Here is a 53403-nt window from a genome sequence, read left to right on the forward strand (position 1 = left end):
TGGAACCGCAATTCCGGCTTTTTGCCCATCAAACGCTCGACCAGATCGCCGGTTTCGCCGGGGGCGTCTTCGTCGATGGTCACCCGGATCAGTTTGCGGGTTGCGGGGTTCATCGTGGTGTCTTTCAGGTCTTTTGCGTCCATCTCGCCCAAGCCTTTAAACCGCTGTACATCGATTTTTCCGCGCCCGCCTAGGCCCTTGGCCAGCCATTGCTCTTTTTCGACATCATCGGCAACGTAAAGCCGCTTTGGCCCTTGGGTCAGCCGGTAAAGCGGTGGGCAGGCCAAATAAAGATGGCCCTTGTCGATCAGCGGACGCATTTGGGTGAAGAAAAACGTCATCAGCAGGCTGGCAATATGGGCGCCGTCAACATCGGCGTCGGTCATAATGATGATTTTATCATAGCGCAGATCATCGACTTTAAACCGCGTGCCCATTTGCACGCCCAAAGCCTCGCAGATATCGCGGATTTCCGAGTTGTCATTCAGCTTGGCCGAAGCCGCACCCAGAACGTTCAGGATTTTACCCTTTAGCGGCAATAGCGCCTGATTTTCCCGATTGCGCGCGCCTTTGGCCGAGCCGCCCGCGGAATCGCCCTCGACGATAAACAATTCGGTATTGTCGCGGGTTTTAGACGAGCAATCGGTCAGTTTACCAGGCAGTCGCAGCTTTTTGGTCGCGGTTTTGCGCTGGGTTTCTTTTTCTTGTTTGCGCTTCAACCGCTCTTCGGCGCGCAGCACCAGAAAATCCAGAATGGCGCCGGCGGATTTGGAATCCGACACCAGCCAATTGTCAAAGTGATCGCGCACCGCGTTTTCGACATAGCGCGCGGCTTCTTCGGTGGCCAAACGGTCTTTGGTTTGGCCAACAAATTGCGGCTCGCGGATGAAGACCGAAATCAGCGCGCAGCCGCCGGTCAGCATATCGTCGCGGGTGATCATCTCGGCTTTGCGGTTTTTCGTCAGTTCGCCGTAAGCCTTGATGCCTTTTAAAATCGCCGACCAAAAGCCGAATTCATGGGTGCCACCTTCGGGAGTGGGCACGGTGTTGGTGTAAGATTGGATAAAGCCGTCGCGCACCGGGCTCCAGTTGATCGCCCATTCCACCGATCCAGGCACGTTGAATTTCTCTTGGAACGAGACTTTGCCCGCGAAGGGGCGGTCGGCATAGGTGGTTGTTTTCTCAAGCGTATCTGACAGGTAATCGGCAAGACCGCCCGGAAAGCGAAAGGTCGCCTCCAGCGGCATGTCGCCGTCCGGGATCGCCGATTTCCAGCGGATTTCAACCCCAGAGAACAGATAGGCCTTGGAACGCACCATCCGCAGCAGCCGCGAGGGGCGAAACACATGGCTGCCAAAGATCTGCGCGTCGGGGTGGAAGGTGACAGAGGTGCCGCGCCGATTGGGGGCGGCACCGATTTTCTGGATCGGGCCGAGCGGTTTGCCGCGCGAAAATTCCTGCGCGTAAAGCTCTTTGTTCTTGGCAACCTCGACATACATCCGGTCCGAGAGCGCGTTGACCACCGACGATCCCACGCCATGCAGACCGCCGCTGGTCTCGTAGGCTTTGCCGTTGAATTTGCCGCCCGAATGCAGCGTGCAAAGGATCACTTCCAGCGCGGATTTGTCGGGAAATTTCGGATGCGGATCAACCGGAATGCCACGGCCATTGTCGCGCACCGTCAGGCTGCCGTCGGCGTGCAGCTCGATCTCGATGCGGTTGGCATGGCCTGCGACGGCCTCGTCCATCGAGTTGTCGATGATCTCGGCGGCAAGGTGGTGATAGGCGCGCTCGTCGATGCCGCCGATATACATGCCGGGGCGCAGACGCACCGCCTCAAGCGGTTCAAGCACCTCGATCGAGGAGGCGTCATAGGTGTCTTGCGCAGAGGACAGCAGGTCAGAGGCCATGGCACGCTCGATTCTTGTTATACGGCTTTAAGCCGGTATTAGACCCGATGGGGCGGGCCAACGCAAGATCTTGGGGTGTTGTATGGTCTGGGGGCTGGGGGTAGGTTTGCGCCAAAGCAAGGAGAGTCAGATGCGGATTTTGTTTACGGGCGGTTCGGGCAAGGCTGGGCGGCATGTGGTGGCCTATCTGGCGGCACAGGGGCATAAGGTTCTGAACGTCGATCTGGTGCGCTTGCGTCACCCCGGTGTCGGCGATCTGGTGGCGGATATCACCGAAAGTGGGCAGATGTTTAACGCCATGACCACCCATATTGATATGGAAGAAATGGAGGCGGGGCCTGCGCCCAAGTTTGACGCCGTGGTGCATTTTGCCGCCGTGCCGTCGATGTTTTTGCAGCCTGAAAATGAGACCTTTCGCGTCAATACCATCGGCACCTATAACGTGCTGGAGGCTGCGGTAAAACTGGGCATCAAAAAAGTTATTATCGCCAGTTCCGAGACCACTTATGGTGTTTGTTTTGCCAATGGCACGATTGATCCCAGCGTTTTGCCGCTGGAGGAAGATTACGACATTGACCCGATGGACAGCTATGGCATGTCAAAAAAGGTCAATGAAGACACCGCGCGCGCGTTTCAGCGGCGCTCTGGCATTGATATCTACGCGCTGCGCATCGGCAATGTGGTCGAGCCGCATGAATATAAGCAAAACTTCCCCGGCTATTTTGTCGATCCTGCGGTGCGGCGGCGCAATATCTTTTGCTATATTGATGCGCGCGATTTGGGGCAGATCGTTGATCTGGCGCTGAAGAAAGACGGTTTGGGCTTTCAGGTGTTTAACGCAACCAATGACACCAATTCGGTCTGCCAAAGCAATCAAGAAATCTTGGCGCGGTTTTTCCCCAAGGTGCCGCTGTCGCGGCCTTTGGGCAGCCATGAAACCCTGCTGTCAAACCGCAAAATCCGCGAGGTTCTGGGGTTTAAAGAACAGCACAATTGGCGGCAATATGTCGATGATCCCACGGCATAGTAAGGCCACCTCTGCACAGCCAGATTCCTCTGGCTGTGCGACTTTCGCGAGGCGGCTTTACATAAGCTTTTTCAAACGCTTGCGTTTTAAGACCGCCATAAAGCTGTCGTAAAAGCTCTCGAGGCTTTGGCCTTCCAGAATGTTTTGCAGATCCTCGAGCGCAGCGCGGCCGCGAGCTTCATGCGACCACAGCACACCGAAGGTGTGATAATGCAGCAAAGAGGGATTTGTCTCGACTGGATCGCCGTGGCCTTGAAGATTGTGATTAAAGGTATTTGGCACAGGTTTTACCGGATAGCCCAACCGCGTCGCTGTGATAGGCAATGTCAATTGGTCCAGATTGGCGCGGATATAGGGATAGCTGACCTCGTGATCAAAGCGCAGCGTATCGGCCAGCCATTCCGCGCCAAAGCGGCGTTTTTGAGGCCCAATTGTCTCGCGGAATATAATCATGCCGGCGTTAAAATAGGGCAGGCTGGTCAGCTCGCGGCCCTTGAGCAGGGTGACACGCTGTTCTGGCAGCGGCAGGCCGAAATGTGCGTAAAAGGCCGTCCAGCCCTCTTCGTCATTGGACATGGTTGAATAGTCCGACACCACCGCGGCGATTTTAGCGCTGCCCAGCACCTTTGCAAAATCAAACGGACCGGTGAAAACCATATCCGTGTCGATAAAAACCGAGATGTCGCAATCGCGCCGATCGCTGGCGGCAAGGATTTTATTGCCAATCGGATAGGGCTCGCGCCATGGGTTTGGGTCATCCGGCCCGGTGCCGGGGATCTCGCGCAGCTTTACGTTGCAAGCACGCAGCACCTGCTCAGTGACGGGTTGCAGTGGTGTGGTGACGTCTTTGCGGCGGTAGGCGATCACCGAGACGGTGTCGCCCAAGTGCCGCCGCAGACTTGGCAGCAGCAGGCAGGCTTGGGCTTCCAGTTTCAGCCCGTCGATAATCAAAAAGATGCAAACTCGCATCGAAATCTCCACTGTTACACGGCGGCCCGTTGCTTGGCCCGCGTTCTGCTTTGTGACCTTTGACGGTATGGCGCGCCCGATCAGGCAGGTTCGGCCATGCGCGCGGCCCACATCGCTTGGAAGGCGGGGCGAGCTTGGCAGCGTTCCAGCCAGGCCTTCACAGCAGGAAACTCTGCCAGCAAGGCGGTTTGGCCTTGGGCATAGCGCAGGCATTCGGCCATATTGATGTCGGCCACGGTAAAGCGGTTTCCGACAAGATAGGCGCGCGTCTTCAGGTCTGATTGCAGCCGCGCCAGCGGGCGTCGCAGCTTTTCGGCATTGATGGCGTTACTGGCTTGGCCCTCGGCGGTGGTGGCATCGGTGTAAAGGATTTCCAGCGCGGGCGTTTCAATCGCGGTGGCGGCCAGCAGCGAATACTGGTCGATCAAGGCGGCTTCGGCATGCGATTGCGGCCCCATCATGCCACCATGGGCGCGCGCGATGTGGTGGGTGATGGCAAGGCTTTCGGTCAACACCAGATCGCCCTCGGCATAGGCGGGGATCTGGCCCTGCGGGTTAACGGCCAGAAACGCCGGCGAGGCGGTGTTGATCGGCGCATCTGCGGCCAGCGGGTCGGTCTTCATCCGGTAGGCTTGGATCACTGGCACATGGGTGAAGGGCAGGTTCAATTCGCCCAAAAGCCAAAGCGGACGCGAGGCGCGCGAGCGGTAGACGCCGTAAACAGTGATCATAGCAAATGCCTTTCAACGGGTTTGCCCCAGCTTAGGATGTGGCGCGCGATCAGGGAAGAGCTTGCTTTGTCTTGATGTGGTGATACGGCAGGCGTATGGCTGTTTTATGAGCAAAACAATCTCCTATTCGCGTCACGCCCGCGCCACCCTGAATTTGGGCCTGCCCTTGATCGGCAGCCATTTGGCGCAGATGTCGCTGCATGTGACCGATACCGTATTGTTGGGATGGTATGGGGTCAGCGAGCTTGCGGCTGTGGTGCTGGCGGCCTCGTCGTTTTTTGTGATTTTTATCTTTGGCTCGGGCTTTGCCCAAGCGGTGATGCCGATGGTGGCCAGTGCGGTCGGCCGCGGTGACGAGGTGCAGGTGCGCCGCGATGCCCGCATGGGGCTTTGGCTGTCGATCGGCTTTGGGCTTTTGACCTATCCTTTGTTCTGGAATGCCAAAGCGGTGTTTCTGGCGTTGGGTCAACAGCCCGAGGTGGCGGCTTTTGCGCAAGATTTCTTGCGGATTGCCGGTTTGGGGATGATCCCCGCGCTTTTGGTGATGACGCTGAAAAGCTATCTTGCCGCCCTTGAGCGCACGCAGGTGGTGCTCTGGGCGACGCTTTTGGCGGTTGGGGTCAATCTGGCGCTGGCCTATGCGCTGATCTTTGGCCATTGGGGCGCGCCAGAGCTGGGGGTGCGGGGAGCTGCGATTGCCTCGTTGGTGGTGCAGGTGGTGACGTTGGTGGTTCTGGTTTTCTATGCGGCTTGGGTGCCAGAGCTGCGCAAGTTTCATCTGTTTCAACGCTTTTGGCGGCCGGATTGGCAGGCGATGGGGCTGGTGTTTCGGCTCGGCTGGCCGATTGGCGTGACGGGGCTGATGGAAAGCGGGCTGTTTCAGGCAACCGCGCTGATGATGGGCTGGATCGGTACGGTTGAACTGGCAGCGCATGGCATCGCGATGGAGATCGCAGCGCTGGCCTTTATGGTGCATCTGGGCTTGTCGAATGCCGCCACAGTGCGGGCAGGGCGGGCCGAGGGCGCGGGGGACCGTGTCAGCTTGCGCGATGGTGCCAAGGTGGCGATTGCGCTGTCGGTGGGCTTTGGCGTGGCGATGGTGACGCTGTTTCTGGTGCTGCCAACCCCCTTGATTGCCGCGTTTTTGGACGAGGCCAACCCCGAGAGCGCCGCAATTTTAGCTTTTGGTGTCAAACTGTTGGCTATGGCGGCGCTGTTCCAGATGGCCGATGCGATGCAGGTGATGGCACTGGGGCTGTTGCGCGGGGTCAAGGACACGCGGGTGCCGATGGTGGCGGCTGCAATCAGCTATTGGCTTATCGGCATTCCCAGCGCCTATCTGCTGGCCTTTCCGCTGGGCTTGGGCGGCATTGGGCTGTGGCTTGGTTTGGTGATTGGCCTAAGCTTTGCGGCCATCACCATGATGTGGCGGTTCTGGTCGCGCGCCTAAGCCTCTTTTGTTTGCTCTGCGCCCGCCTCCATCTGCCGGCGCAGATTTTCAGAGCGTTTGCGCACCAAAACCGTGCGCAGATCATGCATTGCCAGCAAGAGATGGTTTGCCACCAAGTCCAGCTGCTCTTCGCTGGCGCGGGTTTGCGCCCATTGCGTGGTCAGGTTCAAATGATCGACGGTGCGCAAAATGTCGTCGATGTCACGGCTGGCAAGCACTTCTCTGCGCTCGGCAATCCAGCTGGTAATCAAAGCGGTTTCCGCCGGCGACAGGGCCCTGTCGCCATGCGGTTTGATCGACCCATTCTTCACGTTCACAACGGCGATTTCTTCCATATCCAATCGGCGTTGGCGGTTTTCGGTGTCCAGCATGAACACCACAGCGCCATTGTCGCGGATACGGAAGTAATAATCGGGAAGATCAGCGGCCATAAACCCTCTTACGTCAAATCGGCACAAAACTTTTGGATGCGGCTACAGGCCTCGTGCAGCACCTCATTGGCGGTAGCGTAGCTGACGCGAAAGTTTGGCGATAGCCCAAAGGCCGCGCCAAACACCACGGCGACGCCGGTTTCTTCCAGCAAGGCGGTGGCAAAGACTTCGTCATCGGTGATCTTGGTGCCTGCGGCCGAAGTTTTGCCGATGCAGCCCGAGATATCGGGATAAACATAAAACGCGCCTTCGGGTTTTGGGCAGGTGATGCCCTTGGCCGCGTTCAGCATCGACACCACCAGATCGCGGCGGCCTTCAAACAGCTTACGGTTGGGGGCAAGAAAGTCTTGTGGGCCGGTCAAAGCCTCAAGCGCTGCATATTGCGACACCGAAGACGGGTTCGAAGTGGATTGCGACTGGATCGTGCTCATCGCCTTGATCAGATGCACCGGGCCGCCGGCATAGCCGATGCGCCAGCCGGTCATTGCATAACTTTTCGACACGCCGTTACAGGTCAGGGTGCGGTCGTAAAGGGCGGGTTCAATCTGCGCCGGCGTGGTGAATTCGAAATCGTCAAACACCAGATGTTCATACATATCATCCGACATGATCCAGACATGCGGATGGCGCAACAGCACATCGCACAGCGCGCGCAGCTCGGCCCGCGTATAGCCCGCGCCGGTGGGGTTTGAGGGCGAGTTAAAGATGAACCATTTGGTTTTCGGCGTGATCGCGGCCTCAAGCTGGGCTGGTGTCAGTTTGAAGTCAGTCTCGATCGTGGCCACCACGGGCACCGGCGTGCCACCTGCCAGCAGCACCATATCAGGATAAGACACCCAGTAAGGCGCAGGAATAATCACCTCGTCGCCGGGATTACAGGTCGCCATCAGCGCGTTATAAAGGATTTGCTTGCCGCCGGTGGCAACGCTGATCTGATTGGGCTGATAGCTGAGGCCATTCTCGTTCAAAAACTTGACGCAAATCGCCTTTTTCAGCTCGGGGATGCCATCAACGGCGGTATAGCGGGTTTTGCCTGCATCAATCGCGCGCTTGGCGGCTTCGCGGATGTTTTCTGGCGTGTCAAAGTCGGGCTCGCCGGCGCCAAGGCCGATCACATCGCGGCCCGCGGCCTTTAACTCTTGCGCCTTGGTGGTCACGGCAATGGTTGGGGAAGGCTTCACGCGCGACAGGGTATCAGACAGAAAGGCCATGGCAGGCTCCAATGGACGGTTTGCGGTTTGGTGATCTTTGGCATAGGTATAAGCGGCAAGCAATCAAGCGATATCATAATTAGGAGAAGCAAGATGGCTGATGAAAGCGAAACGACATGGTTTTCTGAAGATGTCGCCACCTTTGGCGATCGACTAGAGGCGGCGCGTCTGGCGGCCAACCTAAGCCAAGACGACTTGGCGCAGCGGCTGGGCGTGAACAATGCCACCATGGCCGCCTGGGAAGCCGATGAATGGGAGCCGCGCGGCAACCGTTTGCAGATGCTGGCGGGGATGCTCAACGTGTCCTTGATGTGGCTGATGACGGGGCGCGGCGCGGGTCTTGGTGGTCCGGTTGACGAGGATGCGCTGCCGCTGGGCGCGCGTCTGGCCTTGGCCGAAATTGCCGAGCTGCGCGGCCAGTTGCAGGATCTGACCGAAAAGCTGCGGCGCGCAGAAGAGAAATTGGGAAATGAGATGCGGAGTATCAACGCATGACGGAAACGGCTGAAGCGCGCGTAAAGCGGTTGTCGATGCGATCTTGGCGGCGCGGAACCAAGGAAATGGATCTGATCTTGGGGCCCTATGCCGATGCGCATTTGGCCTCGATGTCGGTCGAAAAACTGGAACTTTACGACAAATTGTTGGAAGAAAACGATCAAGACCTGCTGCCTTGGGTTTTGGGGCAAAATCCTGCGCCAGATTATATCTTTGATTTTATTAGGGAAATCGGCGATTTCGCACGCAAGCGTTTGGCTCGCGCCTGAGTTTTCAGCAAACTCGAGCAGAGTTTACCATATGTTTGTGTTTTTTGACGAATCTCCTTGCCAGTAAATCGGTCTCGGAGAGAAGAAATGACCCTACATGACCCCCTGCTGGACGGCTCGCAAAAGCTGATGATGGCGGGATATCTGGATAACATCGCCTTGCTCGAGCGGCTGCATCGGCTGCTTTTGGATGTGATTAAGGATGAATTCGAGAGGTTGTCGATTTTGGAAATCAACTCGGTGCAGGCCCTGTTGCTGTTCAATATCGGCGAGAATGAGGTGACGGCGGGCGAGCTGAAATCGCGCGGCTATTACCAAGGCTCGAATGTGTCCTATAATCTGAAAAAGCTGGTCGAGCTTGGCTTTATGCACCACCAACGCTCGGAAATCGATCGCCGCTCGGTGCGGGTGCGGCTGACGGAAAAAGGCCGGCTGGTGCGTGGCCAGCTCAGTGATCTGTTCTCGCGCCATGCCGAGGGTTTGGCCAAGCGCTCTTTGGTGAATGCCGAGGGGATGGAGCATATGAACCACTCGCTCAAGCGGATTGAACGCTATTGGACCGAGCAGATTCGTTACATCTACTAGCGGCGCCACAGCCGCGCATGGGTGGCAAAGCGCCCCTGGAGCTTTGCCAAAAGCCGCAGGCCCAGCCCGCGCGGGGTAAGGCTGCCGGTTGCAAGCCGCTCTACCACCACCTCGGGCGGGCAGGGGCGGCGGCTGATCGGGTCGTAATAGCGCGGATAGGCGATTAGGGCGGCATGAACCAAAGCCAGCAGCGAGGGGCGTGGCAGCGGGTGGCCATCTGCCGCCCGCAAGCGGCGTTCAGGGATTGGACCAAGATCGGTCGTCAGACCCCAGCCCGCATAAAAGGGCGCGCCAAGGCAGGTGACAGGCTTGCCCCGCAGCAAGGCCTCGAACCCCAGCAAAGAGGTCATGGTGATAACGCCATCACAGGCCTCGATCAAGGCAAGGGGGTCGGCATGGCTGGCGGTATAATCGGCAAGCCCTGCTAAAAGCGCGGGCGCGATTGCACCGGGGCGCAGTCCGGCCTCGACATCTGGGTGTGGTTTGTAGATCAGCTTGGCGGTCGGAAACCTATGGCGAGCAGCGCGCAGCAGATCAAGATTGGTCTTTACCTGCGTCGCACCCAGCAGGATCGAGGCATCATCTTCGACCTGTCCAGGCACCAAAATCTTAAACCCCTCTGGCAAGGCGGTGGCACGACTGGGCAGGTTATACTTTGAAAGCCGAGCAGCAATCAGCGTTTGCAACAGCCTTTCCGCCCGCAAAAGCCCGCCCGCCACCGGCGGGGCCAGCATCAAACGCTCGAACCGGCTTTCTTGGCTTGGGTCGTAGTAGATCCCCAGATCATCAGCGACAAGACTAAGCGGCGGCACCAGATTCGCCCCTAACCCACGCGAGCGCAAGAACCCGTCTTCCAGCCGCAAGAGCGTGAGGTCCTTTGGCAGATCACGCGGGGCTTTGCTGGCCCAGACCAGCAGGCTACGCCCTGTTGCTTGCGCGCGCGCCATGGCTTTTGTAAGATTGTCTTGAAAAATCAGGGGCTTTTCACGGCCAAACACCGCCTGTAGCCGGCTGCGTTTCCACAGCCGCATGGCGATGGCTATATGGCCCGCACGATCCTCGCGAAAGGCGCGCAGCTCTGCTTCCAGCTGATCGACCGCCTGCTCAAAGCTGCACAGCCGGTCGCGGCAAGGATCATACCAGATCGGCGACAAGATCATCGCCGCGGCAAAGATCTGCACCCGCGTCAGCGACCGGTTTCGACGCGGCAGGGGAAATTCTTCCGCCGTTAGCCCCCAGCCGGCATAGAAGGGCTGGCCGAAAACCCTTGGCCGGTGGCCCGCCAAAATCGCCTCGAACCCCAGCTGTGATGAGACAGTATAGACGGCAATTGCGCCTTCAAGCAGTGCCCAAGGCGAGACAGCTTCCCCGAGGAGGCTGACGCGGCCAGTGGCATCGGCGGGCCCAAAATGGCCCTTGCGCAGACCAAGCAGGGTTTCGGGGTGGGTCTTGATCACGATGCGGGCTTGCGGATGTTCGGAAAGCGCCGTCGCCAACATCTCGGCAAAGCGGGCGGCCGAGGCACCCGAATGCTGGATCGAGGCGTCGCCGCGGGTTTGGTCAACCACCAGGACATAGCCCGCAGGCGGCAGGGGCGCGTCGCTGTGATGCATATTGTATTTCGACAGATCCAGCGCGCGCAGGCGGGCAATGCCGTCACGCGCCCGCGCCAGGAGCACCGTGTCATCCAGCGGATGTTTGGCCAGCATCTCTTCAAGCGCAGAGGGCTTGGCGCTGGCATAATGCGCGCCTTGCGGGTCCAGCAGCAGCCCGATCGCGGCCTCGCCCAGGCGCCCAGGCCGGATCGAGCGCAAAAACGCATCTTCAAGCCGCAGCAGCGGCACCCCTGCCCGCGCCGCTATCGCCTCGCCTCGAGCGGCATAGGGCGAATGCCCCCAGACCACCACGCCGTCATCGCTGCGCGGACGACCAAGGCAAAGCCTGTACCCCGCCAATTCCAAGATGCGCCGCAAGCGTTTTTGCCGCAAAAAGCCCGCGTTGTAATAGAAAAGCCGTCGAGGCATGCCCCCGACGGCTTGAGAAGGTGCCAGATCCTGCGCCAAAGCGGGTTACTGGCCCAAGGTGGTCAGGTTTTTCGCCGCCCCAGAGGTGCCGGTGATCGCCGACAGGGCCTTGTTCCACTGCACATAGGGCGCTTCGGTGACATAAACCGTGTCGCCATCACGGATCAGGAAGTCGCGCGCCTCAAACATGCCAGTGGGGGCGGTCAGGTTCAGAACATAAACCATGCGCTGATCACCTTGCAGATCGCTGCGCCCTAAGACGGCATTGGCAATCTCGGCAGATTCATTGCGAAACACAAACACCCCTTTCGGATCGGCACTGCCCGAACTTAGCCCGCCCACGGTTGCAATCGCCTCGATCGCCGAAAGCGTCTGTGTGGTAAAGGTGACGCGGTTTTGCGAACCGGTCGCGCCAAGCGCTGTGAAGGCCCGCGTGTCACGATCGACAAAGATTTTATCGCCCGCCCGCAGCGCAATATCGAGCGCTGGGTTTGCGTTCAGATCCTGCAACCAGACTTGTCCGGTCTTTGTGCCGCGGGTGACACGAATGATCGCAACCTCGGGTTCAATCCCGACGCCGCCCGCCTTGGCAAGCATAGAGGCGAGTGTGCGGGTTGGGCGCTGAATAGGAAAGACCCCTTGCGCCCCTGCGAAGCCCGAGATCGAAACGGTCGAGCCATCGCCTTCGACGCGCTGCACCAAAACTTGCGGATCGGGGGTTTGGGTGTCGAGCTTCTTGGTGATGATCTGGCGCAGACTGTCAGGGGATTGGCCCGCTGCTTTGATTTTTCCAGCATAGGGCATGAAAATAAAGCCCTGCCCATCAACTGTAAGCTCTGTCAGGCCCGAAACGCGCTGGCCGGTATTGCCCAGCAAAGGATCATCTTTGACGTTTTCGAACACGGTGAGGTTTAGCAAATCGCCTGGCGAAATCACATCTGGGCCGATAATGCCCGCTTTCATAAAATCATCGCTAAACCCCAATGAAGGGGTGACAGCGGTTGCGCGCGTGACACGGGGGTTGACCTGAACGATAAAGGCATCGCCTTGTTTCAGAACCGAGCCTTTGTAGATTTCTGCCTTATTCGGTCCGGGTCGCGGCAAACCGCATGCCCCCAAAGCCGCAACAAGCATCACAAGACCAAGGGTTTTACCCCCTTTTGTACCGGATATTTTCACTGCCCGGGCTCCTTTAAATGGATTTGCCTCAAGTTTTGTCTGAAAGGCTATATAAAGTCGGGCTAGAATTCCAGCATTGCTTTGCAAATTCAATTTACCACCCGCAACTGTTGCCGAGGTGCCGCTTTTCCTGACGAAAGCGCGTCATAGGGGTCTTGCGGCAGCAACATCATATCCACCACCTGCCGTAGCAATTCCCGCCGGCCGCGTGCGCTGTAAAACCCGCCGGGAATCTGGCTGGTTTCCAGCAGATAGTGGCGATAATCGCGATAGGCGCGGCTGTCGGGGCGGCTGGGTTGAATGAAAAAGTCCTGAAGGCTTTGGGTCGACACGAACTCGGGCTTGGCATAGACCGCAGCGCCAAAGGTTTTTAACGGCAGCCCACGCCACAAAACTTGCTGTGCTGCGGTCGAATTTACCGTGATGGCCGAGCGCGCGTGGTTCAGCAATCCTGCCAATTTGCCACCGCGCACAAAATGCACGCGTGCGCTGACGCCATGATGCTTGGCCAGACGCCGGATTTCGCGCGCGACGGCGACGCGACCATCCTCCAAAGGATGCGCTTTGAAGACGATATGATGATGCGGCGAGGCACCCTTGGCAAAGCCTTCGATCACCAGCGCCAGAAATTCGGTCATGGTTTTGAAGGGCGAATGCATCTGAAAGCTGGCGTCATGTTCCAATTGCAGCAGCACCAGATGATAGGGAAAGCCGCCATGCTTGATGCGCAGCGTCGCCAGCATTCTTTCCCAGCGGTGCAGCGGCAGCAGGGCCAAGCGCTTGACGTAAAGCCAAAACTCTTGGCGCACGCTCAGGCTGCGATGGGGGCGATAGCCGCGATAATCCCAAAATCCGGTCAGCACGAACCAATGATACAGCGCGCCCCAAAACATATGTTGGCGCATATCGCCCCAGCGCGCGGGGGCGTCAGGCAGATCCATGTCCAAGCCCTCAAGCGCCTTTTGCATTTGCGCCACGGACATTTGCATCAGCCGCGAATTGCCGTTCGAGCCGCCACGCTCATAGGTCACCCAATAGGGGCGTAGATAGCCTTCCTCGAAGACATGCACCTCAATGCCAGCGGCGCGCGCGGCGGCGATGGCTTCGGCATGCAGCGGGCGGGTATCGCCATAAAGCACGATATCGGTGATGCGATGCCGCGTCAGCAGCTGCCGGATTGCGGCGGGCCAGTCGGCAAGACTGCCTTTGAAGGGAATATAGCTGATATCATTAAGCCAAAAAGCGCGGTCGCCCCGGTTGAAGCCCATGCGCCAAACCTCTGCGCCCGCCGCGCGCAACATCTTGCCCAAACGGTGAAAGAACGGTCCATGCGGACCTTGCAAAAACAGAAATCGACGATTTTGACCCGAAAGCTGCATAAAACTCATACTATTTTCGCAAAGATGCCCGCAGAGACAGCTTTAGTCTCGGGGGAATTATCATTGCCTTAACGCTAAACGCGAAGCGCGGCAAATTTTAGGCAAAAGCACGCCCGTCGTCGCGTCGCCCAAAACTGCCAGTGCCGCTGGTTTTTGCGCGACAGCAGGCCTATGCTGGCCCGATCAGAAGGAGCCCTTTGATGTATGCCTCGCAATCGCGTCCGGTTTTGCCACTGCCCAGCTTTGAGAAGCCTGTAAAACTGTTGCTGGTGGTCGCCCACGATCCCGATGCCCTAGGGGCGGTGATGGTCGAGGCGGCACAGGCGCTGTTGGCGCAGGTGGGCGCGGGCGTCGAGGTGATCGAGATGCCCTCGGTTCTGGAACTGGCCGCGGCGATTGCCTTGGCCGAACGGATGGCGCGCTTTGACGGCTATGTCGCCTTGGGCTGCGTTTTGCGCGATGATCCGCAGGGCGACAGCCTGCTGCGCGAGCCTGCCGCTGCGATCACTTTGCTGGGGCTTCAGGGGGCTGCGGTGGGCAATGGCGTGGTCTGTGCGCAAGATTCTGCACAAGCAGCCGGATTTGTGGCCGCGAAAGCGGCTCAAGCGGCCGCTGCGGCCTTGCACTTGATCGCATTGTCCCGCAAATGGGCCTCCGACACCAAGGGGATCGGTTTTCGTCCATGAGCAAGCCTGACAAGAAACAGATGAAGTCAGCCTCGCGGCTTTATGCCGTGCAGGCGCTCTTTCAGATGGAGGCTTCGGGCCAAACCGTCGAGACCATCGTGCGCGAGTTCGAGACGCATCGCTTTGGCGCGATCTACGAGGGCGACGAGATGGCGGAAGGCGATTCGGTGCATTTCCGCGCTGTGATCGACAAGGCCGTCAACTTTCAGGCGCTGATCGACCAGATGACCGACCGCGCTTTGGTTGCGAAATGGCCGATTGACCGGATTGATCCGGTGCTGCGCGCGCTGTTTCGCGCCGCAGGTGCCGAGTTGGTCGAAATGACCACGCCGCCAAAAGTTGCGATCACCGAATATGTCGATGTGGCCAAGGCGTTCTTCCCCGAGGGCAAGGAATCAAAGTTCGTCAACGCCGTGCTAGACCACATGGCGCGTGAGGCCAAACCTGCGGCCTTTCCGGCAGGCTAAAGCCCGCCCGCAGCCTGACTGCGGCAAAAGGCGTGGTTTTCTTTTAACACTTGCCTGTTAGGCTTGGGTCAAAAGGGAGTCCGCCATGCCGAAACTGATCAAGCTTTATATCACCAGCGTCGCCTTTGGCTTTGGGCTTTCAGCGGCGTTTTTGGCTTTGCTGTTGTGGCAGGATATTGCCGGCATCCGGCATCTGATTTTCAGCTCGGATCTGGGCTATGTCGCGGCAGCGATGATGTTTGTGATGAACGGCGCGGTGTTCGCGGGCGTGCAATTTGCCATCGCCGTGATGCGGCTTGCTGAAGACCCCGAAGGCCCAAGCGGCGGCAGTCGTGCGCCGGTGACGCTGCGCCCGATTCCGGTCGAGGTGACTGCGAAGGGTAAAGTGGCGGGCCCGCAGCGGCCGTGACGGCGTGAATTTCCCGAGAGCCTGAGTGTTCAGGTTGGTCGCCAGGTAGCAAGACCAAGATCTTGCCAGAGCCAGCTCCCTCGGAGATGCTTATCGGCCACTGGAAAAGGGCCATTCACGAGAAGAGCAGAACCCGCCAAGACCTAATCTAGGCCTTTGCCGCGCCCCGCGCAAGGGCAGAGGGGCTTGCCAGATGTTCCCCTTTGGTTCATATTTTGCGCATGAGCCTTGAAGCCCCTCTTCCTGTGATGCCCGGACAGCGCCTTGCGCGCGGGGTGGCGCGTGGCCTGCGCCAGTTTGATTTCGTTTCAGTCGAGGAAATGGTGCCCACGCCGGGGCTGCGGGTCGATCTGATGGCCTTGGGGCCAAAGGGCGAGATCTGGGTGATCGAATGCAAATCCAGCCGCGCCGATTTTCGCGCCGATCAGAAATGGCAGGGCTATCTGGAGTGGTGCGACCGGTTTTTCTGGGCGGTGGATGCTGATTTTCCGACCGAGATTTTGCCGCAAGGCAGTGGGCTGATCATGGCCGATGCTTATGGCGCCGAAATCATCCGCATGGCGCCGCCCTCGCCATTGGCGGCGGCGCGGCGCAAGGTGATGCTGCAAAAATTCGCGCGCCATGCAGCGCTGCGGCTGCAGGGCTTTCGCGATCCGGGTGTCAGCGCTTTTTCTTCGGTTTAGCCTCTGCGCCCAAGGCACGCGCGGCTTCGGCGGCGACGCGCAGCTCTTCTGCGATTTCTTCGGCTTCTTCTGGATCGAAATCCAGCGGCAGCTCGATGCCGCCCTGTGCTTCGATATAGATCCGCACCATGCCCTGATCGGTGGGGCCAATCTGGATGTCGGCGGAGATATCGCTTTGCGTGTCAATGCCCATGGCTGTCTCCATTCTGGTGGCGCGGAGGTATCGCTTTGGGGGGCGTGGCGCAAGGATAAAGCGCTTGACAGCATCGGGTGCGGGGCAAAGCCTGCGGGGGCAGGGCAAAGGAGGCAGCACGATGGGGCAATTGGCAGAGTTGCGGGATTTGCAGCCGGGCGATGCGGGCTGGGTGATTGCGCGCCACGCGGTGCATTATGCCGCCGACGAAGGCTATGACAGCAGCTTTGAGGCTTTGGTTGCCGAAATTCTGGCCGGATTTCTGCGCCAGCATAACCCCGCCCGTGAACGCGGCTGGATTGCTTGGGGCGGCGATCAGCGTTTGGGCAGCATCTTTTGCGTGCAAGACCCCGAGGCGGGGCCCAAGGTCGCGAAACTGCGGCTGTTTTTGGTCGAACCACAAGCCCGTGGCAGCGGTTTGGCCCAGCATATGCTCGAGACCTGCATGGCCTTTGCCCGCAGCGCAGGCTACCGCCAGATGCGGCTTTGGACGCATCAAAGCCATGTTGCGGCGGGGCGGATCTATCAGCGCAATGGCTTTGATCTGGTTGAAGAAACCGCCGCAGAGGCCTTTGGTCAGCAGGTGATAGACCAGATCTGGCAGCGCGATCTGTAACCTTCCTGCGTTCCGCGTGGATTGGGGTCTTGCAATCCTTTTGGGGCAGGGGTAAACGCCCCCTTGAGTGCCGACGTAGCTCAGTTGGTTAGAGCACTAGATTGTGGATCTAGGGGTCCCCCGTTCGAGCCGGGGCGTCGGTACCATTCCTTCAAAACAGCACTCACTTCCACCCCTTGGCCTTGGCGCGCCATGGGTTTATGCTCGGTCTTCCAGATGAAGGAAGACCAGATGACCCCTGATGCCACCCGCCGTATCCCCCTTGTAATTGCTGGCGAAATTGGTGCGGCCCCCGCACAGGTGGCCTCGGCTATCGCGCTGTTGGATGAGGGCGCGACCGTGCCCTTTATCGCGCGCTATCGCAAAGAGGCGACGGGCGGGCTGGATGACACCCAGCTGCGCAATCTGGCCGAACGGCTGGTCTATCTGCGCGAGCTAGAGGCGCGTCGGGCCTCGATTCTGGGCTCGATCACCGAGCAGGGTAAGATGAGTGATGCGCTGTCGGCTGCGATTGCCAAAGCGGTGACCAAATCCGAGCTGGAAGATATCTACCTGCCCTATAAGCCCAAGCGCCGCACCCGTGCGATGATTGCGCGGGAAAACGGGCTTGGCCCCTTGGCCGAGGCGATTTTGGCCGATCACAACCTTGATCCGGCGGTGTTGGCGGCGGCTTATGTCAATGAACAGGTCGCGGATGTGAAGGCCGCTTTGGAAGGCGCGCGCGATATTGTGGTCGAGGGCATGGCGGAAGATGCCAGCCTTTTGGGCCGCTTGCGCAGCCATATGAAGCAGGTGGCGCGGCTTGCGTCGAAGGGGGTTGCGGGCAAAGAGGCCGCAGGCGCGAAGTTTTCCGATTATTTCGACCACAACGAGGCTTGGGCCGGCGCGCCCAGCCACCGCGTCTTGGCGATGCTGCGCGGCCAGAATGAGGGGTTTTTGCAGGTCGATCTGGCGATTGATGCCGATGCGGCCAAGGGCGAAAGCCCGGCCGAGCGGGCCTGTGCTGCGGCCTTGGCGGCTTCGGGGCGGGGGGCTGGTGATGCTTGGCTGCGCGATGCGGCGGCTTGGGGCTGGCGGGTCAAGCTGAAAACCAGCTTGACGCTGGATCTGATGGGCGAGCTGCGCGAGCGGGCCGAGGCAGAGGCCATCGCGGTTTTTGCGCGCAATTTGAAAGACCTGTTGCTGGCGGCTCCGGCGGGGGGCAAGGCCACGATGGGGCTGGATCCGGGCATTCGCACCGGGGTCAAGGTGGCGGTGGTGGATGCCACCGGCAAGGTTTTGGCCACCGACACCGTCTATCCGTTTCAACCCAAGAACGATTTGCGCGGCGCGCAGGTGGTCCTTGCGCAGCTGATCGCCAAGCATGCGGTCAAGCTGATCTCGATCGGCAATGGCACCGCCAGCCGCGAGACCGAAAAGATGGTGGCCGATCTTTTGGCGGTGCTGCCGGGGGCGGAAAAGCCGGTGAAGGTGATTGTCAGCGAAGCCGGGGCTTCGGTCTATTCGGCCAGCGAATTGGCGGCCAAGGAATTCCCCGATCTGGATGTGTCGCTGCGCGGCGCGGTCTCGATCGCGCGGCGGCTGCAAGACCCTTTGGCCGAGCTGGTCAAGATCGAACCCAAGGCGATTGGGGTTGGCCAATATCAGCATGATGTCGATCAATACCGGCTGGGCCGTTCGTTGGAGGCGGTGGTGGAAGATGCGGTGAATGCGGTGGGCGTTGATCTGAACACCGCCTCTGCGCCGCTGCTGGCGCGGGTGTCGGGGGTGGGCGCGGGGCTGGCCGAGGCGATTGTCAGCCACCGCGACCTGAACGGGCCTTTTGCCACAAGGCGCGAGCTGTTGAAGGTGGCGCGGCTGGGGCCCAAAGCCTTTGAACAAGCGGCAGGGTTTTTGCGGATCTCGGGTGGGAAAGAGCCGCTGGATGCCTCGTCTGTGCACCCTGAAGCCTATGATCTGGCGCGCAGAATCGTGGCTGCTTGTGGCCGCGATATTCGCAGCCTGATGGCGGATCCTTCGGCGCTCAAGGGGCTGGAAGCCAAGGCCTTTGTGGACGAGAAATTCGGTTTGCCCACGGTGCGCGATATTCTGGCCGAGCTGGAAAAACCCGCCCGCGACCCGCGCCCCAGTTTCAAGACCGCCAGCTTTGCGGATGGGGTCGAGGATATCAAAGACCTGAAGCCGGGGATGCTGCTGGAAGGCACGGTCACCAATGTCGCGGCCTTTGGGGCTTTTGTCGATATTGGCGTGCATCAGGACGGTTTGGTGCATGTCTCGCAATTGGCGGATAAATTCGTCAAGGACCCGCATGAGGTGGTCAAGGCCGGCGATGTTGTGAAGGTGCGGGTGGTCGAGGTCGATGTGGCGCGCAAGCGTATTGGCCTGACGATGAAATCTGACAGCAGCGAGGCGCGCGCGCAAAGCCGCGAGCGGGCAGAGGAGCGCGCACCGGCCCCTGCGCGCGGCAAGCCGCTGCCAACGCAGGCGGGTTCGGCTGCTGCGGGCAATGCTTTTGCCGATGCGCTGCGCGGTAAGTTCGGCAAGTAAGAGGGGGTTTCACACCCCCAAGGCTGCAAAGACGCAAGCGCCTTTGCAGCCTTCCCCCCGTGGGATATTTTTGGACAGATGAAACAATTTTAGCTAAATTTGGTTCAAATGCTGTGGCTTTAGGTTTGCGAGCCGCCGATGGTGAGGCCGCCGATCAGCAGGGTGGGTTGGCCGACACCGACCGGCACCCATTGGCCTGATTTGCCGCAATTGCCGATGCCGGGGTCGAGCGCCAGATCGTTGCCGATGGCGCGGATCTGTTTGAGCGCGGTTGCGCCGTCGCCGATCAGGGTGGCGCCTTTGACGGCCTCGCCCACCACGCCGTTGCGCACGCGGTAGGCTTCGGTGCAAGAGAACACGAATTTGCCGTTGGTGATATCGACTTGGCCGCCGCCGAAGCCGACCGCGTAAATGCCGTCTTTCAGGCTGGCTACGATGCCTGCGGGGTCGTCAGGGCCCGAGAGCATATAGGTATTGGTCATCCGTGGCATCGGGATATGGGCGTAGCTTTCGCGTCGTCCGTTGCCGGTTGGCGCCACCCCCATCAGGCGGGCGTTTTGGCGGTCTTGCATGAAGCCAACCAGGCGTCCGTCTTCGATCAGGGTGTTTTTTGCCGAGGGCGTGCCTTCGTCGTCGATCGAGATCGAGCCACGGCGGTTGGGGATGGTGCCATCATCGAGCACGGTGACGCCGGGGGCGGCGATCATTTGCCCCATCAGCCCGGCGAAGGCCGAGGTCTTCTTGCGGTTGAAGTCGCCTTCCAGCCCGTGGCCGATGGCTTCGTGCAGCAAGATGCCGGGCCAGCCTGGGCCAAGCACCACATCCATGATCCCCGCCGGTGCGGGCACGGCATCAAGGTTGACAAGGGCGATGCGCAGGGCCTCGCGCAGCAGGGGTTGCCAATGGCTTGGCTGCATCAATCCCGCCAGCCCAAAGCGGCCACCACCGCCCATGCCGCCAGATTCGCGCCGGCCTTTGTCATCGACAATCACCGAGACATTCATCCGCGCCATTGGGCGCACATCGGAATAGCGTAGGCCTTCGGGGCGCAGGATTTCGACCTCTTGCAGCCCCGCCGAGATCACTGCCGAGACCTGCACCACGCGCGGATCGAGTGCGCGGGCATAGGCGTCGATTTCCTTGAGCAGGTCGATTTTCACCGCAAAGGCGGCATCGGCCATCGGGTCGGCATCGCCGTAGAGTTTGACGTTGCTGCGCGCGGGTGCGTCCGCCAAAGTGCCGCCGCCTGCACCCACGGCAAGCCGCGCGGTTTCTGCCGCGCGCAGCAGGGATTTTTCGCTGATCTCGGTGGAATGGGCGTAGCCTGCCACCTCGCCGCGCACCGCGCGCAGGCCAAAGCCTTCGGAGGCGTCGTAGCTGGCGGTTTTGATACGGCCATCATCCAAAACGATGGCTTCTGAGCGGCGGCGTTCAAAAAACAGCTCGCCATCATCGGCGCCTGCGGTGGCGGCGCGCAGGGTAGCAAGCGCCTGGGCTTCATCGACGTAGGTTTCAAACGGGCGGAAGGGAGCATCGGTCATGCGCAGGCTTTCCTGTTACAGGTCAGCGCTTTGCCGAGCCTTTGGCACAAACTTAGGCCTTGGGTGCGGTGATCGCAAGCATAGCGGCCAAGGCCTGCGACGTTTTCACGCATTGCTGCGGCAATCGGTCGCTTTTGCGCAAGATTGACAGTCTGAGCGCATCGCTTGCAAACTGATACGGCAAAGAAAGTGCCTTGATCTAGATCAGATGAAGCGGATTTGTCGCAGCTTTCTCTTGTCGTCTTGCGGCGAATATGGTTTCAGGAGGGCCAGAAACATCGGATTCTGCTCGACACTCGGGTATAGTCGAAAAGGTGGCGTGAAAGCTGCCCTTTGATACGGGAAATGAATATGCGTCTACTGTCCACGTTGAAAGCTAGTGTTGCCGCGGGCCTTGGCATGCTGTTGCCGGGTGCTGCTTTGGCGCAGGCTTTGGAGATCATCGGTGCCCCGGTTCCAAAAGGGACAGAGCATCAATTTGCCGCAACCGATATCGCGCGCGATTTGCAGTGGTTGGATCACATGATTTTGGTGATCATCACTGTCATTGTGGTCTTTGTGACCGCATTGCTGTTGTACATCATTGTGCGCTTTAACAAGAAAGCCAATCCGACGCCGGCGAAATTCACCCATAACACGCCGCTTGAAATCGCATGGACCTTGATCCCTATTCTGATCCTTGTGTTCATTGGTTCGTTCTCATTGCCTGCGCTGTTCAAGCAGCAAGAAATTCCTGTCGCTGATATCACCATCAAAGCCACTGGCAACCAGTGGTATTGGTCGTACGAATATCCCGATCAGGGCGTCGCTTTTGACAGCTTCCGTCTGGAAAAAGACCAGCTTGAAGCAGCTGGTTACCGCAAAGAAGACTATCTTTTGGCGACCGACACCGCCGTTGTGATCCCGGTTGGCAAGAAGATCGTTGTGCAAGTGACGGGTGCAGATGTGATCCACGCTTGGGCAATGCCCGCTTTCGGCGTTATGCAATCTGCGGTTCCCGGGCGCTTGGGCCAACTGTGGTTCACCGCCGAGCGCGAGGGCGTCTATTTTGGCCAATGCACCACGCTTTGCGGCAAGGATCACGCCTATATGCCGATCACGGTCAAGGTTGTAAGCCAAGAGGCCTATGACAAATGGGTAGAGCAGGCCAAGGGCGGCAACGTCGTTCTTGCTTCGAACTAAGCGATCCTGAAATCAAGCGCCGGGGCCCCTTCGCGGGGCCTTGGCCTTATCAGAAAGCCAAGAGTATATGGCCGACATCCGATCCTTTGACGACATGAAAGAAGCAGGCTTTGGCGATTTCGTGCAGCTGTTGAAGCCGCGCGTCATGTCGTTGGTTGTTTTCACCGCGCTGGTGGGGCTTCTGGTGGCGCCTGTGCATCTGCATCCGGTTGTGGGCTTTGCTGCGATTTTGTTTATTGCACTGGGGGCAGGGGCTTCGGGCGCGCTGAACATGTGGTGGGACGCCGATATTGACGCGATCATGCGCCGCACCAAGTCGCGGCCAGTGCCTGCGGGCAAGGTCGAGGCGGGCGAGGCGTTGGGCATCGGGCTTGCTTTGTCGGGCATTTCGGTTGTGATGCTGGCGCTGGCGACCAATATTCTGGCCGGGGCTTTGCTGGCCTTTACGATTTTCTTTTATGCCGTGGTCTATTCGATGTGGCTGAAACGTTCGACGCCGCAGAACATCGTGATCGGCGGCGCGGCAGGGGCTTTCCCGCCGATGATCGGTTGGGTTGCAGCGACGGGGTATATCTCGGTCGAAGCTTGCCTGATGTTCATGCTGATCTTTATGTGGACGCCACCGCATTTCTGGGCCTTGGCTTTGTTCATGAACGAAGATTATTCCCAAGCTGGCGTGCCGATGTTGACGGTGACGCATGGCAAGAAATCCACCCGCAAGCATATCATCCTTTACACCATCGCCTTGGTGCCCTTTGCGATTGCCACGGCTTTCACCTCGATTGGTGGGCCGGTGTATCTGGCGGTTGCGGTGGTGCTGAATGCTGAATTCCTGCGCGGGGCCTACCGGATTTGGCGTCGCGATGAAGACCAAGCGGCGGCTGATAAATATAAGGTCGAGAAATCGGTGTTCCGCTTCTCGCTGCTGTATCTTTTCCTGCATTTCGGGGCATTGCTGGCCGAGGCTGCGCTGCGCCCCTATGGTTTTGGAGGCTGGTAAGATGACGTTCAAACCCGAACACGAGATTCACAAGCGCCGGTTTTCGCGCAATCTGGGCGTCGGAACGGTCTTGGGCTGCTTTGTGGCGCTGGTTTTTGCACTGACGGTGGTGAAGGTGACCAATGGCGACATGATGCACGCCAATGATGCGCCCGGCCTGCTGGGGTCAACGCAACCGATTGTGCCAAAGCCATGAACAAGAACCGCACCGCTTATGGATTGCTTGGCATCGCTGCGGTGATGCTGTCGCTGAGTTTTGCGGCCGTGCCGTTTTACAATTGGTTCTGCCGCACCACGGGCTTTGCCGGCACCACATCGGTTGCCGAAAAAGCCCCAGATGTGATCTTGCAAGATGTGGTGAAGATCCGCTTTGACGGCTCGCTTGAGGCGGGCATGGCTTGGGAATTTCACCCACAGGTTCCGTCGATGGAGCTGCGGATCGGCGAGACCGGCCTTGCTTTCTACGAGGCCTATAACCCGACCGACCGTACCATTGCAGGCACCGCCAGCTATAACGTCACGCCTGATCAGGCGGGCGGCTATTTCACAAAGATCGAGTGCTTTTGCTTCACCGAGCAAGTGCTGAAACCGCAAGAGCGGGTTCTGATGCCGGTGACCTTCTTTGTTGACCCTGATATCATGCAGGACAAAGAAGCCAAGTTGATCAAAGAGATCACTCTGTCCTATACATTCCACGAAACACCGCTGACCGAGGAACAGAAGCAAGCTGCGCTTGAAACTGACCGCGCGACGCCCGTTAACTAACGATAAGAAACCGAGGGAACCCGACCATGGCCCACGCCAAGAACCACGATTATCATATTCTTCCGCCGTCGATCTGGCCGTTCTTCGGCTCGCTCAGCGCCTTTGTCATGTTGTTCGGGGCGGTGCTTTGGATGCACGGCTCGGCGCCTTATGTCGGGCTGATCGGCTTTGCTGGCGTGCTTTACACCATGTTCTCGTGGTGGTCCGAAGTGGTGCATGAGGGCCAGACCGGCGATCACACGCCAGTGGTTCGCATCGGCCTGCGCTATGGCTTTATCTTGTTCATCATGTCCGAAGTGATGTTCTTTGCCGCTTGGTTCTGGACCTTCTTCAAGCACGCGCTTTATCCCATGGGGCCTTTGTCGCCGCTGCAAGATGGGATTTGGCCGCCAGAAGGCATCACCACCTTTGACCCGTGGCACCTGCCGCTGATCAACACGCTGATCCTGCTGTGCTCGGGCTGTGCGGCGACTTGGGCGCATCACGCTTTGGTGCATGAGAACAACAACCGCGCCTCGATCAAGCAGGGCCTGATCCTTGCAATCGGTCTGGGCGTTTTGTTTACCTTCTTTCAGGGCTATGAATACAGCCACGCGGCCTTTGGCTTTGCAGGCAATATCTATGGCGCGTCCTTCTTTATGGCGACCGGCTTTCATGGCTTTCACGTGATCATCGGCACGATCTTTTTGGCCGTCTGCTTGATCCGTACCTATAAGGGTCACTTCACCGTTGAACAGCACGTCGGCTTTGAAGCCGCGGCCTGGTACTGGCACTTTGTGGATGTGGTTTGGTTGTTCCTGTTTGCCTCGATCTATATCTGGGGCCAGTAAAGGCCTAACATAAGACAAAAAGCGCGGGCCTGGCTTTTGCCTTGGCCCGCGCATTTCGTTTAAGGATAACCGATGAAGTTCCGTTTGGTTTCTGCACTGTTGCTGGGTTTGGCGGGGGTTGTGTTCCTGTGCAGTCTGGGCAGTTGGCAGATCGGGCGCATGTATGAAAAGCGCGCGCAACTGGATGAGATGACGGCGGGCATTTCCAGCCCTGCCGAGCCGGTGCCGCGCAGCTTTGACCGCGAGCGCGACCGCTATCGCCCCGTCACCGCCGAGGGCCGCTTTACCGGCGAGCAGCTTTATGTGCTGTCGGGCCAAGCCATGATCGGCGCCGGCGTGCAGGTGATTTCGGTGCTGGAAACCACGGACGGGCGGCGTTTGCTGGTGGATCGCGGCTTTTTGGTCGATGATGACAAGCACAAAGCCCTGACCGTGACGGATGTTAAAATCCTTGGCAATCTGATGTGGCCGCGTGATTCCAACGCCTATACGCCGCCGCCTGATGCCAAGACCGGACTTTGGTTTGCCCGCGACGCCGATGCGATGGCGGCCATTTTACACACCGAACCCGTGATCATCGTGGCGCGCGCGCCCACGGGTGACGGCATTTCGCCAATGCCGGTGGACACGGCCTCGATTCCCAACGACCATTGGGGCTATGCGATCACCTGGTTTTTGCTGGCTTTGGTTTGGGCGCTGATGACAGCGGGGCTTGTCTGGCGTATCACGCGACAAAAGAGTTAAGGGCAACAGATGCGGTATATCTCGACGCGGGGCGCGGCTCCGGTTTTGAACTTCGGCGAAGCGATGATGACGGGGCTGGCGCGCGACGGTGGGCTTTATGTGCCCGAAGTCGTGCCGCAGATGACCCATGCCGAGATCGCCGCCTTGGCAGGCCTGCCCTATGAGGAAATCGCCTATCGGGTGATGCGCCCCTTTATCGGCGATACCTTTGGCGATGTGGAATTCAAGGTGCTTTTGTCGAACGCCTACAAGGGCTTTGGCCATGCCGCCCGCGCGCCGCTGGTGCAATTGGGGCCGAATCATTTCCTGCTCGAGCTGTTTCACGGCCCGACGCTTGCCTTCAAAGACTTTGCCATGCAGCTGATCGGTCAGATGATGCAGGCCGCCCTTGCCAAAACCGGCGCGCGGATCACCATCGTCGGGGCCACCTCGGGCGATACCGGGTCGGCGGCTATGGAGGCCTTTCGCGGTCTTGCCAATGTTGATCTGTTCATCCTTTACCCGCATGGCCGGGTGTCTGATGTGCAGCGCCGCCAGATGACCACGCCGTCCGAGGCGAATGTGCATGCGCTGGCGATGGACGGCGATTTTGACGATTGTCAGGCGCGCGTCAAAGATATGTTCAACGACTTTGACTTTCGTGACGGCGTGCGGCTGGCGGGGGTGAACAGCATCAACTGGGCGCGGGTTCTGGCGCAGGTGGTGTATTACTTTAGCGCCGCGGTCAGCCTTGGCGCGCCGGCGCGGCCGGTGTCTTTCACCGTGCCCACCGGCAATTTCGGCGACATCTTTGCCGGCTATATCGCGCGCAAAATGGGCCTGCCGATCGAGCAATTGGTGATCGCCACCAACCAGAACGACATTCTGGACCGTGCGATCAAATCGGGTGACTATAAGACCAACGGCGTAAAGCCTTCGATCAGCCCGTCGATGGATATTCAGGTCTCGTCAAACTTTGAACGCGCCTTGTTTGATGCTTATGGTCGCGATGGCGCTGCGGTTGCGGCGCTGATGGACGAGATGAAGACCGGCGGTTTCAGCATCTCGCAAGGGGCTTTGCAGATGCTGCGCGAAACCTTCGCCTCGGGCCGCTGCTCTGAGGAAGAAACCCGCGCCACCATCACCCATGCCTATGCCACAACCGGCGAGGTGTTGTGCCCGCACAGCGCCGTGGGCGTCAAGGTTGCCGAAGAACATCTGGGCCAAGTGCCGATGATCACGCTGGCAACTGCGCATCCGGCGAAATTCCCCGATGCGGTCGAGGCTGCGATGGGCACAAGGCCCGCCTTGCCTGACCGCATGGCCGATTTGTTTGACCGCCCCGAACGCATGACGCGCGTGGCCAATGACTTGGGCGCGCTGCAAGCCCTGATCCGCGAAAGGATTGCGCTTTGACGCTTCGCCTGACCACCCTGCCGAACGGGTTTCGCATTGTCACCGAACACATGCCGGGGCTGAAAAGCGCCAGCGCTGGGGTTTGGGTGATGGCAGGGGGGCGGCATGAACGCCCCGAACAAAACGGCATCGCGCATTTTCTGGAACATATGGCCTTCAAGGGCACCAAGCGGCGCAGCAGCCTGCAAATTGCCGAGGAAATCGAGGATGTTGGCGGCTATATCAACGCCTATACCTCGCGCGAGATGACCGCCTATTACGCGCGTGTGCTTGAGGCCGACGTCGGCCTTGCGCTGGATGTGATCGGTGACATCGTGCTGAACCCCGCCTTTGACAAAAAGGAAATCGAGGTCGAGCGTCATGTGATCTTGCAAGAAATCGGCCAGGCTTTGGACACGCCCGACGACATCGTGTTTGATTGGCTGCAAGAGGTCTCCTACCCCGACCAAGCCTTTGGCCGCACCATTTTGGGGCCGGAAGAGCGGGTCAGCGCCTTTACCCGCAAGGATTTGCAAGGCTTTGTCGCCGAACATTACGGCCCCGGCCAGATGATCTTGGCCGCTGCTGGGGGTGTCGATCATGATGCGATTGTGCGCCAAGCCGAAGCGATGTTTGGCGCGATGACGCCAAAACCCGCCAGCACGTTTCAGCCCGCAACCTTTCGCGGCTCCGAGCGGCGCGAGATCAAGGATCTGGAGCAAGCGCATTTCGCCATGGCCTTCAACGCACCCGGTTACCGCGACCCCGATGTCTATACCGCGCAGGTCTACGCGATGACGATGGGCGGCGGCATGTCGAGCCGGCTGTTCCAAAAGGTGCGCGAAGAGCGCGGGCTGTGCTATTCGATCTTTGCGCAATCGGGGGCCTATGAAGACGCGGGCCAGATCACGCTTTACGCAGGCACCAGCGGCGAAGAGCTGGGCGATCTGACCCAGATCACCATCGACGAGATGAAGCGCGCCGCCGATGACATGTCCGAAGCCGAGGTCAACCGCGCCCGCGTGCAGCTTAAGGCGGGTCTGCTGATGGGGCTGGAAAGCCCCTCCAGCCGCGCCGAGCGTCTGGCGCGCCTGCTTGCGATCTATGACCGCGTGCCCGATATCGAAGAGGCGGTTGCGCGGATTGATGCGGTCTCGGTGCAAGATGTGCGCCGCTTTGCGGGTGAACTGACCTCTGCTGACACAGCCCTTGCGCTTTATGGCCCCGTCGCCGCGGCTCCGACGCTAGAGGATATTCGCAAACGGCTTCTTGCCTGATGCTGGGGTTTCGTCGCCGCATCAGCATTGAAACCGAGCGGATGACCCTGCGCCTGCCGACGCATGCCGATTTTCGCAGCTGGACCGAGCTGCGCGAAACCTCGGCGGATCACCTGCGGCCGTGGGAGCCGGTCTGGGCGCATGACCATCTGTCGCGCAAAGCCTTTACCAACCGCGTCTATTGGGCAGGTCGGGCCGAAGGGCAGGGCACCGCGCTGCCGTTGCTGATGTTTCACCGCGACGATCAACGCCTGCTGGGCGCGCTGACATTGGACAACATTCGCCGTGGCCCGGTGCAGGCGGGCACGCTTGGCTATTGGGTGGGCGCCCCCTTTGCGCGGCGCGGCTATATGAAAGAAGCGGTGCAAGCGCTGGTGCATTACGCTTTTTTCACCATGGATCTGTCGCGCATCGAAAGCGCCTGTTTGCCGGAAAACACCCCCTCGCGCGGAGTTTTGGAAAAAACCGGCTTTAAATATGAGGGCGTGGCGCAATCTTATCTGCAAATCAACGGGCGCTGGCGAAACCATGTGCTATACGCAAATTTACGGCACGACCGACGTGGCCGCACGGACGTAGGCTGACCCTACGCCGGAGCGGTCGGCAGTCGCCGAGGAGACCCCGATGTCCAAGATCAAAGTGCTGCTGCTGCGAGGCGTAAACGTCTCGGGCGCCAATCGCCTGCCGATGCCGGAGTTCCGGCAGATGCTGCTGGAATTGGGGCTGGCACAGATCCACACCCATATCCAAAGCGGCAATGCGGTCTTCGTCGATCCGGCGATTGCCGATCTGCAAGACAATATCACCGCCGCGATGAAAGACCGTTTCGGCTTCGCACCCGCGCAGTTCCTGATGGATTTGGCCGAATTTGACGCGATTGTCGCCGCCAACCCCTATGCCAAGCAGGCTGCCGTTGATGGTAGCAAAGTGCATATCTATTTCTTGGCAGGCCCGGTTCCCGCCGCCCAGATCTCGGCACTGACCAGCCTTGCAAAAGACGGCGAAGCTCTGGCGCAAACCGATCGCGCGCTTTATCTTTTGGCGCCAAATGGCCTAAACCGCTCGGCGCTTGCGGCCAAACTGGAAACCGGTATCACGCTGGCCAAAACCGAGCGCAACGTGACTTCGGCGCATGCGATTGCGGCTTTGGCGCGCACGATCACCTTGTGAGGTAACATGCTGAACTCTGCCGACCTGCCTTTTCTGGACGCCCTTGCGGCAGAGTTGCCCGACGATTGCCTGCGCCCGCCCGAGCCTCGGTATCTGACCGAGCCGCGCGGGCGCTGGCAGGGGCAGGCGGCGGCGGTGGCGCTGCCGCGCAGCGCGGCCGAGGTCGCAACCATCCTGCGCGCCGCCAATCGTGCCCGTGTCGGCGTGGTGCCATGGGGCGGCGGCACCGGGCTGGTCGGCGGGCAGTTGCAACCCACTGGGCCGCTGCCTGTGGTTTTGTCGCTCGAACGTATGGCGGGGCTGCGCGGAGCCTATCCGGCCGAATCCGTGCTGGTGGTCGAGGCGGGCATGGTGCTGGCACAGGTGCAGGCCGAGGCTGAAAAGCTGGGCCGGATCTTCCCGCTTGCGCTGGCCTCTGAAGGCACCTGCCAGATCGGCGGCAACCTTGCCACCAATGCAGGCGGGCTGAATGTGTTGCGCTACGGCAATACCCGCGATCTGTGCCTTGGCATCGAGGCGGTGCTGCCCGACGGCACGCTGTTCAACGGGCTAAAACGGCTGCGCAAAGACAACACCGGTTACGATCTGCGGCATCTGCTGATCGGGGCCGAGGGCACTTTGGGCGTGATCACCGCCGCCTCGCTGCGGCTTTATCCAAAACCCGCCGAGGCAGGCACGGCGCTGATCGCCGTTACCGACCCCGCTGCGGCTTTGGCGCTGCTTAGTCTTGCCGAAAGCCGTCTTTCCGGCATGATTTCGGGCTTCGAGCTGATCAGCCGCATCGGCCTCGATTTTCTGGCCGAAACCATGCCCGAGGTGACCAGCCCGCTCGGCGGCGGCCCCGCGTGGATGGTGCTGATCGACATCGGCCTGCCCGCAGGATTTGGCGTGGCCGCCGATCACCTTGCGGCGCTGTTTCAAGCGGGCCTTGCCGCAAACCTCTGCCAAGACGGCGTCATCGCCAGCTCCGAGGCACAGCGCGCAGCGCTTTGGCGCATCCGCGAATCCATCCCCGAAGGCAACCGCCGCATTGGTGCGGTTTCCAGCCATGACATCTCGCTTCCCCTCAGCCTGATCCCGCAGTTCATCGACCAAGCCGGCCCCGCCTTGGCGAAAATCGGCGATTGGCGGATCAATTGCTTTGGCCATCTGGGCGATGGCAATCTGCATTACAACGTTTTTCCCAACCACGGCAAATCCCGCAAGGACCACGAAAACCAACGCGAGGCAGTCAAGCAATGCGTCCACGATCTGGTGGATGCCTTAGGCGGTTCGGTCTCAGCAGAACATGGGCTGGGCCGGCTTAAGGTCGATGATCTTCTGCGCTACGGCGACGGCGGTAAAATCGCCGCCATGCGCGCGATCAAAGCAGCGCTTGATCCCAATGGCATCATGAACCCCGGCGCAATCTTGCAAAGCTAACAGCCCTTTCATCTGTCCTTAAATATCCCACGGGGGAGGCTGCAAAGCCGCAAGGATTTGCAGCCCGGGGGTGTGAAACCCCCGCCTTTGGCACATAAAGAAACGCCCTGCCGGAAAACCGACAGGGCGCTGGGGTTGGGTGGGTCACGTGTTGCAAGCAGCGCTTCCCTCTGGGCATCTGCCCGAGTGCCTTAAGTCTTAAAGTGATTCGCTGAATAAATGGTTAATGCCCGTCAAAACTGCAGAGCGCATGCACGCGCATGCCCATCGCCTCCAGCTTGCGCCGCCCGCCCAGCTCGGGCAGATCAATCACAAAGGCGCAGCCAATCACCTCGGCCCCCAAACGCTCGATCAACTTGATCCCGGCCTCGGCCGTGCCGCCGGTTGCCAAAAGATCATCCACCAGCAGCACCTTTTCGCCCGCCAGCATCGCATCTTGATGCACTTCGACCACGGCCTCGCCATATTCCAGCGTATAGGCCTGCGAGATCACCGCGCCGGGCAATTTGCCCTGCTTGCGGATCGGCACAAATCCGGTCGAAAGCTGATGCGCCACAGCCCCGCCCAGAATAAAGCCGCGCGCCTCTAGGCCTGCGACCTTGTCAATCGGCAGGCCAGCATAGGGCGCCAGCAATTGATCGACACAGATGCGAAACCCGCGCGGATCGGCAAACAGCGTGGTGACATCGCGAAACATGATGCCCTTGTGCGGAAAGTCGGGGATCGTGCGGATATAGTCTTTGACGGTTTTCATAGCTGGGCCTCTGTGTCGGGAATTGCGGCAGGCTTACAGCACCCGCCCCGCCACCGCATCCAGTTTCGCAACCAGATCGGCGTCGCGCTTGGCGGGGGCGGTCATGATCGCATGGGTCAGCGCATGGTCGCAGCCCTCGGGGCAGGGCGCGCGGGCGGGCAATAGCTTGGGCAGCTCTGCCACGGTGTTGCGCGCGGCATCGGCATTGGCCAGCAAGGTCTTGATCACCGCCGCCACATCCACGGCGCCGTGGTCAGGGTGCCAGCAGTCGTAATCGGTCACCATGGCGATCGAGGCATAGCAAAGCTCGGCCTCGCGCGCGAGCTTTGCCTCGGGCATCCCGGTCATGCCGATCACATCGGCGCCCCATTGGCGGTAAAGCCTCGACTCGGCTTGGGTCGAGAACTGCGGCCCCTCCATCGCCAGATAGGTGGCACGCGGATGGATCCGCACCCCCGCCGCGCTGGCTGCGGCCATACAGGCCGCCCCCAGTCGCGCGCAGGTCGGATGGGCAAGGCTGACATGGGCGACGCAACCGGGCCCAAAGAACGACGCCTCGCGCGCTACAGTGCGGTCAATATATTGATCCACCAGCACAAAATCGCCCGGCGCATAGTCTTCGCGCAGACTGCCCACCGCTGAAACCGCCACCACATCGGTGCAGCCCAGCCGTTTCAGCGCGTCAATATTGGCGCGGTAATTGATGCTGGACGGGGTTTGTACATGGCCGCGACCATGGCGCGGCAGAAAGGCCATGGGGATGCCGCCCAAACGGCCCAGCAGAACTTCGTCCGACGGGCTGCCCCAAGGGGTTTTCACCTTGACCCAAGACGCCCCCTCTAGCCCCGCAATATCATAGACGCCCGAGCCACCAATCACGCCGATCATCGGTTTCATCTGCGGCTCCTTTCGCGGGTGAGCCTTCAGTTTAGGGCGGCTTTCGCCGGTTGGGAAGGCCCCCTATGCCCGCGCGGGGTTGTTGTGCCGTGGCGACTGCCGTAGCCTGCCCGCCACAGCAGGGGTGGGGGATTTATGGCAGAGTGGCAGGCGCGCGGCGGACATTTGGCGGCAGCTTTGCCACAGGGCGCGTTCCGCTTTATCGCGCTGGATGTCGAAACTGCCTGTGGCGATGCCGCCAGCATTTGCCAAATTGGTCTGGCTTGCGTGCGCGAGGGCGGCGCGATTGAGACCTATGCCACCTATGTTGACCCGCAGATGCGGTTTTCAGGTTTTAACACCCAGCTGCACGGCATTGGCGCCGAACATGTCGCGGGCGCGCCGTTGTTTGGCGAAGCCTTGGCGCGCTTGGCGCCTTTGTTGTCGCGCCATCATCTGATCCAGCACAGCAGCTTTGATGCGCGCGCAATGCGGGCGGCCTGCGCCCGCTTTGGTCTGGCCGAGATCGCGTGGCGCTGGGGCGATTCTGTTAAAATCGCGCGGCGGGCTTGGCCCGAGTTTATCGGCAATGGCGGCCACGGTCTTGCGCATCTGAAACGGCAGTTGGGCCTGAGGTTCGAGCATCACGACGCGGGCGAAGATGCGCGGGCGGCGGCCATCGTGGTGTTGCAGGCCGAAGCGCGTCTGGGCATGAGCTTTGATCAGATCTTGAACCAGCCCGGACGCCGCGCGCCCGAGCCGATCTATCCGGTCTCTGACCTTATAGAGTGATCGCCTGCATCACCTGCGGCTCGATCACCTGCACCTTTGGCAGGGCTGCGACCAAGACATCTGCATTCTGCGCCAAAAGCGGGAAGGTGCGATAATGGCAAGGGATGATGGTCTTGAAGTCAAAGTATTTTTGCGAAGCATAGGCCGCACGCTGCATATCCATGGTGAAATGGCCGCCGCAGCACAGGATGCCAATATCGGGTTTGTGATAGTCGCCCATCCATTCCATATCGGCCATGATATCGGTATCGCCTGACAGATAGATCGTATGGCCTTCGCCTGCGATCATAAAGCCCGCCTCCGATCCTGCGGCGACGGGGCCTGCATCGGTGGCAAGGCTTGAAGAATGGCAGGCGTTGACCAGCGTGACCTTGGCGCCGTTCAGATCCATCGTGCCGCCTTTGTTAAAGCCCATCCCTGCGACGCCATCGCGCTTTTGCAGATAGGCCACCAGATCATAGATGCCGACCAGCGGCACCGACAGCTCGTTTGCAACAGCAATGACATCGCCGATATGGTCAGAATGGGCATGGGTCATCAGAATATGGGTGACCCCCGCAATCGCCTCTGCCCGCGCCTCGGCTGGAAACATCGGGTTGCCGGTAAACCAAGGGTCAATCAGCAGCACTGCGGATTCGATCTCGATGCGAAAGCTGGAATGGCCAAGCCATGTGATCTGCATTTTATGCTCCTGAAATTGCTTTGATCTATAGTAGGGCGGGCGAATGCGATGTCAAAGCGCCAGCCAAAGCCGCGCCGCCCTTGCAGCGCTGGGGCGGGAGGGCTAAACGAAGGAAACATCGAATTGGCGGAGACCCCCATGTCCATTGACATCGACACCGCGCGGAAGGTGGCCAAACTGGCCCGCATCGCCGTGCCCACGACCGACCTGCCCGCGCTGGCTGAAAAGCTGTCGGGCATCCTTGGGTTTATGGAGCAGTTGAACGAAGTCGATGTCGAGGGCATCGAGCCTATGACCTCTGTGACGCCGATGCGGTTGAAGCGGCGGGCAGATGTGGTGACGGATGGCAATATCCAAGCGGCGATCTTGAAAAATGCGCCTGATGCGCGCGAAGGCTTTTTTGCTGTGCCGAAGGTGGTGGAATAATGACTGCGAACACATGGACCATTGCTGCGGCGCGCGATGCGTTGCGTCGGGGCGAAATCTCGGCTGTTGATCTGACGATGTCTTGCCTGACGGCGATTGATGCAGGCGACGGGTTGAACGCCTTTGTGCACAAAACCCCCGAGATCGCGCTGGAACAGGCCCGCGCGGCGGATCTGCGGATCAAGGCCGGCGATGCGCCTGATATGTGCGGCATTCCGCTGGGCATTAAGGATTTGTTCTGCACCAAAGGTGTCGCAACCCAAGCGGCCTCGAACATCCTGAAGGGGTTCAAGCCCGAATACGAATCGACCGTGACGGGCAAGCTGTTTGACGCCGGTGCGGTGATGCTGGGCAAGCTGAACATGGACGAATTCGCCATGGGATCAAGCAATGAAAGCTCGTGCTATGGCCCTGCGGTCAACCCGTGGAAGGTTGATGACGCCAAACGCACGCCGGGCGGGTCTTCGGGCGGGTCTGCTGCGGCCGTGGCGGCTGATCTTTGCTTGGGGGCTACGGGCACTGATACGGGCGGCTCTATCCGCCAGCCCGCAGCCTTTTGTGGCATCACTGGCATCAAGCCCACCTATGGCCGTGTCAGCCGCTACGGCATTGTCGCCTATGCCTCGAGCCTGGATCAGGCGGGGCCGATGACCAAAACCGTGCGCGATGCGGCGATTTTCTTGCAAGCGATGGCGGGCCATGACGCGCGCGACAGCACCAGCGCCGACATTGCCGTGCCTGACTTTGAGGCAGCACTTACCGGCGACATTCGCGGCAAAAAGATCGGCATTCCGCGCGAATACCGCATCGAAGGCATTCCCGCCGAGATTGACGCGCTTTGGGCGCAGGGCCGCGACATGCTGCGCGATGCCGGGGCCGAGATTGTGGATATCTCGCTGCCACATGCGAAATATGCACTGCCAGCCTATTATGTGATCGCCCCTGCCGAAGCCTCGAGCAACCTCGCGCGCTATGACGGGGTGCGCTATGGCCACCGCGCCGCCCTGCAATCGGGCGATGGCATCACCGAGATGTATGAAAACACCCGCGCCGAGGGCTTTGGCCCCGAGACCCAGCGCCGGATCATGGTTGGCACCTATGTGCTGTCAGCCGGTTTTTACGACGCCTATTACAACCGCGCGCGCAAAGTGCGGGCCTTGATCAAGCGCGATTTCGAGCAGGCCTTTGCTGCGGGCATCGACGCGATTTTGGCGCCTGCCACGCCGTCTAGCGCCTTTGCCTTGGGCGAGATGGACAAGGCGACGCCGGTCGAGGTTTACCTGAACGACGTCTTCACCGTCACCGCCAACCTTGCTGGCTTGCCTGGCGTTGCGGTGCCGATGGGGCTTGATAGCAAGGGCCTGCCGATGGGGCTGCAACTTTTGGGTCGGCCATGGGATGAGGGCGGTTTGCTTAATCATGCCTATGTTCTGGAACGCGCTGCGGGCTTTGTGGCAAAGCCTGATAAATGGTGGTAAGGGCCAAAGGATAACAAACTTTGGGGCAAAACATGCGTCGTTCCGTTTTTACCTTGGCTGTTCTGAGTCTGGCCGCCTGCAATCCTGTGGTGCCAGATTCCGCGGCTGGGGTGGGGTTTTCCGACTATAGCAGCTATCCGGCGGCGCCTTTGTCGGCAATGCCTATGCAGCCGCAACCGCTGGCAGGCTCGGGCTTTTCCACCGCTGCCGCCGCCGCCGCAATCGATAAGGCCGAGGGCAAGACACCCGATGCGCGGATCGCTTCGGTGCCAGTTTTGCAGCAGGCGGCACCTTTGCCGCAATCGGCCTCCAGCTATGGTCAGCCCTTGGTGACAGGGTCGATCATCGGTTCGGCCAATCGCCCGCGGGGCAATGCGCCCGCTGGCATTGTCGAGACCACTTCGGAAATGCAATCAGTTGCGAAGATTTCGGATGAGCAAGACTTTGACGCCGTGTCGCAGCGCGAAACCATCGAGAGCGACAAGGTGCGGATAGACCGCAACCGCGCGCAATATCAGATCGACCAGCCCACTGCCTTGCCGCAGCGGGTGGGCGAGGCGGGGCCAAATATCGTGCAATTTGCGCTGTCTTCGCGCAACCCACGCGGCACGCAAGTTTACCGGCGCAGCGGTCTGCGGCTGACCAGCTATAACGCGGCCTGCGCGCGCTATGCCTCGCCCGATCTGGCGCAAGAGGCGTTTTTGAACGCGGGTGGCCCAGTGCGTGACCGCAAAGGCCTTGATCCAGACGGTGACGGCTATGCCTGCGCTTGGGATCCTGCCCCCTTCCGCGCGGCTGTGCAGAATTGATCGCCTTCCCCTCGCCGAATTTCTCTGATCGGCGAGGTGGGGCGCTGCCTTCGCTGATCGTGATCCATTACACCGCCATGGCCAGTTGTGCCGAGGCGCGCGCGCGGCTCTGTGCGCCCGAACACGAGGTCTCGGCGCATTGGTTGCTGTCCGAGGCGGGGCAGGCCGAGGCGCTGGTCCCCGAGGCGCTGCGGGCCTGGCACGCGGGGGTGGGGGCATGGGCGGGGATCACGGATGTGAACAGCCACTCCATCGGCATCGAGCTTGCCAATACCGGCAGCCAACCCTTTCCCGAACCGCAGATGGCAGCCCTAGAGGATCTGTTGCGCGGCATCATGGCGCGCTGGCAGATCGCACCGCAAGGCGTGATCGGGCATTCCGACATGGCGCCCTTACGCAAATCCGACCCCGGAGCGCGGTTTGACTGGCGGCGCTTGGCGCGGCAAGGCCTGTCGATCTGGCCTGCGGACGTCGCCGCTGCGCCCGCCGAGGCCTTCCTGCCCGCGCTTAGGTGCTTTGGCTACCCAGAGGCTCCCCCCGAAGCGCTGCTGACCGCCTTTCGGCTGCGCTTTCGCCCTACGGCGCGCGGGCCGCTGGATAGCATTGATGCAGGCATGGCCTGCGCGCTTGCCCGCCGCTTCGCGGTTGACGACGCGCCCGTGCCAGCGTAAGCCCCGCCTCGCGCGGATGGCTGGATGACCGCGGGCGGCAACGCTCGAGGAAAGTCCGGACTCCATGAAGGAAGGGTGCCGGATAACGTCCGGCGGGGGTAACCCCAGGGAAAGCGCCACAGAGAAAAGACTGCCTTGGTGTCAGGCTTCGGTCTGACGGATCCAGGGCGATGGTGAAACGGTGGGGTAAGAGCCCACCACGGACTTGGTAACAAGGACGGTATGGCAAGCCCCACCCGGAGCAATGCCGAATAGGGGCCCTGTGTCGTAAGGTCCGCGCTAGCGGAGACCACGGCAGGGACACTTCAGCCCAGGGGCCCGGGTTGGCAGCTTGACTGCTCGTGGTAACACGGGTGGCAGAGGAATGGTCATCCAGAGGGGGCAACCCCTTGGACAAAATCCGGCTTATAGGCCATCCGCGCAATTTTATCCCCCCTTGGCAGAGCTTGGCCGCCCCTGCGCAGGAATGTTTGGGTGCATGGTCGATTCCGCTGCTGAATTTGCGGAATCGCTGTTGACTCTGCCCCTCGCGCAAGTAAAAGGCAGGCTCAAGGATTTGCGGGGCAACGGTGTTTCCCCGATGCAGGAGAGACGACTATGGCCAAACCGGCGACGATCAAGATCCGTCTGAACTCGACGGCTGGCACCGGACACTTCTATGTGACCAAGAAGAATGCCCGGACCATGACCGAGAAGATGACAGTCAACAAGTATGACCCCGTAAAGCGTCAGCATGTTGAATACAAAGAAGGCAAGATCAAGTAAGATCTGCCCTCAGCTTTCTAGAATTGCCGCGCCTTTGGGCGCGGTTTTTCATTTTGTGCCTCAGGCTTTTATCCGCTGTGGATTGTGGGGCAGGGGACTAAACGCAAAAGGGCCGCAGTTTCCTGCGGCCCTTTGTGTTTGATGATAGCTTTGGGTTATTCGCGGTTGCCCAAGAAGCGCAGCAAGAACATGAACAGGTTGACGAAATCAAGGTAGAGCGTCAGCGCGCCCATGATCGCCGATTTCCCAAGCCAAGCCTCGTCGCCATATTGTGCGTGTTCAATATAGTCGGCCTTGATCTTCTGGGTGTCCCAAGCGGTCAGGCCAGCAAAGATCAGCACGCCAATCACCGAGATCGCAAAGTTCAGCGCCGAAGAGGCGAGGAAGATATTGACCACCGAGGCCACCAAAAGACCGATCAGACCCATGACAAGGAACGAACCCACGCCTGACAGATCTTTCTTGGTGGTATAGCCATAAAGCGACAGACCCGCGAAAGAGATGGCGGTGACAAGGAAGGTCTGCGCGATCGACACGCCGGAATAAACCGCGAAGATAAACGACAGCGAAAGACCAAAGGCCGCCGCATAGACATAGAAGAACAGCTGCGCGGCCGCGACCGAAAGCTTGTTAATCATGGCGCCAAAGGCAAATACCATCGCCAGCGGGGCGAACATCACCACCCACTTAAGCGGCGAGCCAAAGATCACTTGCAGCATCGCAGGGCTGGTGCCAACGGCCCAAGCCACAGCGCCCGTGATGATCATCGCCACGGACATCAGCCCGTAGACTTTATTCATATGGGCGCGAAGCCCAGCGTCGATCTGCGAGGCGCGCGCGCCTACGCCAACTGTGCGAATTGTATCGTACTCAGCCATGACAGCCTCCGGTTGAAGGGTGAGGGGGCGTTTTTACCGCACCCCCGAATGCCTTCAATATTGGGACTATGCTTGTAGATTTCAAGGATATATCGGCAGAAAATCCTATAACCGTGCCAATGACTTAGCGGCGCCAGTTTGTCGGTACATCCCAAAATGCGCGCTTTGCCTCGGTCTGGGCTTGTGCGGCGGTCAGGCCAAGGTCGGCCAATCGGGTACTGTCAAGCCGGCCAAGGTGGCGGCGCTGGCTGCGAGCGACAAACGCAAGGCGCGCAAGGGTCATCAGGTCGGCAACAGCAAAGCCGCGCGTCTGCACATGGGAAACAGCCATTGTGGAGAGGGTGAGCGAGGCGAACATGGTCTTTCCTTTCAGGAACATCGGTAACGGGATGCGCGGCGCCTCGTCTTTGTGACCGGCAGGCCTTCACATCGCTTGATTGATATAGGGCAAAGGCGCATATTATGAAAATGAATGCTTTTGAAGTCTCACATCAGGAATTGTGATGTCATGCGGAATCTGGATCTGACCTCCTTGCGGTCTTTTGTGGCGATTGCCGATGCGGGCGGGGTGACGCGGGCGGCTGGGTTTTTGAACCTGACGCAATCGGCGGTTTCTATGCAAATCAAGCGGTTAGAGGAAATGCTGGGCACGCAGATCTTGGATCGCTCGGCGCGGCAAGTCGGGCTTACGCCTTCGGGCGAACAGCTTTTGGGCTATGCCCGCCGCATGTTGGCGCTGAATGACGAGATTTTCGGCAAGCTGACGCGGTCCGAGCCCGAGGGCGAGATCGTGCTGGGGGTGCCGCATGACATCGTCTATCCGGCGATTCCCCAGGTGCTGCGCCGCTTTGCCAAAGACTATCCGAAAATGCGGGTCAGTCTGATTTCGTCCTTCACACGAGTGCTGAAGGCGCAATTTGCCCGAGGGGAATGCGATGTGATCCTGACCACGGAAAAGGATGTTGGTGCGGGCGGGGAAACCATTGCCGAGCTGGATCTGATCTGGGTCGGTGCCCCGGGTGGCGCGCGCTGGAAACAGCGGCCGCTGCGGCTGGCCTATGAGCACAATTGCTTTTTCCGTCAGGGCGTGCAGGCCGAGTTGGACCGCGCTGGCATTGCTTGGGAAATGGCGGTCGAGGCCGATAGCACGCGGGTGGTCGAGGCCACGGTTTCGGCCGATCTGGCGGTGCATACCGTCTTGCAAGGCTCCGAGCCGCCCTATGTCGAACGCATCAACCACGGTGGCCAATTGCCCGATCTGTCGCGGATGAAGGTGAACCTTTACATCGCCGATCCCGCGCATTCCGAAGCGGTCTTGGCGCTGGGCGCGATGATCCGGCAGGCCTATGTCGCGCGCCCCGGCAGGCCGGTGGTGTCCGAGCGCGGCGATGGCCTACAGCAGGATCACCACCTTGCCGGTGGCCTGTCGGCTGCGCAATAGCGCGAGCCCCTGCGGGTATTGCGCGAAGGGCAGTTGGTGCGAGATATGCGGGTGAAGACCGCCCGCTTCGAACCACGCGAATAGGGTTTGCAAGCTTTGGGTTAAGATATGTGGCGCAAACTCCAGATAGCTTCCCCAGTAAAGCCCCATGACGGTTAGATTTTTCACCAGCAGTAGGTTGGCTGCAATCTGCGGTACCTCGCCCGAGGCGAAACCGATGCATAAAATCCGCGCCTCGGGACGGCAGGCCGAGAGTGCCGCGCGAAAGCCCGCGCCGCCCACGGCGTCATAGACCACATCGACACCGCCCAAAGCCTTAAGCGCGGCCTTCAGATCGGGTGTGTCGCTGTCGATCAGTACATCTGCCCCCGCTTGGGCTGCGATTTGTAACTTGGCCACCCCGCGCGCGCAGGCCACCACCCGCGCGCCCATCCGCTTGCCAATTTCGACCGCCGTCAGCCCAACGCCGCCGGCTGCCCCCATCACCAGCAGCGTCTCGCCCGCCTGAAGGCGTGCGCGATGATCCAGCGCCAGATGCGAGGTGCCATAGGCAATCTGAAAGGCTGCGGCTTGGGCAAAGCTCATGCTTGCGGGCAAAGCCACCAGACGCGCCACTGGCACCACGGCATAATCGGCCAAACCGCCCGACCCCGCAAAGGCCGCAACGCGGGTGCCAAGGGCGGGGCCAGCGGTATTGGGCCCCAGCGCCTCGATCACGCCCGAAAACTCCATTCCGGCGGTAAAGGGCGGTGGCGGCGTTTGCTGGTAGCTGCCCTCTTGCATCAGCAAGTCGGCAAAATTTAACCCGCAGGCCTTGACGCGGATCAGCGCTTCACCGGCTTGGGCGATGGGGCGGGGGCAAGGCTGAAGGATTGCCGGCTGTCCCAGTTGCGTTACGCGCCAAGCGTGCATGGTGGTCTCCTGTTTATGCCTTTGGTGTCAGTTGCTTGACCTTACGGCAGGATATAGTCCCGCAGGCGACAAAAGCCAGAGAATATCCGTCTTTTTGCGTTCGGAAGCTTTGCATATTGCAAAAAATAGGTGCAAATCTTTGCAAAATGAAACGATAAATGATACGCACGCAGGGGGCGAGTGCGGAGGGGTGCCTTGACCCTTTTGGGCGTTTTTGCCGAATTAGATCAATTAACTATACCTACTGTATAATTAGACATATCCAAAAAGATAGGTTTAGGTACTTGCTAAAAATACTTACTCTTTCTGCTGTCGGCCCCCTGCTTTGGCATGAAATCTGCTTGTAGAGGCCAGTTACGGAATGATATATTGGAGACTGTTATGAAGCACCCCGTTGACGCCCATGTCGGCAAACGCATCCGCCATCGTCGGTGGATGATCGGCATGACGCAGCAGCAGCTGGCAGACAAAGTCGGCATCAAATTTCAGCAGATCCAAAAATATGAAACCGGCATGAACCGCGTCAGCGCCTCGCGGCTTTGGGATATTTCGGATGCTTTAGGCGTGACGATTGCCTTTTTCTTTGAAGGCCTGTCGGATGCCAAAGACGCTGTTCAGCCCGATGTCGATATGATGGCTGACAAAGAGGCGCTAGAGCTGGTGCGGTCCTATTACGCCATTCCCGAGGCACTGCGTCGCCGCTTGTTTGATCTGGCCCGTGTCTTAAGCGAAGCCGCCTAACCCGCAGCCAGACTTGACCCGCTGCACCAGAGGCGCTAGCCCGCTTGCACAAGCGTCTCTGGATTTCTGCTGGGGGGAACTATGACTGCATTCGATGCTCAGGATCTGATCGAGACTGCTGCCGAATTGGCCGATGCCGCGCGGGCAGCGACCTTGCTGCATTTTCGCTCTGCCGGATTGACCGCCGATACCAAAGAGGCCGAACGCTTTGACCCCGTCACCGTGGCGGATCGGCTGTCGGAACAGCGCATGCGCGAGATTTTGGCGCGCAGGCGGCCGAATGACGCGATCTTGGGCGAAGAATATGGTGCAACCAGCGGCACTTCGGGGCTGACTTGGGTGCTGGACCCGATCGACGGCACCCGTGGCTATCTGTCAGGCACGCCAACGTGGGGCGTGCTGATTTCGGTGCGTGATGCCTCTGGGGTGATCTATGGGCTGATTGATCAGCCCTATATCCGCGAGCGGTTCGAGGGTGGCTTGGGCCGGGCCGAGGTCAACGGCCCCTCTGGCCGCGCCGATCTGCGCACCCGTGCGCCGCGCGTCTTGGATCAAGCGATTTTGCTGTCGACCTTTCCCGAAGTCGGCACGCCTGCCGAAGCCGCCGCCTTTCGCCGTGTCGCATCGCAGGCCAAATTGGTGCGCTATGGCATGGATTGCTATGGCTATGCCCTTTTGGCTGCGGGCCAAGTCGATCTGGTGATCGAGGCAGGTCTGCAAGCCTATGATGTGCAAGCCCCGATTGCGGTGATCGAAGCTGCTGGCGGGCTTGTCACCGATTGGCAGGGCAAGCCTTGCCTGAATGGCGGGCAGGTCTTGGCCGCCGCCAACCCGCAGATCCACGCCGAGGCGATGGCGCTGCTGAACGCCTAGCACTTTTCGCTTTGGCTGGACTGCAAGCTTTGCTAATCAGGGCCTGACGCGTCCTTTGTCCCCCTTCTGGCGTCATGGTCCCGATCCACCGAAGGGGGTGGTGCAAAGGGGCAGTCATGACCGAAATTCTTATCCGCAACGCCGATGTTGTTGTCACGATGAACGCGCAGCGCGCAGAAATCGCGCAGGGCGATGTGCTGATCCAAGGCGGTGTGATTGCCGCTGTCGGCCAAGGCCTGACAACCACAGGTCAGGTGATCGAGGCAAAGGGCTGCGTTGTGACCCCCGGTTTGGTCAACACCCACCACCATCTGTACCAAACCCTGACCCGCGCCGTGCCGGGGGGGCAGGACGCGCTGCTGTTTGGCTGGCTGAAAACGCTTTATCCGATCTGGGCGAAATTTGGCCCTGAAGAGATGTTCGTTTCGGCGCAAATCGGGCTGGCAGAGCTGGCGCTTTCTGGCTGCACGCTGACCTCGGATCACCTTTATCTGTTTCCCAATGGCGCGCGGCTGGATGATACCATTGCCGCCGCACAAGAGGTTGGTCTGCGCTTTCATCCCACCCGTGGCGCGATGAGCATCGGCGAAAGCGATGGCGGCCTGCCACCCGACAGTCTGGTCGAAGCCGAAGCTGCCATTCTGGAAGACTGCATTCGCGTCGTGGACGCGCACCACGACCCCCGCGAAGGGGCGATGGTGCGGGTGGGCATTGCGCCCTGCTCGCCCTTTTCGGTGTCGCGCGATCTGATGCGGGATGCGGCGGTTTTGGCGCGCGACAAGGGCGTGATGCTGCACACCCACCTGGCTGAAAACGAAGAAGATATCGCCTATTCGCTGGCCAAATTCGGCTGCCGCCCCGGCCAATATGCCGAAGATCTGGGCTGGACGGGGGATGATGTCTGGCACGCGCATTGCGTGAAACTTGACGCAGGCGAGATCGACCTCTTTGCGCGCTCGGGCACCGGTGTGGCACATTGCCCCTGCTCGAACTGCCGGCTTGGCTCGGGCATAGCCCCGCTGCGGGCGATGCGCGATGCTGGGGTTAAGGTCGGGCTGGGGGTGGACGGCTCTGCCAGCAATGACGCCGGCAATCTGCTGCTCGAGGCGCGCCAAGCTCTGCTGTTGCAGCGCGTCGCCTTGGGGGCCACGGCGCTAAGCGCGCGCGAGGCGCTCGAGGTCGCAACCCTGGGCGGTGCCCGCGTGCTGGGGCGGCCCGATTGTGGCAGCCTTCAGACCGGCAAACGCGCCGATATCGCGATCTGGGATGTCTCGGGGATCGAGGCTGCCGGCTCTTGGGATCCGGTCGCAAGCCTGATCCTCTGCGGCCCGACCCGGGTGCGCGATCTCTTTGTCGAAGGCCGCGCGGTGGTGCGGGGTGGCATGGTCACCACGATTGATCTGCCCCGCGTGATCACGCGGCAAAACCAGCTGGCCCGCCGCCTGATCTGACAACTTTACAGAGCCTGCACTTTGCGCTAACCACAGCTGCATGATCAACCGGACCGCCATTATCGCCCGTCCCCGACGCCAGCACCGCTGACGTTTGATCGCGCTTGCCTTGCGCCTCAAGGCATTTCCGTTGACTTCCCCCCTTCGCCTTGGCTAACCCTTGGCTTTCCCGTGAAAGGTCACGATCATGATCTCTGCCGTTTTGCCCACCTATAACCGTGCGCCGCTTGCCTTTGTCAAAGGCGAAGGCTCTTGGCTGATCACGCAAGAGGGCAGCCGATATCTGGATCTTGGCGCGGGCATTGCGGTCAATGCGCTGGGCCATGCCCATCCTGCCTTGGTGGCGGCGCTGACCGAACAGGCAGGGCAGCTTTGGCATGTCTCGAACCTTTATCAAATCCCACAGCAACAACAGCTGGCTGAAATGCTGGTGGACAAGACCTTCGCCGATACGGTGTTCTTCACCAATTCCGGCACCGAGGCCGCCGAGCTTGCGATCAAAATGGCGCGCAAATACCACTATGAACGTGGCCAAGCCGACCGCGTGCAGATCCTCAGCTTTGACGGCGCCTTCCACGGCAGATCCACCGGTGCCATCGCCGCCGCGGGCTCTGAGAAAATGACCAAGGGCTTTGGCCCCTTGATGCCGGGCTTCAGGCAACTGCCTTGGGGCGATCATGCCGCCTTGCAGGCCGCAATTACTGATCAAACCTGCGCCGTGATCATCGAACCGATCCAGGGCGAGGGCGGCATCCGCGTGGTGCCCGACCAATGCCTGAAAGGCCTGCGCGATCTGTGCGACAGCACCGGCACACTGCTGATCTTTGACGAGGTGCAATGCGGGGTGGGGCGCAGTGGCAAGCTGTTCGCCCATGAATGGGCAGGCGTGACCCCCGACATCATGATGGTCGCCAAAGGCATCGGCGGCGGCTTTCCCTTGGGTGCAGTGCTTGCCACCGAGGCTGCGGCCTCTGGCATGGTCGCAGGCAGCCATGGCTCGACCTATGGCGGCAATCCGCTTGGCTGCGCCGTTGGGCTGGCGGTCTTGCAGATCGTTGCCGAGGACAGCTTTCTCGATGCCGTCAGCCAAAAATCCGCACAGTTCCGTCAAGGCCTTGAAGGTCTGGTCGCAGCGCATCCGCAAGTCTTCGAGGCCGTGCGCGGCCAAGGCCTGATCTTGGGGCTGAAATGCAAGGCCAGCAACCTTGATATCGTCAAAGCCGCCTACGGCGAACATCTGCTGACGGTGCCTGCGGCTGATAATGTCATCCGCCTGCTGCCGGCGCTGAACATCTCAGCTCCCGAGATCACCGAGGCCCTCGCCCGCCTTGATCGCGCCGCAACCGCGCTGGAAGCCACGCTCTAACCCTTTCGCCTGTCTAAAAATATCCCACGGGGGTCCGGGGGTGGGAAACCCCCGGCGGCCTGTCAGAAAGAACCAAAACATGAAGCATTTTCTCGATATTCACAAAACCGACGCCCCCGAGTTGCGGGCGATGATCGACAGCGCCCATGCGATGAAACGCGCACGCCAAAACCGCCCCAAGGGCACGCCGGATGACGATCAGCCGCTTGCGGGCCGCATGGTGGCGCTGATTTTCGAAAAACCCTCGACCCGCACCCGGGTGTCTTTTGACGTCGGCGTGCGTCAATTGGGCGGGCAGACCATGGTGCTTTCGGGCAAGGAAATGCAGCTTGGCCACGGCGAAACCATTGCCGACACCGCCCGCGTGCTGTCGCGCTATGTCGATCTGATCATGATCCGCACCTTCGAAGAGGCGACGCTATTGGAAATGGCCGAACATGCCACGGTTCCGGTGATCAACGGGCTGACCAATCGCACCCACCCCTGCCAGATCATGGCCGATGTGATGACCTACGAGGAACATCGCGGCCCGATTGCCGGCAAAAAGGTGGTCTGGGCGGGTGACGGCAACAATGTCGCCGCCTCTTTCTTGCACGCGGCCGGCCAGTTTGGCTTTGATTTCACCTTTACCGGCCCTGAAACACTTGATCCTGAAGCAAATTTTGTGGGCTTTGCCCGCGGCAAAGGCAGCCGCGTCACCATTGAACGCGATCCGGTCAAGGCCTTTGCTGGCGCCGATCTGGTGGTGACGGACACCTGGGTCTCGATGCATGACCCTGAATCCGCCAAGGAACGCCGGCACAATCAACTGCGCCCCTATCAAGTGAATGAGACGCTGATGGCCCATGCCAAGCCAGACGCTTTGTTCATGCATTGCCTGCCCGCGCACCGCAATGACGAGGCGACAAGTGCGGTGATGGACGGCCCGCATTCGGTGATCTTTGACGAGGCCGAAAACCGGCTGCACGCGCAAAAAGCCGTGATGCGCTGGTGCTTGGGGCTTTAGCGCAAAATCTTGGGGCGTCGGTGATGGCGCCCCTTGCTTTTGCGCTGAATTGATCGCCTTGATGCGGGCAGAAAATCTGCTTTGCAAAGGTGCATCATGCAATCTCCTGTTCCTGTCTTTACCCATTCCCTGACGGCGCTTTCAAAGATCCTTGAAAAAGCCGAGGCGCATCAGACCGCCAAAAACATCAAACCCGAGGTGATGCCGCAGCTGCGCCTGATCGCCGATATGCTGCCGCTTTGGCGTCAGGTGACGATTGCTTGCGATCATGCCAAAGGCGCTTGCGCGCGGTTGGCGGGGCTGCCGGTTCCCAGCTTTGCAGACAGCGAAACCACGCTGGCCGAGCTGAAAGACCGCGTCGCCAAGACGCTTGAATTCATCGCCACCGTGCCAGCCGAGGCCTTTAAAGACGCCGAAGCCCTGACCATCACCCTAAAGGCTGGCCCGCGCGAGTTGAGCTTTCCGGCCTCTGACTATTACCACCTGTTTGCGGTGCCGAACTTTTACTTCCACATGTCGACCTGCTACGCGATCCTGCGCGCCAATGGCGTCGAGATCGGCAAGACCGACTTTCTGGGCGCGTAACGCCGCCTGAAGGGTTTGACCGCGTCAGCCCCGCCGAAGATGGTCGGCGGCGGCGGCGCGGTTTGCCAGCGCGCTGACCAAAAGCAAAACCACCGCAAGCGCTGCATAGGTGGCGCGAAAACCGATGTGATCGGCGGCAAAGCCAATGGCGCTGGGCGCGATCAGAATGCCGGCATAGCCCACCATCGTCACCGTTGACAGCGCAGTGCCCGAGGCCAGCGTCGGGTGGTTGCCTGCCGCGGAAATCAAGATCGGCACCATATTCGCCACGCCCAAGCCCGCGACAGCAAAGCTGACGATGGCTACAATATCGCCGGGGGCCAGCGCGCCGCCCAGAAGTCCAGCCGCTGCGATTGCGCCTGACAGCCGCAGGGTTCTGACCGCGCCGAAGCGGTTGCGAATGGCGTCTCCGGCAAAGCGCATGCTGGCCATGCTGGCTGCAAAGAAGGCAAAGCCAAGCCCGGCGCGGAAAAGATCAGAGCCAAGCTCGCGCCCCAGATAGATCGCGGCCCAATCGAGCACAGCGCCTTCGGGCACCATCGAAAACAGCGCCATAAAGCCCAAAAGCCACAGGTTCAGATCGCGCGGAAACAGCTGGGCCTTTTTGTCCTCGGGCGCGGGTTTTGGCTCTGCGGCCTCGGTGATCAGATGCGGCCAGGCCAGCGCCACGAGCAGCGCCGAGAATGCTGCCACCAGCAGCACCTGCACCTGCGCGCCCGCCTGCGCAATGACATAGCTGCCTGCCAGTCCGCCCACAAAACCGCCAAGGCTCCAAAACCCATGGCTTGAGGACATGATCGCGCGGCCAAGCCTGCGTTCGACTTCGACTGCATTGGCGTTCATTGCCACATCCATGCAGCCCAGAACCGCCCCCATCGCCGCCATCGCCGGCACCAAGACCCAGAGGTTGGGCGCAAAGACCACCAAGGGCAACGCGGGCAGGGCGGCAAGGCCAAAGGCGCGCGTCATCGCCCGCGAGCCATGCGCCGCAATCAGGCGGCCTGAAAACAGCATCGCCAGCACAGCGCCAAGGCCCAGCACAAGGATCAGCAGCCCCAGCGTGGTTGTGCTGATTTGGTGGCGTGGCAGCAGCAGCGGGATCTGCGCCGCCCAAGCCCCCATGATAAAGCCATTGGTGGCAAAAAAGCCTGCCACTGCCCAACGGCCTTTGATGGCTTTGCCGGTCACCGCGGCGGCGGATCGGGGGGCTTCAGCCACGATCAAAGCGCCATTCGGTGACTTGCTGGCGGGTCTGCCCCGCGGCAAGGCTGATCGGGGTGAACTGCGGTTTGTTGGGCGCATCGGGCCAGGCATGCGCCTCGATGGCAAGGCCCTTGAAGCCGTCGTGGCGGCAATCATAGACCTGAACGCCGGCTTCGGTGGTGGCAAGGGTCATGCGCAGGCCGCTTTGGCCTTGCAGCCAAAGCACATCGCGCAGCGGCATCGGGGCCCGGCTGAGGCAAAAGCAATGGTCCAGATCCACGCTTTGCGCCGATAGGGTTTGGGGCGCGCGCAGATCAAAGCCTGCTTCTACCGCGCGCACCTCGCCTGTTACCACGAAATCGGCGTCTACGGGCAGATAATGCTCGGCCGCGATGCGCAGGCTGTGGCCACTGATCTCGGCGCTGCCGTCAAGGTTCCAATAGCTGTGATTGGCGGCGTTAAACACGGTTTCGGCATCGCTGTGGGCGGTGATGGTCAACCGCAGCGTGGCAGGAGCCTCGATCACATACTGCGCCTCGATATGGCGGTTGCCGGAAAAGCCGCCCAGACCATCGGGCAGATCCAGCGCCAAGACTGCCTCGGTCGCCGTGGCGCGCAAGACCTGCCAAACTTGGGCATGGGCACCCGAGGGCCCTGAGTGCAGCGAATGTTTGCCGTTAAAGTTCACCTCTAGCTGCAAGTTGCGGTCTGAAAGCGGCGCGCGTGCGCCTGTCAGCCGGTTGACCACAGGCGCAATCAGCGCGCCGTGATAGCCGTGCCCGCCCTCGTATTCGGCCAGATCTTCCGAGCCAAGCGTCAGATCATGTGCCACGCCTGCCAGCCGCACCGATTGCACCCGCGCGCCATGCGTCAGCAGATCGACCCGCAGATCCCCCGCAGCAAGGCTGATCTTATGCACCTGCGTGCCGTCTTTTGTGGTTCCAAAACTCGTCATTTGTGCCCCTTGCGCCCTGCGCCGGAGAAGGGCTGAAAATTTGCTCTGGGTCAAGCTATGGATACAGGCAATCGCTGAGGTTTTTCGCAAGGCCCCGCATCAGGGCATCATAGGCATCGGGGCCAAAGTCGAGGCTTGAGCCGACAGGATCAAGGGCCGCGCCCAGTTTGGTGTTGCTGCCCGCCATGATCTGGGTCAGCAAAGCAGGGTCATGCTGCATCTCGGGGAAGGCGCAGCTGTAATGGCCGGCACGCAGTTGCGCGGCAAGCTCGGACATCCGTGCCGCCCCGGGGGCAGAGGCATCGCCCAAGGCCAGCGAGGCCGCAGCCTGAAGCTGATACCGCGCGGTGAAATAGCCATAAGCCGCGTGAAAGGTGACGAAACTTTTGTCAGTCAAAGGCGCAAGCGCGGCTGCAATCTCGGTGTCCATTGCGGCAACACGCGCTTTGGCGGCAGCACTATTTGCGGCATAGGTTGTGGCATGTTCGGGGTCGAGGGCTGCAAGGCGGGCGGCGATCAGGTCGAGCCAAGCAATGGCGTTTTGTGGGTTCAGCCAGGCATGCGGGTCGATGCCAGAGCCTTCCTCTTCGGCGTGACCCGGGGCGTAGGTCTGGGTCTGGGTGGCCGGATCATCCAGCAGCGCCAAGGCAGGCGCAGGGTTTGCCGCCAAAGCGCGGTCCAGCCAAGGCGTCAGCTCGGGGCCCACCCAAACCACCAGATCTGCGGTCGCGATATCGCGCATTTGGCTGGGGCGCAGGGCAAAGTCATGCTCGTCTGCGCCCTTTTCCAGCAGCAAAACTGGCGTGCCAAGCGTGCCCATCACCTGCGCTGTCAGGGCCTGCACCGGCGGAACATCGGTCACGACCTGCGGCACCTGCGCCCAAGCGGGCAGGGCGAGGCTGGTCAATAGAAGTGATATGATATAACGCATGGTTATCCCTTTTCAGTCGCTGGAGGTGGGTGTATTATGTTATATCATAACAGTCAAGAGGCCGCGATGTCAGATCACAGCACCTGCCTTGGATGCGAAGCGCCGGATTTGGCCTTTGCCCAGCACGACCACGCCGCCTGTAGCGCCGAGGCCTTGGCGCGCGCCGAGGCGATGGTGCAGCAAAAGGGGCTGCGGCTGACCCCGGTGCGCCGCCGCACGCTCGAGATTTTGCTGGAAAACCATCGCGCTTTGGGGGCCTATGAGGTGCTGGAACGGCTGGCGGCGGATGGCTTTGGCAACCAGCCCCCCGTGGCCTATCGCGCGCTTGAATTCCTGACAGATCAAGGCCTTGCCCACCGCATTCAGCGCCTGAACGCCTTTGCCGCCTGCATGCATACCGGCGAGGCCCATGCGCCGGCCTTTCTGATCTGCCGCCAGTGCAATCTGGTCGCCGAGGCGGCTGCAAGCCCGGTGATCGAGGCGCTTGCGGCCTCGGCAGAGCAGAGCGGCTTTGTGATTGAACGCAGCACCATCGAGGCCTTGGGCCTTTGTGCCGCCTGCCAAGGGGCTGCGGCATGAGCCTGTTGTCAGCGCAAAACCTTGCCGTGCGCTTTGGCGGCGCCGAGGTGCTGTCGGGCATCTCTTTGGCGATCGAGGCGGGCGAGATTGTCACCATTCTGGGGCCGAATGGTTCGGGCAAATCGACGCTGTTGCGCGCGCTTTTGGGGATTGTGCCGCTGTCGGCGGGGCAGGTCAGGCGGGCGCTGGGGCTGCGCCTGGGGTATGTGCCGCAAAAGCTGAGCGTCGATCGCTCGATGCCGATGACGGTGCGGCGGTTCTTGTCGCTGCCCAAGCGGGTCAGCGATGCCGAGGCCACGGCGGCGCTGGTGCGGGTGGGTCTGCCCGATGTCGAGGCGCGGCAGATGGCGGCGCTGTCCGGTGGGCAGTTTCAGCGCGTGCTTTTGGCGCGCGCGCTGCTGTCAGACCCGCAGATCCTGATCTTGGACGAGCCGACCCAAGGCCTTGACCAGCCCGGCGAGGCGGCGTTCTACCGTCTGATCGAAGAGGTGCGGGCGCAGACGGGGGCGGCGATTTTGATGGTCAGCCATGATCTGCATGTGGTGATGGCGGCCTCGGATCGGGTGATCTGCCTGAACGGCCATATCTGCTGCGAGGGCACGCCGCGGGTGGTGTCAAACGCGCCGGAATATCGCGCGCTGTTTGGTTTGGGCACCAAGGGGGCGCTGGCGCTTTACCAGCATCAGCACGACCACAGCCATGACCACGGCCACGGCCATTCGCATCACGCCCACGAGGATCACGCGCATGATTGATGATTTTCTGATCCGGGCGGGGCTGGCGGGGCTTGGGCTTGCCGTGGCGACGGGGCCTTTGGGCAGTTTTGTGGTCTGGCGGCGGATGGCCTATTTCGGCGACGCCACCAGCCACGCGGCGATTTTGGGCGTGGCCATGGCGCTGGCGCTGCATCTGCCGATTGCGGCGGGCACTTTGATCGTGGCGCTGACCATGGCGCTGACGGTCTCGACCTTGGCGGCAAAGGGCTGGGCGATGGACACCACGCTGGGGGTTTTGGCGCATTCGGCGCTGGCCTTTGGTTTGGTGGCGATTTCCTATGTGCCGGGGGTACGGGCGGATCTTTCAAGCTATTTGTTTGGCGATATTCTGGCGGTGACGCCGATGGATCTTGGCTTTATCTGGGGCGGGGCTGTGATTGTGCTGGGGCTGTTGGTTTGGCGCTGGCAGGCGCTTTTGACCGCGACGCTCAGCGAAGATCTGGCGCATGCCTCGGGGCTGAACCCCGACCGCGAGCGCTTGGTGCTGACGCTGGCGTTGGCGTTGGTGGTGGCGGTGGCGCTAAAGATCGTCGGCGCGCTTTTAATCGCGGCGATGTTGATCATTCCGGCCGCAGCGGCGCGAGCGGTGTCGCGCACGCCCGAGGCCATGGCGGTCATAGCCAGTGTCATTGGCGCGCTGGCCTGCCTTGCGGGGCTAAGCCTATCGCTATGGCAAGACACCCCCGCCGGGCCGTCCATCGTCTCGGCCGCGGCCATATGCTTTGCCGCCGCGGCCATTATCTCGGCGTTTCGGCGCTGATCATTCGGTCAGCAAAAATCGGCGGTTTAGCGGCTGTAAGGGTCTTGCGTTCATCTCGTACAGCGCGGCAAAGGCTGCAAGCGCTGCATCCGAGACCGCAACGGGTTGGTGCAGCACCGTCCAAAGCACCACCTCCGAACAAGGCGGCGTGGTTAGGGAGCCTTGATAGCGGAAAAAATTGCGATCCGGTGGCAAAAGCACCCGCGGGTCTTGCATACCCCAAACCACACTCTCGGGGGTCGATGGTGCCACAGCCATGATTTTATCCATCCAGCCCGCTTGGCCGCCACCGACCAGCATCACGCCAATCACCGCCAAAGCACCATCTGCGGCCTTATGAACAAAATGCGCTTCCATTGGCGAGCGCATCCCGCCGATAGCGTGTTCGGCCGGATGGTGGAAATGCAGCTGCAACAGCGCATAATCTTTGCCATCTACGCTAATTTTCCCCGCATCGCCGGCGGGGTTTAGCTGAATGGTATGGCCATTGTTTTGCACTGACCAATCGGTGTTGCTTGCCCAACCGATCGTGACATCGGGCGCATCGGCGGGCAAGGCGCCGGCCAGATTGATGGGCGATTGTTCTTGGCCCGCAGCGCAAGCGCCCGCGCCTTCGGCCACCTCTGCCCAATGATCTGGGCCTTCGGCGCCCTCATAGGTCCAATGATGTGCGGTTTCGGCCAAAGTGGGGGCCGCAAAAGCGGCAAGCACAGCGCCAAGGCGCAGAGACTTTAGGGTTTTAAGCATAGGCACTCCTCTTGTGGTCTGCGCGCAGGAATCCAAGCATTGCCAAAAAACCTTGGACCTGACGCGTGAAGATGCGCCCATTGAACAGTGGGAAGGTGAATTCGCGATTAATGAAACTCAGATTCTTCGGGCCGATTGCCGTTTTTCACCACCCATGTCGTTTTTATCTGGCGAGTGTCGGCGGCCCTTGCCCGTGCCCCCCTGCATCGGGCACATATGGGCCAAATCTTTTGTCCATCCTTCGGGGGAGTCGCTTATGAAAACCCATGTCAAAGCCTTGGTCGTCGGCGGCGGTGCTGTCGGCAACGGGATCGCCTATCATCTGGCCAAAGCCGGTTGGGATACCATGTTGGTCGAGCGTGACGAGCTGACCTCGGGCT

At 60.4% G+C, this 53403-nt stretch carries 59 protein-coding genes, 1 tRNA gene and 1 other RNA gene (1 of these 61 only partly in view); 41 read left to right on the forward strand and 20 right to left on the reverse strand.

Annotated elements, in window-relative coordinates:
- The coding region (parE, locus tag V7Q10_RS09590; RefSeq protein ID WP_333868866.1) for a DNA topoisomerase IV subunit B at positions 1-1910 on the reverse strand (1910 nt) is incomplete at its 3' end.
- A gap of 130 nt (positions 1911-2040) precedes the next feature.
- Between parE and V7Q10_RS09595 the strand changes: the two genes are divergently transcribed.
- Positions 2041-2937 carry an NAD-dependent epimerase/dehydratase family protein gene (locus V7Q10_RS09595; protein WP_333868867.1) on the forward strand — a complete coding sequence of 299 codons (897 nt, stop codon included), beginning with the start codon at positions 2041-2043 and terminating at the stop codon, positions 2935-2937.
- Positions 2938-2994: 57 nt separating this feature from the next.
- Here the strand turns inward: V7Q10_RS09595 and V7Q10_RS09600 are convergent, their stop codons facing one another.
- Complete coding sequence (locus V7Q10_RS09600) at positions 2995-3906, reverse strand: hypothetical protein (protein WP_333868868.1); 912 nt, start codon at positions 3904-3906, stop codon at positions 2995-2997.
- 80 nt (positions 3907-3986) lie between these two features.
- Positions 3987-4637, reverse strand: coding sequence for a glutathione S-transferase family protein (locus tag V7Q10_RS09605; RefSeq protein WP_333868869.1), 651 nt, complete (start codon positions 4635-4637; stop codon positions 3987-3989).
- A 106-nt stretch (positions 4638-4743) separates the two neighbouring features.
- On the opposite strand from V7Q10_RS09605, the gene V7Q10_RS09610 reads away from it, so the two are divergent.
- Positions 4744-6087: an MATE family efflux transporter gene (locus tag V7Q10_RS09610; protein WP_333868870.1), complete on the forward strand. Its 1344-nt coding sequence runs from the start codon at positions 4744-4746 to the stop codon at positions 6085-6087.
- On the opposite strand, the gene V7Q10_RS09615 is transcribed toward V7Q10_RS09610, so the two are convergent.
- Together V7Q10_RS09615 and V7Q10_RS09620 are read right to left on the reverse strand one after the other, a co-directional pair.
- Positions 6084-6518 carry a hypothetical protein gene (locus V7Q10_RS09615; RefSeq protein ID WP_333868871.1) on the reverse strand — a complete coding sequence of 145 codons (435 nt, stop codon included), beginning with the start codon at positions 6516-6518 and terminating at the stop codon, positions 6084-6086. The two genes, V7Q10_RS09610 and V7Q10_RS09615, sit on opposite strands and share 4 nt — an antisense overlap.
- A gap of 8 nt (positions 6519-6526) precedes the next feature.
- Positions 6527-7729, reverse strand: coding sequence for a pyridoxal phosphate-dependent aminotransferase (locus tag V7Q10_RS09620; RefSeq protein WP_333868872.1), 1203 nt, complete (start codon positions 7727-7729; stop codon positions 6527-6529).
- Between the two features lie 93 nt (positions 7730-7822).
- On the opposite strand from V7Q10_RS09620, the gene V7Q10_RS09625 reads away from it, so the two are divergent.
- The 3 genes from V7Q10_RS09625 (at position 7823) to V7Q10_RS09635 (ending at position 9078) form a co-directional block, all read left to right on the forward strand.
- Positions 7823-8224: a helix-turn-helix domain-containing protein gene (locus V7Q10_RS09625; protein ID WP_333868873.1), complete on the forward strand. Its 402-nt coding sequence runs from the start codon at positions 7823-7825 to the stop codon at positions 8222-8224.
- Entirely contained in the window at positions 8221-8493 is a 273-nt protein-coding gene (locus V7Q10_RS09630) for a succinate dehydrogenase assembly factor 2 (RefSeq protein WP_333868875.1), read from the forward strand. The genes V7Q10_RS09625 and V7Q10_RS09630 overlap by 4 nt, the downstream gene beginning before the upstream one ends.
- A gap of 87 nt (positions 8494-8580) precedes the next feature.
- Entirely contained in the window at positions 8581-9078 is a 498-nt protein-coding gene (locus tag V7Q10_RS09635) for a MarR family winged helix-turn-helix transcriptional regulator (RefSeq protein WP_333868876.1), read from the forward strand.
- Here V7Q10_RS09635 and V7Q10_RS09640 read toward each other — a convergent pair.
- From V7Q10_RS09640 to V7Q10_RS09650, 3 genes are all read right to left on the reverse strand, one after another.
- Positions 9075-11102: a capsular polysaccharide biosynthesis protein gene (locus V7Q10_RS09640; protein ID WP_333868877.1), complete on the reverse strand. Its 2028-nt coding sequence runs from the start codon at positions 11100-11102 to the stop codon at positions 9075-9077. The two genes, V7Q10_RS09635 and V7Q10_RS09640, sit on opposite strands and share 4 nt — an antisense overlap.
- Before the next feature lie 45 nt (positions 11103-11147).
- Positions 11148-12236, reverse strand: a complete 1089-nt coding sequence (locus tag V7Q10_RS09645; RefSeq protein ID WP_394971351.1) for a polysaccharide biosynthesis/export family protein — start codon at positions 12234-12236, stop codon at positions 11148-11150.
- Between the two features lie 134 nt (positions 12237-12370).
- Positions 12371-13660, reverse strand: a complete 1290-nt coding sequence (locus V7Q10_RS09650) for a capsule biosynthesis protein (protein ID WP_333868879.1) — start codon at positions 13658-13660, stop codon at positions 12371-12373.
- Between the two features lie 200 nt (positions 13661-13860).
- Between V7Q10_RS09650 and V7Q10_RS09655 the strand changes: the two genes are divergently transcribed.
- From V7Q10_RS09655 to V7Q10_RS09670, 4 genes are all read left to right on the forward strand, one after another.
- Positions 13861-14346: a 6,7-dimethyl-8-ribityllumazine synthase gene (locus V7Q10_RS09655; protein ID WP_333868880.1), complete on the forward strand. Its 486-nt coding sequence runs from the start codon at positions 13861-13863 to the stop codon at positions 14344-14346.
- Positions 14343-14813 (forward strand): transcription antitermination factor NusB, encoded by a 471-nt coding sequence (nusB, locus tag V7Q10_RS09660; RefSeq protein WP_333868881.1) that lies wholly within the window; start codon positions 14343-14345, stop codon positions 14811-14813. The genes V7Q10_RS09655 and nusB overlap by 4 nt, the downstream gene beginning before the upstream one ends.
- 85 nt (positions 14814-14898) lie before the next feature.
- The gene (locus V7Q10_RS09665; protein ID WP_333868882.1) at positions 14899-15222 is read left to right on the forward strand and encodes a hypothetical protein; all 324 of its coding nucleotides are present in this window, start codon (positions 14899-14901) and stop codon (positions 15220-15222) included.
- 221 nt (positions 15223-15443) lie between these two features.
- Positions 15444-15905, forward strand: coding sequence for an MmcB family DNA repair protein (locus V7Q10_RS09670; RefSeq protein WP_333868883.1), 462 nt, complete (start codon positions 15444-15446; stop codon positions 15903-15905).
- Here V7Q10_RS09670 and V7Q10_RS09675 read toward each other — a convergent pair.
- Entirely contained in the window at positions 15883-16098 is a 216-nt protein-coding gene (locus tag V7Q10_RS09675; RefSeq protein WP_333868884.1) for a DUF6324 family protein, read from the reverse strand. The genes V7Q10_RS09670 and V7Q10_RS09675 overlap by 23 nt on opposite strands.
- A gap of 64 nt (positions 16099-16162) precedes the next feature.
- Here V7Q10_RS09675 and V7Q10_RS09680 point away from each other — a divergent pair, with 64 nt between their 5' ends.
- The 3 genes from V7Q10_RS09680 to V7Q10_RS09690 all read left to right on the forward strand — a co-directional run bounded on the left by V7Q10_RS09680 (position 16163) and on the right by V7Q10_RS09690 (position 19261).
- On the forward strand, positions 16163-16714 hold the full coding sequence (locus tag V7Q10_RS09680) for a GNAT family N-acetyltransferase (RefSeq protein WP_333868885.1): 552 nt from the start codon (positions 16163-16165) through the stop codon (positions 16712-16714).
- A gap of 69 nt (positions 16715-16783) precedes the next feature.
- Positions 16784-16860, forward strand: a tRNA-His gene (locus tag V7Q10_RS09685).
- 85 nt (positions 16861-16945) lie between these two features.
- Positions 16946-19261: a Tex family protein gene (locus V7Q10_RS09690; protein ID WP_333868886.1), complete on the forward strand. Its 2316-nt coding sequence runs from the start codon at positions 16946-16948 to the stop codon at positions 19259-19261.
- A gap of 119 nt (positions 19262-19380) precedes the next feature.
- On the opposite strand, the gene tldD is transcribed toward V7Q10_RS09690, so the two are convergent.
- Complete coding sequence (tldD, locus tag V7Q10_RS09695; protein WP_333868887.1) at positions 19381-20802, reverse strand: metalloprotease TldD; 1422 nt, start codon at positions 20800-20802, stop codon at positions 19381-19383.
- A gap of 351 nt (positions 20803-21153) precedes the next feature.
- Here tldD and coxB point away from each other — a divergent pair, with 351 nt between their 5' ends.
- From coxB to V7Q10_RS09750, 11 genes are all read left to right on the forward strand, one after another.
- A complete protein-coding gene (gene coxB / locus V7Q10_RS09700) occupies positions 21154-21984 on the forward strand; it encodes a cytochrome c oxidase subunit II (RefSeq protein ID WP_333868888.1) in 831 nt (276 codons plus the stop codon).
- 67 nt (positions 21985-22051) lie between these two features.
- Positions 22052-22984, forward strand: coding sequence for a heme o synthase (cyoE, locus tag V7Q10_RS09705; RefSeq protein ID WP_333868889.1), 933 nt, complete (start codon positions 22052-22054; stop codon positions 22982-22984).
- A gap of 1 nt (position 22985) precedes the next feature.
- Positions 22986-23180: a hypothetical protein gene (locus V7Q10_RS09710; protein ID WP_333868890.1), complete on the forward strand. Its 195-nt coding sequence runs from the start codon at positions 22986-22988 to the stop codon at positions 23178-23180.
- Positions 23177-23749, forward strand: coding sequence for a cytochrome c oxidase assembly protein (locus tag V7Q10_RS09715; RefSeq protein WP_333868891.1), 573 nt, complete (start codon positions 23177-23179; stop codon positions 23747-23749). The genes V7Q10_RS09710 and V7Q10_RS09715 overlap by 4 nt, the downstream gene beginning before the upstream one ends.
- A gap of 26 nt (positions 23750-23775) precedes the next feature.
- Positions 23776-24579 carry a cytochrome c oxidase subunit 3 gene (locus V7Q10_RS09720; RefSeq protein WP_333868892.1) on the forward strand — a complete coding sequence of 268 codons (804 nt, stop codon included), beginning with the start codon at positions 23776-23778 and terminating at the stop codon, positions 24577-24579.
- Between the two features lie 72 nt (positions 24580-24651).
- Positions 24652-25323 (forward strand): SURF1 family protein, encoded by a 672-nt coding sequence (locus V7Q10_RS09725; protein ID WP_333868893.1) that lies wholly within the window; start codon positions 24652-24654, stop codon positions 25321-25323.
- A 9-nt stretch (positions 25324-25332) separates the two neighbouring features.
- Positions 25333-26718 (forward strand): threonine synthase, encoded by a 1386-nt coding sequence (gene thrC, locus V7Q10_RS09730; protein ID WP_333868894.1) that lies wholly within the window; start codon positions 25333-25335, stop codon positions 26716-26718.
- Entirely contained in the window at positions 26715-27974 is a 1260-nt protein-coding gene (locus V7Q10_RS09735) for a M16 family metallopeptidase (protein ID WP_333868895.1), read from the forward strand. The genes thrC and V7Q10_RS09735 overlap by 4 nt, the downstream gene beginning before the upstream one ends.
- Complete coding sequence (locus V7Q10_RS09740; protein WP_333868896.1) at positions 27974-28558, forward strand: GNAT family N-acetyltransferase; 585 nt, start codon at positions 27974-27976, stop codon at positions 28556-28558. Before V7Q10_RS09735 ends, V7Q10_RS09740 begins: the two co-directional genes overlap by 1 nt.
- A 40-nt stretch (positions 28559-28598) precedes the next feature.
- Positions 28599-29144, forward strand: coding sequence for a DUF1697 domain-containing protein (locus tag V7Q10_RS09745; RefSeq protein WP_333868897.1), 546 nt, complete (start codon positions 28599-28601; stop codon positions 29142-29144).
- A gap of 6 nt (positions 29145-29150) precedes the next feature.
- Positions 29151-30566 (forward strand): FAD-binding oxidoreductase, encoded by a 1416-nt coding sequence (locus V7Q10_RS09750; protein ID WP_333868898.1) that lies wholly within the window; start codon positions 29151-29153, stop codon positions 30564-30566.
- Positions 30567-30789: 223 nt separating this feature from the next.
- Here the strand turns inward: V7Q10_RS09750 and V7Q10_RS09755 are convergent, their stop codons facing one another.
- Both V7Q10_RS09755 and V7Q10_RS09760 read right to left on the reverse strand, forming a co-directional pair.
- Positions 30790-31320 (reverse strand): adenine phosphoribosyltransferase, encoded by a 531-nt coding sequence (locus tag V7Q10_RS09755; protein ID WP_333868899.1) that lies wholly within the window; start codon positions 31318-31320, stop codon positions 30790-30792.
- Positions 31321-31353: 33 nt separating this feature from the next.
- Complete coding sequence (locus tag V7Q10_RS09760) at positions 31354-32217, reverse strand: S-methyl-5'-thioadenosine phosphorylase (protein ID WP_333868900.1); 864 nt, start codon at positions 32215-32217, stop codon at positions 31354-31356.
- Between the two features lie 135 nt (positions 32218-32352).
- On the opposite strand from V7Q10_RS09760, the gene V7Q10_RS09765 reads away from it, so the two are divergent.
- Entirely contained in the window at positions 32353-32988 is a 636-nt protein-coding gene (locus V7Q10_RS09765) for an exonuclease domain-containing protein (RefSeq protein WP_333868901.1), read from the forward strand.
- On the opposite strand, the gene V7Q10_RS09770 is transcribed toward V7Q10_RS09765, so the two are convergent.
- On the reverse strand, positions 32978-33670 hold the full coding sequence (locus V7Q10_RS09770; protein WP_333868902.1) for a metal-dependent hydrolase: 693 nt from the start codon (positions 33668-33670) through the stop codon (positions 32978-32980). The genes V7Q10_RS09765 and V7Q10_RS09770 overlap by 11 nt on opposite strands.
- A gap of 138 nt (positions 33671-33808) precedes the next feature.
- Between V7Q10_RS09770 and gatC the strand changes: the two genes are divergently transcribed.
- From gatC to rpmG, 6 genes are all read left to right on the forward strand, one after another.
- Entirely contained in the window at positions 33809-34096 is a 288-nt protein-coding gene (gene gatC, locus V7Q10_RS09775) for an Asp-tRNA(Asn)/Glu-tRNA(Gln) amidotransferase subunit GatC (protein WP_333868903.1), read from the forward strand.
- The gene (gatA, locus tag V7Q10_RS09780; RefSeq protein ID WP_333868904.1) at positions 34096-35574 is read left to right on the forward strand and encodes an Asp-tRNA(Asn)/Glu-tRNA(Gln) amidotransferase subunit GatA; all 1479 of its coding nucleotides are present in this window, start codon (positions 34096-34098) and stop codon (positions 35572-35574) included. Before gatC ends, gatA begins: the two co-directional genes overlap by 1 nt.
- A gap of 32 nt (positions 35575-35606) precedes the next feature.
- The gene (locus V7Q10_RS09785) at positions 35607-36383 is read left to right on the forward strand and encodes a hypothetical protein (protein WP_333868905.1); all 777 of its coding nucleotides are present in this window, start codon (positions 35607-35609) and stop codon (positions 36381-36383) included.
- A complete protein-coding gene (locus V7Q10_RS09790) occupies positions 36380-37054 on the forward strand; it encodes an N-acetylmuramoyl-L-alanine amidase (protein WP_333868906.1) in 675 nt (224 codons plus the stop codon). Before V7Q10_RS09785 ends, V7Q10_RS09790 begins: the two co-directional genes overlap by 4 nt.
- A gap of 12 nt (positions 37055-37066) precedes the next feature.
- Positions 37067-37478: RNase P RNA component class A (gene rnpB / locus V7Q10_RS09795), an RNA gene on the forward strand.
- A 173-nt stretch (positions 37479-37651) separates the two neighbouring features.
- Positions 37652-37819 (forward strand): 50S ribosomal protein L33, encoded by a 168-nt coding sequence (gene rpmG / locus V7Q10_RS09800; protein WP_054005708.1) that lies wholly within the window; start codon positions 37652-37654, stop codon positions 37817-37819.
- Positions 37820-37974: 155 nt separating this feature from the next.
- Here rpmG and V7Q10_RS09805 read toward each other — a convergent pair whose 3' ends face one another.
- Together V7Q10_RS09805 and V7Q10_RS09810 are read right to left on the reverse strand one after the other, a co-directional pair.
- Positions 37975-38697 carry a Bax inhibitor-1/YccA family protein gene (locus tag V7Q10_RS09805; RefSeq protein WP_333868907.1) on the reverse strand — a complete coding sequence of 241 codons (723 nt, stop codon included), beginning with the start codon at positions 38695-38697 and terminating at the stop codon, positions 37975-37977.
- Between the two features lie 124 nt (positions 38698-38821).
- Complete coding sequence (locus V7Q10_RS09810) at positions 38822-39076, reverse strand: DUF1127 domain-containing protein (protein WP_333868908.1); 255 nt, start codon at positions 39074-39076, stop codon at positions 38822-38824.
- Positions 39077-39205: 129 nt separating this feature from the next.
- Here V7Q10_RS09810 and V7Q10_RS09815 point away from each other — a divergent pair, with 129 nt between their 5' ends.
- Positions 39206-40138: a LysR family transcriptional regulator gene (locus V7Q10_RS09815; RefSeq protein ID WP_333868909.1), complete on the forward strand. Its 933-nt coding sequence runs from the start codon at positions 39206-39208 to the stop codon at positions 40136-40138.
- Here the strand turns inward: V7Q10_RS09815 and V7Q10_RS09820 are convergent.
- Entirely contained in the window at positions 40091-41050 is a 960-nt protein-coding gene (locus V7Q10_RS09820) for an NADPH:quinone oxidoreductase family protein (protein ID WP_333868910.1), read from the reverse strand. The two genes, V7Q10_RS09815 and V7Q10_RS09820, sit on opposite strands and share 48 nt — an antisense overlap.
- Before the next feature lie 381 nt (positions 41051-41431).
- On the opposite strand from V7Q10_RS09820, the gene V7Q10_RS09825 reads away from it, so the two are divergent.
- The 6 genes from V7Q10_RS09825 to V7Q10_RS09850 all read left to right on the forward strand — a co-directional run bounded on the left by V7Q10_RS09825 (position 41432) and on the right by V7Q10_RS09850 (position 47072).
- Positions 41432-41791: a helix-turn-helix domain-containing protein gene (locus tag V7Q10_RS09825; protein ID WP_333868911.1), complete on the forward strand. Its 360-nt coding sequence runs from the start codon at positions 41432-41434 to the stop codon at positions 41789-41791.
- A gap of 81 nt (positions 41792-41872) precedes the next feature.
- The gene (locus V7Q10_RS09830) at positions 41873-42664 is read left to right on the forward strand and encodes an inositol monophosphatase family protein (RefSeq protein ID WP_333868912.1); all 792 of its coding nucleotides are present in this window, start codon (positions 41873-41875) and stop codon (positions 42662-42664) included.
- Between the two features lie 116 nt (positions 42665-42780).
- The gene (locus V7Q10_RS09835) at positions 42781-44115 is read left to right on the forward strand and encodes an 8-oxoguanine deaminase (RefSeq protein WP_333868913.1); all 1335 of its coding nucleotides are present in this window, start codon (positions 42781-42783) and stop codon (positions 44113-44115) included.
- Positions 44116-44302: 187 nt separating this feature from the next.
- On the forward strand, positions 44303-45481 hold the full coding sequence (locus V7Q10_RS09840) for an aspartate aminotransferase family protein (RefSeq protein ID WP_333868914.1): 1179 nt from the start codon (positions 44303-44305) through the stop codon (positions 45479-45481).
- Between the two features lie 79 nt (positions 45482-45560).
- On the forward strand, positions 45561-46487 hold the full coding sequence (argF, locus tag V7Q10_RS09845) for an ornithine carbamoyltransferase (RefSeq protein ID WP_333868915.1): 927 nt from the start codon (positions 45561-45563) through the stop codon (positions 46485-46487).
- A gap of 96 nt (positions 46488-46583) precedes the next feature.
- On the forward strand, positions 46584-47072 hold the full coding sequence (locus V7Q10_RS09850) for a DUF1993 domain-containing protein (RefSeq protein ID WP_333868916.1): 489 nt from the start codon (positions 46584-46586) through the stop codon (positions 47070-47072).
- A gap of 24 nt (positions 47073-47096) precedes the next feature.
- Here V7Q10_RS09850 and V7Q10_RS09855 read toward each other — a convergent pair whose 3' ends face one another.
- From V7Q10_RS09855 to V7Q10_RS09865, 3 genes are read right to left on the reverse strand one after another with little or no spacing between them, the layout of a single operon-like run.
- On the reverse strand, positions 47097-48290 hold the full coding sequence (locus V7Q10_RS09855) for an MFS transporter (protein ID WP_333868917.1): 1194 nt from the start codon (positions 48288-48290) through the stop codon (positions 47097-47099).
- Positions 48283-49230 carry an aldose epimerase family protein gene (locus V7Q10_RS09860; protein ID WP_333868918.1) on the reverse strand — a complete coding sequence of 316 codons (948 nt, stop codon included), beginning with the start codon at positions 49228-49230 and terminating at the stop codon, positions 48283-48285. Before V7Q10_RS09860 ends, V7Q10_RS09855 begins: the two co-directional genes overlap by 8 nt.
- Positions 49231-49285: 55 nt before the next feature.
- Positions 49286-50161 (reverse strand): zinc ABC transporter substrate-binding protein, encoded by an 876-nt coding sequence (locus tag V7Q10_RS09865; RefSeq protein ID WP_333868919.1) that lies wholly within the window; start codon positions 50159-50161, stop codon positions 49286-49288.
- Positions 50162-50227: 66 nt separating this feature from the next.
- Here V7Q10_RS09865 and V7Q10_RS09870 point away from each other — a divergent pair, with 66 nt between their 5' ends.
- The 3 genes from V7Q10_RS09870 to V7Q10_RS09880 are packed head-to-tail and all read left to right on the forward strand — an operon-like array spanning position 50228 to position 52276.
- A complete protein-coding gene (locus V7Q10_RS09870) occupies positions 50228-50740 on the forward strand; it encodes a Fur family transcriptional regulator (protein ID WP_333868920.1) in 513 nt (170 codons plus the stop codon).
- Positions 50737-51495 carry a metal ABC transporter ATP-binding protein gene (locus V7Q10_RS09875; RefSeq protein ID WP_333868921.1) on the forward strand — a complete coding sequence of 253 codons (759 nt, stop codon included), beginning with the start codon at positions 50737-50739 and terminating at the stop codon, positions 51493-51495. Before V7Q10_RS09870 ends, V7Q10_RS09875 begins: the two co-directional genes overlap by 4 nt.
- Positions 51488-52276 (forward strand): iron chelate uptake ABC transporter family permease subunit, encoded by a 789-nt coding sequence (locus V7Q10_RS09880; RefSeq protein ID WP_333868922.1) that lies wholly within the window; start codon positions 51488-51490, stop codon positions 52274-52276. The genes V7Q10_RS09875 and V7Q10_RS09880 overlap by 8 nt, the downstream gene beginning before the upstream one ends.
- On the opposite strand, the gene V7Q10_RS09885 is transcribed toward V7Q10_RS09880, so the two are convergent.
- On the reverse strand, positions 52277-53023 hold the full coding sequence (locus tag V7Q10_RS09885) for a carbonic anhydrase (protein WP_333868923.1): 747 nt from the start codon (positions 53021-53023) through the stop codon (positions 52277-52279). It abuts the gene before it with no gap.
- Positions 53024-53279: 256 nt separating this feature from the next.
- Here V7Q10_RS09885 and V7Q10_RS09890 point away from each other — a divergent pair, with 256 nt between their 5' ends.
- Positions 53280-53403: the 5' end (the start) of a GcvT family protein gene (locus tag V7Q10_RS09890; RefSeq protein ID WP_333868924.1), read on the forward strand. 2372 nt of this gene lie beyond the right edge of the window; only the first 124 of its 2496 coding nucleotides appear in the window; it begins with the start codon at positions 53280-53282; its stop codon lies off the right edge, out of view.

The organism is Cypionkella sp., from assembly GCF_036782355.1.
Taxonomy (GTDB): Bacteria; Pseudomonadota; Alphaproteobacteria; order Rhodobacterales; family Rhodobacteraceae; genus Cypionkella.

What these genes read in the sequence shown, in the direction of transcription:
- V7Q10_RS09820 (WP_333868910.1), bottom strand. Translation starts at nt 41,050, where the DNA reads ATGCACGCTTGGCGCGTAACGCAACTGGGACAGCCGGCAATCCTTCAG.
- V7Q10_RS09825 (WP_333868911.1), top strand. Translation starts at nt 41,432, where the DNA reads ATGAAGCACCCCGTTGACGCCCATGTCGGCAAACGCATCCGCCATCGT.
- V7Q10_RS09755 (WP_333868899.1), bottom strand. Translation starts at nt 31,320, where the DNA reads ATGAAAACCGTCAAAGACTATATCCGCACGATCCCCGACTTTCCGCAC.
- V7Q10_RS09595 (WP_333868867.1), top strand. Translation starts at nt 2,041, where the DNA reads ATGCGGATTTTGTTTACGGGCGGTTCGGGCAAGGCTGGGCGGCATGTG.
- coxB (WP_333868888.1), top strand. Translation starts at nt 21,154, where the DNA reads ATGCGTCTACTGTCCACGTTGAAAGCTAGTGTTGCCGCGGGCCTTGGC.
- V7Q10_RS09605 (WP_333868869.1), bottom strand. Translation starts at nt 4,637, where the DNA reads ATGATCACTGTTTACGGCGTCTACCGCTCGCGCGCCTCGCGTCCGCTT.
- V7Q10_RS09670 (WP_333868883.1), top strand. Translation starts at nt 15,444, where the DNA reads ATGAGCCTTGAAGCCCCTCTTCCTGTGATGCCCGGACAGCGCCTTGCG.
- V7Q10_RS09690 (WP_333868886.1), top strand. Translation starts at nt 16,946, where the DNA reads ATGACCCCTGATGCCACCCGCCGTATCCCCCTTGTAATTGCTGGCGAA.
- V7Q10_RS09830 (WP_333868912.1), top strand. Translation starts at nt 41,873, where the DNA reads ATGACTGCATTCGATGCTCAGGATCTGATCGAGACTGCTGCCGAATTG.
- thrC (WP_333868894.1), top strand. Translation starts at nt 25,333, where the DNA reads ATGCGGTATATCTCGACGCGGGGCGCGGCTCCGGTTTTGAACTTCGGC.
- V7Q10_RS09875 (WP_333868921.1), top strand. Translation starts at nt 50,737, where the DNA reads ATGAGCCTGTTGTCAGCGCAAAACCTTGCCGTGCGCTTTGGCGGCGCC.
- V7Q10_RS09635 (WP_333868876.1), top strand. Translation starts at nt 8,581, where the DNA reads ATGACCCTACATGACCCCCTGCTGGACGGCTCGCAAAAGCTGATGATG.
- V7Q10_RS09710 (WP_333868890.1), top strand. Translation starts at nt 22,986, where the DNA reads ATGACGTTCAAACCCGAACACGAGATTCACAAGCGCCGGTTTTCGCGC.
- nusB (WP_333868881.1), top strand. Translation starts at nt 14,343, where the DNA reads ATGAGCAAGCCTGACAAGAAACAGATGAAGTCAGCCTCGCGGCTTTAT.
- V7Q10_RS09785 (WP_333868905.1), top strand. Translation starts at nt 35,607, where the DNA reads ATGCGTCGTTCCGTTTTTACCTTGGCTGTTCTGAGTCTGGCCGCCTGC.
- V7Q10_RS09675 (WP_333868884.1), bottom strand. Translation starts at nt 16,098, where the DNA reads ATGGGCATTGACACGCAAAGCGATATCTCCGCCGACATCCAGATTGGC.
- V7Q10_RS09850 (WP_333868916.1), top strand. Translation starts at nt 46,584, where the DNA reads ATGCAATCTCCTGTTCCTGTCTTTACCCATTCCCTGACGGCGCTTTCA.
- V7Q10_RS09860 (WP_333868918.1), bottom strand. Translation starts at nt 49,230, where the DNA reads ATGACGAGTTTTGGAACCACAAAAGACGGCACGCAGGTGCATAAGATC.
- V7Q10_RS09640 (WP_333868877.1), bottom strand. Translation starts at nt 11,102, where the DNA reads ATGCCTCGACGGCTTTTCTATTACAACGCGGGCTTTTTGCGGCAAAAA.
- V7Q10_RS09655 (WP_333868880.1), top strand. Translation starts at nt 13,861, where the DNA reads ATGTATGCCTCGCAATCGCGTCCGGTTTTGCCACTGCCCAGCTTTGAG.
- V7Q10_RS09870 (WP_333868920.1), top strand. Translation starts at nt 50,228, where the DNA reads ATGTCAGATCACAGCACCTGCCTTGGATGCGAAGCGCCGGATTTGGCC.
- V7Q10_RS09745 (WP_333868897.1), top strand. Translation starts at nt 28,599, where the DNA reads ATGTCCAAGATCAAAGTGCTGCTGCTGCGAGGCGTAAACGTCTCGGGC.
- V7Q10_RS09765 (WP_333868901.1), top strand. Translation starts at nt 32,353, where the DNA reads ATGGCAGAGTGGCAGGCGCGCGGCGGACATTTGGCGGCAGCTTTGCCA.
- V7Q10_RS09625 (WP_333868873.1), top strand. Translation starts at nt 7,823, where the DNA reads ATGGCTGATGAAAGCGAAACGACATGGTTTTCTGAAGATGTCGCCACC.
- V7Q10_RS09740 (WP_333868896.1), top strand. Translation starts at nt 27,974, where the DNA reads ATGCTGGGGTTTCGTCGCCGCATCAGCATTGAAACCGAGCGGATGACC.
- V7Q10_RS09715 (WP_333868891.1), top strand. Translation starts at nt 23,177, where the DNA reads ATGAACAAGAACCGCACCGCTTATGGATTGCTTGGCATCGCTGCGGTG.
- V7Q10_RS09720 (WP_333868892.1), top strand. Translation starts at nt 23,776, where the DNA reads ATGGCCCACGCCAAGAACCACGATTATCATATTCTTCCGCCGTCGATC.
- V7Q10_RS09610 (WP_333868870.1), top strand. Translation starts at nt 4,744, where the DNA reads ATGAGCAAAACAATCTCCTATTCGCGTCACGCCCGCGCCACCCTGAAT.
- V7Q10_RS09770 (WP_333868902.1), bottom strand. Translation starts at nt 33,670, where the DNA reads ATGCAGATCACATGGCTTGGCCATTCCAGCTTTCGCATCGAGATCGAA.
- V7Q10_RS09880 (WP_333868922.1), top strand. Translation starts at nt 51,488, where the DNA reads ATGATTGATGATTTTCTGATCCGGGCGGGGCTGGCGGGGCTTGGGCTT.
- V7Q10_RS09885 (WP_333868923.1), bottom strand. Translation starts at nt 53,023, where the DNA reads ATGCTTAAAACCCTAAAGTCTCTGCGCCTTGGCGCTGTGCTTGCCGCT.
- V7Q10_RS09810 (WP_333868908.1), bottom strand. Translation starts at nt 39,076, where the DNA reads ATGTTCCTGAAAGGAAAGACCATGTTCGCCTCGCTCACCCTCTCCACA.
- V7Q10_RS09630 (WP_333868875.1), top strand. Translation starts at nt 8,221, where the DNA reads ATGACGGAAACGGCTGAAGCGCGCGTAAAGCGGTTGTCGATGCGATCT.
- argF (WP_333868915.1), top strand. Translation starts at nt 45,561, where the DNA reads ATGAAGCATTTTCTCGATATTCACAAAACCGACGCCCCCGAGTTGCGG.
- cyoE (WP_333868889.1), top strand. Translation starts at nt 22,052, where the DNA reads ATGGCCGACATCCGATCCTTTGACGACATGAAAGAAGCAGGCTTTGGC.
- rpmG (WP_054005708.1), top strand. Translation starts at nt 37,652, where the DNA reads ATGGCCAAACCGGCGACGATCAAGATCCGTCTGAACTCGACGGCTGGC.
- tldD (WP_333868887.1), bottom strand. Translation starts at nt 20,802, where the DNA reads ATGACCGATGCTCCCTTCCGCCCGTTTGAAACCTACGTCGATGAAGCC.
- V7Q10_RS09815 (WP_333868909.1), top strand. Translation starts at nt 39,206, where the DNA reads ATGCGGAATCTGGATCTGACCTCCTTGCGGTCTTTTGTGGCGATTGCC.
- V7Q10_RS09725 (WP_333868893.1), top strand. Translation starts at nt 24,652, where the DNA reads ATGAAGTTCCGTTTGGTTTCTGCACTGTTGCTGGGTTTGGCGGGGGTT.
- V7Q10_RS09600 (WP_333868868.1), bottom strand. Translation starts at nt 3,906, where the DNA reads ATGCGAGTTTGCATCTTTTTGATTATCGACGGGCTGAAACTGGAAGCC.
- V7Q10_RS09650 (WP_333868879.1), bottom strand. Translation starts at nt 13,660, where the DNA reads ATGCAGCTTTCGGGTCAAAATCGTCGATTTCTGTTTTTGCAAGGTCCG.
- V7Q10_RS09805 (WP_333868907.1), bottom strand. Translation starts at nt 38,697, where the DNA reads ATGGCTGAGTACGATACAATTCGCACAGTTGGCGTAGGCGCGCGCGCC.
- V7Q10_RS09760 (WP_333868900.1), bottom strand. Translation starts at nt 32,217, where the DNA reads ATGAAACCGATGATCGGCGTGATTGGTGGCTCGGGCGTCTATGATATT.
- V7Q10_RS09750 (WP_333868898.1), top strand. Translation starts at nt 29,151, where the DNA reads ATGCTGAACTCTGCCGACCTGCCTTTTCTGGACGCCCTTGCGGCAGAG.
- V7Q10_RS09865 (WP_333868919.1), bottom strand. Translation starts at nt 50,161, where the DNA reads ATGCGTTATATCATATCACTTCTATTGACCAGCCTCGCCCTGCCCGCT.
- V7Q10_RS09615 (WP_333868871.1), bottom strand. Translation starts at nt 6,518, where the DNA reads ATGGCCGCTGATCTTCCCGATTATTACTTCCGTATCCGCGACAATGGC.
- V7Q10_RS09645 (WP_394971351.1), bottom strand. Translation starts at nt 12,236, where the DNA reads ATGCTTGTTGCGGCTTTGGGGGCATGCGGTTTGCCGCGACCCGGACCG.
- gatC (WP_333868903.1), top strand. Translation starts at nt 33,809, where the DNA reads ATGTCCATTGACATCGACACCGCGCGGAAGGTGGCCAAACTGGCCCGC.
- gatA (WP_333868904.1), top strand. Translation starts at nt 34,096, where the DNA reads ATGACTGCGAACACATGGACCATTGCTGCGGCGCGCGATGCGTTGCGT.
- V7Q10_RS09835 (WP_333868913.1), top strand. Translation starts at nt 42,781, where the DNA reads ATGACCGAAATTCTTATCCGCAACGCCGATGTTGTTGTCACGATGAAC.
- V7Q10_RS09840 (WP_333868914.1), top strand. Translation starts at nt 44,303, where the DNA reads ATGATCTCTGCCGTTTTGCCCACCTATAACCGTGCGCCGCTTGCCTTT.
- V7Q10_RS09620 (WP_333868872.1), bottom strand. Translation starts at nt 7,729, where the DNA reads ATGGCCTTTCTGTCTGATACCCTGTCGCGCGTGAAGCCTTCCCCAACC.
- V7Q10_RS09665 (WP_333868882.1), top strand. Translation starts at nt 14,899, where the DNA reads ATGCCGAAACTGATCAAGCTTTATATCACCAGCGTCGCCTTTGGCTTT.